Source organism: Pseudomonas sp. CCNWLW23 (assembly GCF_037095675.1).
GTDB classification, from domain to species: Bacteria; Pseudomonadota; Gammaproteobacteria; order Pseudomonadales; family Pseudomonadaceae; genus Aquipseudomonas; species Aquipseudomonas atacamensis.
Genome location: NZ_JBAWKM010000007.1, coordinates 23,213 through 80,883 on the forward strand (window position 1 = coordinate 23,213; position 57,671 = coordinate 80,883).

General features: G+C 61.6%; 45 protein-coding genes and 1 tRNA gene. 36 read left to right on the top strand and 10 right to left on the bottom strand.

Translation table 11 applies throughout. The annotated features are described in order from the left end of the window. A partial coding sequence (locus V8J63_RS11215; protein ID WP_336464051.1) for a retention module-containing protein occupies positions 1-7,602 on the bottom strand: 7,602 nt, incomplete at its 3' end. Positions 7,603-7,963: 361 nt separating this feature from the next. Here V8J63_RS11215 and V8J63_RS11220 point away from each other — a divergent pair. From V8J63_RS11220 to V8J63_RS11270, 11 genes are all read left to right on the top strand, one after another. Then, positions 7,964-9,316 (top strand): TolC family outer membrane protein, encoded by a 1,353-nt coding sequence (locus tag V8J63_RS11220; protein ID WP_016772278.1) that lies wholly within the window; start codon positions 7,964-7,966, stop codon positions 9,314-9,316. A 33-nt stretch (positions 9,317-9,349) separates the two neighbouring features. After that, positions 9,350-11,506 (top strand): type I secretion system permease/ATPase, encoded by a 2,157-nt coding sequence (locus V8J63_RS11225; protein WP_125925871.1) that lies wholly within the window; start codon positions 9,350-9,352, stop codon positions 11,504-11,506. After that, positions 11,496-12,863: an HlyD family type I secretion periplasmic adaptor subunit gene (locus V8J63_RS11230; protein ID WP_024011116.1), complete on the top strand. Its 1,368-nt coding sequence runs from the start codon at positions 11,496-11,498 to the stop codon at positions 12,861-12,863. Before V8J63_RS11225 ends, V8J63_RS11230 begins: the two co-directional genes overlap by 11 nt. Before the next feature lie 333 nt (positions 12,864-13,196). Beyond that, complete coding sequence (locus V8J63_RS11235) at positions 13,197-14,093, top strand: TauD/TfdA dioxygenase family protein (protein WP_130902982.1); 897 nt, start codon at positions 13,197-13,199, stop codon at positions 14,091-14,093. 17 nt (positions 14,094-14,110) lie between these two features. Next, positions 14,111-14,971, top strand: a complete 861-nt coding sequence (locus tag V8J63_RS11240; protein WP_125925869.1) for an ABC transporter ATP-binding protein — start codon at positions 14,111-14,113, stop codon at positions 14,969-14,971. Positions 14,972-14,991: 20 nt separating this feature from the next. Continuing rightward, on the top strand, positions 14,992-15,858 hold the full coding sequence (locus V8J63_RS11245) for an ABC transporter permease (RefSeq protein ID WP_041477414.1): 867 nt from the start codon (positions 14,992-14,994) through the stop codon (positions 15,856-15,858). A gap of 132 nt (positions 15,859-15,990) precedes the next feature. Next, complete coding sequence (locus tag V8J63_RS11250; protein WP_336464052.1) at positions 15,991-16,908, top strand: LysR family transcriptional regulator; 918 nt, start codon at positions 15,991-15,993, stop codon at positions 16,906-16,908. Between the two features lie 225 nt (positions 16,909-17,133). After that, positions 17,134-18,672: an MFS transporter gene (locus V8J63_RS11255; protein ID WP_336464053.1), complete on the top strand. Its 1,539-nt coding sequence runs from the start codon at positions 17,134-17,136 to the stop codon at positions 18,670-18,672. A 27-nt stretch (positions 18,673-18,699) separates the two neighbouring features. Further along, positions 18,700-19,767 carry an HlyD family secretion protein gene (locus V8J63_RS11260; protein WP_130887561.1) on the top strand — a complete coding sequence of 356 codons (1,068 nt, stop codon included), beginning with the start codon at positions 18,700-18,702 and terminating at the stop codon, positions 19,765-19,767. Then, on the top strand, positions 19,764-21,332 hold the full coding sequence (locus tag V8J63_RS11265) for an efflux transporter outer membrane subunit (RefSeq protein WP_336464054.1): 1,569 nt from the start codon (positions 19,764-19,766) through the stop codon (positions 21,330-21,332). The genes V8J63_RS11260 and V8J63_RS11265 overlap by 4 nt, the downstream gene beginning before the upstream one ends. A 78-nt stretch (positions 21,333-21,410) precedes the next feature. Then, on the top strand, positions 21,411-21,665 hold the full coding sequence (locus tag V8J63_RS11270; RefSeq protein ID WP_110602295.1) for a DUF2789 domain-containing protein: 255 nt from the start codon (positions 21,411-21,413) through the stop codon (positions 21,663-21,665). On the opposite strand, the gene V8J63_RS11275 is transcribed toward V8J63_RS11270, so the two are convergent. Both V8J63_RS11275 and V8J63_RS11280 read right to left on the bottom strand, forming a co-directional pair. After that, positions 21,653-21,934, bottom strand: a complete 282-nt coding sequence (locus V8J63_RS11275) for a type II toxin-antitoxin system RelE/ParE family toxin (protein WP_336354116.1) — start codon at positions 21,932-21,934, stop codon at positions 21,653-21,655. The genes V8J63_RS11270 and V8J63_RS11275 overlap by 13 nt on opposite strands. Next, the gene (locus V8J63_RS11280) at positions 21,931-22,209 is read right to left on the bottom strand and encodes a hypothetical protein (protein WP_016772267.1); all 279 of its coding nucleotides are present in this window, start codon (positions 22,207-22,209) and stop codon (positions 21,931-21,933) included. The genes V8J63_RS11275 and V8J63_RS11280 overlap by 4 nt, the downstream gene beginning before the upstream one ends. A 195-nt stretch (positions 22,210-22,404) precedes the next feature. On the opposite strand from V8J63_RS11280, the gene V8J63_RS11285 reads away from it, so the two are divergent. The 11 genes from V8J63_RS11285 to pgaD all read left to right on the top strand — a co-directional run bounded on the left by V8J63_RS11285 (position 22,405) and on the right by pgaD (position 36,559). Beyond that, a complete protein-coding gene (locus V8J63_RS11285) occupies positions 22,405-22,833 on the top strand; it encodes a MarR family winged helix-turn-helix transcriptional regulator (RefSeq protein WP_136494204.1) in 429 nt (142 codons plus the stop codon). After that, positions 22,830-24,893, top strand: a complete 2,064-nt coding sequence (locus V8J63_RS11290; protein WP_336464055.1) for an FUSC family protein — start codon at positions 22,830-22,832, stop codon at positions 24,891-24,893. The genes V8J63_RS11285 and V8J63_RS11290 overlap by 4 nt, the downstream gene beginning before the upstream one ends. Then, on the top strand, positions 24,890-25,099 hold the full coding sequence (locus tag V8J63_RS11295; protein WP_016772264.1) for a DUF1656 domain-containing protein: 210 nt from the start codon (positions 24,890-24,892) through the stop codon (positions 25,097-25,099). The genes V8J63_RS11290 and V8J63_RS11295 overlap by 4 nt, the downstream gene beginning before the upstream one ends. After that, positions 25,096-25,983 carry an efflux RND transporter periplasmic adaptor subunit gene (locus V8J63_RS11300; protein ID WP_016772263.1) on the top strand — a complete coding sequence of 296 codons (888 nt, stop codon included), beginning with the start codon at positions 25,096-25,098 and terminating at the stop codon, positions 25,981-25,983. The genes V8J63_RS11295 and V8J63_RS11300 overlap by 4 nt, the downstream gene beginning before the upstream one ends. Continuing rightward, positions 25,980-27,422, top strand: coding sequence for a TolC family protein (locus tag V8J63_RS11305; RefSeq protein WP_336464056.1), 1,443 nt, complete (start codon positions 25,980-25,982; stop codon positions 27,420-27,422). The genes V8J63_RS11300 and V8J63_RS11305 overlap by 4 nt, the downstream gene beginning before the upstream one ends. Positions 27,423-27,515: 93 nt before the next feature. After that, on the top strand, positions 27,516-28,151 hold the full coding sequence (locus V8J63_RS11310) for an NADH:ubiquinone oxidoreductase subunit N (protein ID WP_071174014.1): 636 nt from the start codon (positions 27,516-27,518) through the stop codon (positions 28,149-28,151). Between the two features lie 291 nt (positions 28,152-28,442). Further along, complete coding sequence (locus tag V8J63_RS11315) at positions 28,443-29,948, top strand: YdgA family protein (RefSeq protein ID WP_016772258.1); 1,506 nt, start codon at positions 28,443-28,445, stop codon at positions 29,946-29,948. Positions 29,949-30,184: 236 nt separating this feature from the next. Beyond that, positions 30,185-32,665, top strand: a complete 2,481-nt coding sequence (pgaA, locus tag V8J63_RS11320; protein ID WP_125925863.1) for a poly-beta-1,6 N-acetyl-D-glucosamine export porin PgaA — start codon at positions 30,185-30,187, stop codon at positions 32,663-32,665. 12 nt (positions 32,666-32,677) lie between these two features. Further along, positions 32,678-34,675: a poly-beta-1,6-N-acetyl-D-glucosamine N-deacetylase PgaB gene (gene pgaB / locus V8J63_RS11325; protein ID WP_336464057.1), complete on the top strand. Its 1,998-nt coding sequence runs from the start codon at positions 32,678-32,680 to the stop codon at positions 34,673-34,675. A gap of 1 nt (position 34,676) precedes the next feature. Further along, positions 34,677-36,032: a poly-beta-1,6-N-acetyl-D-glucosamine synthase gene (gene pgaC, locus V8J63_RS11330; protein WP_056786973.1), complete on the top strand. Its 1,356-nt coding sequence runs from the start codon at positions 34,677-34,679 to the stop codon at positions 36,030-36,032. Further along, a complete protein-coding gene (pgaD, locus tag V8J63_RS11335; RefSeq protein WP_016772255.1) occupies positions 36,029-36,559 on the top strand; it encodes a poly-beta-1,6-N-acetyl-D-glucosamine biosynthesis protein PgaD in 531 nt (176 codons plus the stop codon). The genes pgaC and pgaD overlap by 4 nt, the downstream gene beginning before the upstream one ends. An 18-nt stretch (positions 36,560-36,577) precedes the next feature. On the opposite strand, the gene V8J63_RS11340 is transcribed toward pgaD, so the two are convergent. Then, complete coding sequence (locus V8J63_RS11340; protein WP_336464058.1) at positions 36,578-38,101, bottom strand: FAD-dependent oxidoreductase; 1,524 nt, start codon at positions 38,099-38,101, stop codon at positions 36,578-36,580. Between the two features lie 139 nt (positions 38,102-38,240). On the opposite strand from V8J63_RS11340, the gene V8J63_RS11345 reads away from it, so the two are divergent. Together V8J63_RS11345 and V8J63_RS11350 are read left to right on the top strand one after the other, a co-directional pair. After that, the gene (locus V8J63_RS11345; RefSeq protein WP_016772253.1) at positions 38,241-38,801 is read left to right on the top strand and encodes a YbhB/YbcL family Raf kinase inhibitor-like protein; all 561 of its coding nucleotides are present in this window, start codon (positions 38,241-38,243) and stop codon (positions 38,799-38,801) included. A 46-nt stretch (positions 38,802-38,847) separates the two neighbouring features. Continuing rightward, positions 38,848-39,117 carry a hypothetical protein gene (locus tag V8J63_RS11350; protein WP_336464059.1) on the top strand — a complete coding sequence of 90 codons (270 nt, stop codon included), beginning with the start codon at positions 38,848-38,850 and terminating at the stop codon, positions 39,115-39,117. A 77-nt stretch (positions 39,118-39,194) separates the two neighbouring features. On the opposite strand, the gene V8J63_RS11355 is transcribed toward V8J63_RS11350, so the two are convergent. Beyond that, a tRNA-Arg gene (locus tag V8J63_RS11355) sits at positions 39,195-39,271 on the bottom strand. A gap of 433 nt (positions 39,272-39,704) precedes the next feature. Between V8J63_RS11355 and gabD the strand changes: the two genes are divergently transcribed. The 3 genes from gabD to V8J63_RS11370 all read left to right on the top strand — a co-directional run bounded on the left by gabD (position 39,705) and on the right by V8J63_RS11370 (position 43,956). After that, complete coding sequence (gene gabD / locus V8J63_RS11360; protein ID WP_024011131.1) at positions 39,705-41,147, top strand: NADP-dependent succinate-semialdehyde dehydrogenase; 1,443 nt, start codon at positions 39,705-39,707, stop codon at positions 41,145-41,147. 185 nt (positions 41,148-41,332) lie between these two features. Further along, positions 41,333-42,610 (top strand): 4-aminobutyrate--2-oxoglutarate transaminase, encoded by a 1,278-nt coding sequence (gene gabT / locus V8J63_RS11365; protein WP_016772251.1) that lies wholly within the window; start codon positions 41,333-41,335, stop codon positions 42,608-42,610. A 134-nt stretch (positions 42,611-42,744) separates the two neighbouring features. Continuing rightward, positions 42,745-43,956, top strand: coding sequence for a response regulator (locus tag V8J63_RS11370; RefSeq protein ID WP_130887568.1), 1,212 nt, complete (start codon positions 42,745-42,747; stop codon positions 43,954-43,956). Between the two features lie 135 nt (positions 43,957-44,091). Here the strand turns inward: V8J63_RS11370 and V8J63_RS11375 are convergent, their stop codons facing one another. Both V8J63_RS11375 and desA read right to left on the bottom strand, forming a co-directional pair. Beyond that, a complete protein-coding gene (locus V8J63_RS11375) occupies positions 44,092-45,081 on the bottom strand; it encodes a GGDEF domain-containing protein (protein ID WP_016772249.1) in 990 nt (329 codons plus the stop codon). A gap of 195 nt (positions 45,082-45,276) precedes the next feature. Next, the gene (desA, locus tag V8J63_RS11380; protein WP_130887569.1) at positions 45,277-46,461 is read right to left on the bottom strand and encodes a delta-9 fatty acid desaturase DesA; all 1,185 of its coding nucleotides are present in this window, start codon (positions 46,459-46,461) and stop codon (positions 45,277-45,279) included. 147 nt (positions 46,462-46,608) lie between these two features. Between desA and dibA the strand changes: the two genes are divergently transcribed. The 6 genes from dibA (at position 46,609) to V8J63_RS11410 (ending at position 52,985) form a co-directional block, all read left to right on the top strand. After that, positions 46,609-48,528 carry a phosphodiesterase DibA gene (dibA, locus tag V8J63_RS11385; protein ID WP_130887570.1) on the top strand — a complete coding sequence of 640 codons (1,920 nt, stop codon included), beginning with the start codon at positions 46,609-46,611 and terminating at the stop codon, positions 48,526-48,528. A gap of 298 nt (positions 48,529-48,826) precedes the next feature. Next, positions 48,827-49,009: a sulfur starvation response protein OscA gene (gene oscA / locus V8J63_RS11390; RefSeq protein WP_007917682.1), complete on the top strand. Its 183-nt coding sequence runs from the start codon at positions 48,827-48,829 to the stop codon at positions 49,007-49,009. Positions 49,010-49,148: 139 nt separating this feature from the next. Continuing rightward, the gene (locus V8J63_RS11395) at positions 49,149-50,162 is read left to right on the top strand and encodes a sulfate ABC transporter substrate-binding protein (RefSeq protein WP_024011134.1); all 1,014 of its coding nucleotides are present in this window, start codon (positions 49,149-49,151) and stop codon (positions 50,160-50,162) included. A gap of 126 nt (positions 50,163-50,288) precedes the next feature. Beyond that, complete coding sequence (cysT, locus tag V8J63_RS11400) at positions 50,289-51,107, top strand: sulfate ABC transporter permease subunit CysT (protein ID WP_016772245.1); 819 nt, start codon at positions 50,289-50,291, stop codon at positions 51,105-51,107. Between the two features lie 12 nt (positions 51,108-51,119). Then, entirely contained in the window at positions 51,120-51,992 is an 873-nt protein-coding gene (gene cysW, locus V8J63_RS11405) for a sulfate ABC transporter permease subunit CysW (RefSeq protein WP_041477435.1), read from the top strand. Between the two features lie 3 nt (positions 51,993-51,995). Beyond that, on the top strand, positions 51,996-52,985 hold the full coding sequence (locus V8J63_RS11410) for a sulfate/molybdate ABC transporter ATP-binding protein (protein WP_336464060.1): 990 nt from the start codon (positions 51,996-51,998) through the stop codon (positions 52,983-52,985). An 82-nt stretch (positions 52,986-53,067) separates the two neighbouring features. Here the strand turns inward: V8J63_RS11410 and V8J63_RS11415 are convergent, their stop codons facing one another. Next, the gene (locus V8J63_RS11415) at positions 53,068-53,592 is read right to left on the bottom strand and encodes an Mpo1 family 2-hydroxy fatty acid dioxygenase (RefSeq protein ID WP_336464061.1); all 525 of its coding nucleotides are present in this window, start codon (positions 53,590-53,592) and stop codon (positions 53,068-53,070) included. Between the two features lie 84 nt (positions 53,593-53,676). Here V8J63_RS11415 and V8J63_RS11420 point away from each other — a divergent pair, with 84 nt between their 5' ends. Beyond that, positions 53,677-54,354 carry a Crp/Fnr family transcriptional regulator gene (locus V8J63_RS11420; protein WP_024011137.1) on the top strand — a complete coding sequence of 226 codons (678 nt, stop codon included), beginning with the start codon at positions 53,677-53,679 and terminating at the stop codon, positions 54,352-54,354. 158 nt (positions 54,355-54,512) lie between these two features. Here the strand turns inward: V8J63_RS11420 and uraH are convergent, their stop codons facing one another. Together uraH and V8J63_RS11430 are read right to left on the bottom strand one after the other, a co-directional pair. Next, positions 54,513-54,923, bottom strand: coding sequence for a hydroxyisourate hydrolase (uraH, locus tag V8J63_RS11425; protein WP_039756340.1), 411 nt, complete (start codon positions 54,921-54,923; stop codon positions 54,513-54,515). 11 nt (positions 54,924-54,934) lie between these two features. Beyond that, positions 54,935-55,420, bottom strand: coding sequence for a GlcG/HbpS family heme-binding protein (locus tag V8J63_RS11430; RefSeq protein WP_122611176.1), 486 nt, complete (start codon positions 55,418-55,420; stop codon positions 54,935-54,937). A 136-nt stretch (positions 55,421-55,556) separates the two neighbouring features. On the opposite strand from V8J63_RS11430, the gene V8J63_RS11435 reads away from it, so the two are divergent. Both V8J63_RS11435 and V8J63_RS11440 read left to right on the top strand, forming a co-directional pair. Further along, positions 55,557-56,237, top strand: a complete 681-nt coding sequence (locus tag V8J63_RS11435) for a heavy metal response regulator transcription factor (protein ID WP_125925854.1) — start codon at positions 55,557-55,559, stop codon at positions 56,235-56,237. Continuing rightward, entirely contained in the window at positions 56,227-57,615 is a 1,389-nt protein-coding gene (locus tag V8J63_RS11440) for a heavy metal sensor histidine kinase (protein WP_130902971.1), read from the top strand. Before V8J63_RS11435 ends, V8J63_RS11440 begins: the two co-directional genes overlap by 11 nt. Positions 57,616-57,671: the final 56 nt, after the last annotated feature.

A 57,671-nucleotide genomic window follows, 5' to 3' on the forward strand; every position in this document is an offset into this window, starting at 1 on the left:
GTCGTCGGACGGTGCAGGAACAGTTGCGGTGCCGGTGGTTTCGCCAGCCTTGATGGTGATCACGGCACCGTTCGACAGGGTCACGATCACTGGCGAGCCAGCGGCGTTGGTCAAGGTCGCGGTGTAGGTGATCTGGCCACCTTCAGCCACCGAGTTGCTGGCGCTGAGCGACAGATTGGTGGTGTCGTTGACATCCGTAACAGTGGTCGAAACCGGTGTTTTATCCGCCACCAGATCTTCGAAGTTGCCACCGGTCACGCCAGTGATCGAGTTGGTGATCGGAGCATTACCAGCCAACGCATCGTTCGCAGCAACAGCAGTTGCAGTGCCAGTAGTCTGGCCGACGCCGATGGTGATGGTTTGACCGTTGGCCAGAGTCACGACCACAGGAGAACCGGTAACTGGCGCACCGACGGTTGCGGTGTAAGTCACGGTGCCGCCTTCAGCCACCGAAGTATCGGCGGTCAGTTTGACGGTCGAAGTGTCGATGGTATCGGTGACATTGGTCACCGCTGGAACCGCGCTTGGCACCAGGTTCTCGAAGTTGCCGCCGGTCGCACCCTCGATGGTCACTTCGACTTTGCCGGCATCTTTATAGACGTCATCTTTCGGTGCGTCGACGGTCACGGTGCCGGTGGTTTTGCCTGCGTCGATGGTGATGGTGGCGCCGTTCGACAGGGTCACGGTGACCGGTGTGCCGGCCGGGTTGGTCAGGGTTGCGGTGTAGGTGATCTGGCCGCCTTCGGCGACCGAATCGCTGGCGCTCAGGTTCAGGTTGGTGGTGTCGGTGGTGTCGGAAACCACGGTGTCTGCGGACTTGCCGTCGACCAGCAGTTTTTCGTAATTGCCACCGGTGGCGCCATCAATGGTCACGCTCAACGAGCTGCCGCCCGCCAGCGGGCTGTTCGGCGCGACGTAGTTGACGCTGCCGGTGGTTTCGCCGACCGCGATGGTGATGGTCTGGCCGTTGGACAGGCTGACGGTGACCGGCGAACCGGTCACTGGCGCGCCCACGGTGGCGGTGTAAACCACGGTTTCGCCTTCGGCGACGTTCGCAGTGGCGCTCAGCGACACGGTGGTGGTGTCGATGGTGTCGTTGACTGTGGTCACCGCCGGCGCTGTGCTGGTGACGAGGTTTTCGAAGTTGCCGCCGGTTGCGCTCTGGATGGTCGCTTCAACGCTGCCGGCGTCTTTATAGACGTCGTCTTTCGGTGCATCGACGGTCACGGTGCCGGTGGTTTTGCCGGCCTCGATGAGGATAGTCGCACCGTTCGACAGGGTCACGGTGACCGGTGTGCCAGCGGCGTTGCTCAAAGTCGCGGTGTAGGTGATCTGGCCGCCTTCGTTCACCGCGCCGGTCGCGCTGAGCGACAGGTTGGTGGTGTCGACGGTGTCGGTCACGGTGCTGCTGACCGGGGTCTGGTCGGCAACGAGGTTTTCGAAGTTACCGCCGCTGACGTTGGTGATCGAGTTGGTCAGCGGCGCGTGGCCGGCGAGTACGTCGTTCGGCGCGGTGGTGCTCACGCTGCCGCTGGTCTTGCCGACTTCGATAGTGATGTTCTGACCATTGGCCAAGGTGACGACCACAGGCGAACCGGTGACCGGCGCGCCGACGGTGGCGGTGTAGGTGACGGTGCCACCTTCGGCCGCGGTTTCGGTGGCGGTCAGTTTGACCGTCGAGGTGTCGACGGTGTCGGTGACATCGGTAACCGCTGGCGTGGTGCTTGGCACCAGGTTTTCGAAGTTGCCGCCAGTGGCGTCCTTGATCGTGACTTCAACTTTTCCGGCGTCTTTATAGACGTCGTCGGCAGGTGCCGGAACGGTGACGGTGCCGGTGGATTTGCCAGCCTCGATGGTGATCACCGCGCCGTTGCTCAGATTCACGGTCACCGGGGTACCGGCCGGGTTGCTCAGGGTTGCGGTGTAGACAATCGAACCGCCCTCGGCCACAGAGCCGGTCGCGGACAGCGACAGGTTGGTGGTATCGGCGACGTCAGTCACCGAGGTCACCGCCGGGGTTTGGTCGGCGACGAGATTTTCGTAATTGCCACCACTGGCGCCGTCGATTTTCACGCTCAGGGTGTTGCCGCCGGCCTGTGCATCGTTCGGCGCGGTGAAGTTGACGCTGGCGCTGCTGGCGCCGACCGGAATGGTGATGGTCTGGCCGTTGGACAAAGTCACCAGCACTGGCGAACCAGTGACCGGGGCGGTCACGGACGCGGTGTAGACAACCACGTCGCCTTCTATCGCGCTGGCGCTGGCGGTCAGCGCAACAGTGCTGTTGTCGATGGTGTCGGTGACATCAGTTACCGCAGGAGTCTTGTCGATCACCAGGTTTTCAAAGTTGCCGCCGCTGGTCTTGGTGATGCTCGCATCGACCTTGCCGGCGTCCTTGTACACGTCATCGGCGGGGGCGGCGATGGTTGCGCTGCCGGTGCTCGCGCCCTTGGCAATGTTGATCACCGCGCCGTTGCTCAGGGTCACGCTCATGGCGGTGCCGGCCGGATTGCTCAGGGTCGCGGTGTAGACGATCGAGCCGCCCTCGGCAACGCTGCCAGTGGCGCTCAGGCTGATGTTGGTGGTGTCGACGGCGTCGGTGACTTTAGTCACCACAGCCGAACGATCGGCCTCGACGCGCTCGAAATCGCCGCCGCTGTGGCTGGCGATCGCCGTCCGCACGTTGCTGCCATCGATGTACGGCGTATTGGCGGGCGCCGGGAAATTCACCGAACCGCTGGTAGCACCGGCAGCGATGTTGATCACCGCGCCGTTGGCCAGGGTCACGGTCATTGCAGTACCGGCCGGGTTGCTCAGGGTCGCGGTGTAGGTGATCTGGCCACCTTCGCTGACGGTATCGCTGGCGGTCAGGGTCAGTGCGGTTGTGTCGACGGTGTCGTTGACCGTGGTGCTGACCGGAGTCTTGCTGACGTCGAGTTTCTCGAAGTTGCCGCCGCTGGCGTCGGTCATGGTTACGGTGAGCTTGCTGACGTCCTTGTAGACGTCATCGCTCGGTGCGGCGATCGTCACCGAACCGCTGGTCTTGCCGGCTTCGATGGTGATGGTCTGGCCGTTGCTCAGGTTGACGGTTACCGGCGTTTGCGCGGCGTTGGTCAGCGTTGCGGTGTAAGTGATCGAAGAGCCTTCGAGCACATAGCTTTCTGCGCTGAGGGTCAGGTGCGTAGTGTTGACCGTGTCGGCAACGTTGGTCACCGCAGGCGTAGTGCTCGGCACCAGATTTTCGAAGTTGCCGCCGGTGGCGTCCTTGATGGTGACTTCGACTTTGCCGGCGTCTTTGTAGACGTCATCGGCAGGTGCCGGAACGGTCACGGTGCCGGTGGTCTTGCCGGCTTCAATGGTGATGACCGAGCCGTTGCTCAGGTTGACGGTGACCGGCGTACCGGCCGGGTTGCTCAGCGTCGCGGTGTAGGTGATCTGCCCGCCTTCGTTGACGTTGCCGGTGGCAGTCAGCGCGACGCTGGTGGTGTCGACGGTGTCGGTCACGGTGGTGCTGACCGGGGTCTTGTCGGCGACCAGATTTTCGAAGTTGCCGCCGCTGACGTTGGTGATCGAGTTGGTCAGCGGTGCGTGACCGATCTGCACGTCATTCGATACCGGGGCGGTGACGCTGCCGGTGGTCTGGCCCACGGCGATGGTGATGCTCTGGCCGTTGGCCAGGGTCACGACAACAGGCGTGCCGGTGACGGGCGCGCCGACAGTGGCGGTGTAGGTGACGGTTCCGCCTTCCGCGACCGAGGTGTCGGCGGTCAATTTGACCGTCGAGGTGTCGATGGTGTCGGTGACTTGAGTGACCGCTGGCGTGGTGCTCGAGACGAGATTCTCGAAGTTGCCGCCGGTGGCGCTGGTGATGGTGGCCTGCACGGAGCCTGAGTCTTTGTAGACGTCGTCGGACGGAGCCGGGAAGGTCACATTACCGCTGGTTTCGCCTGCCTGGATGGTGATGACGGCGCCATTCGACAAGGTCACCGTCACTGGCGAGCCAGCAGCATTGGTCAAGGTCGCGGTGTAAGTGATCTGGCCGCCTTCAGCCACGGAAGCGGTCGCGCTCAGCGACAGATTGGTGGTGTCGGCCACGTCGGTGACGGTGGTCGAAACTGGAGTATTGTCCGCCACCAGGTTTTCGTAGTTGCCACCGGTTACGCCAGTGATCGAGTTGGTCAGCGGAGCGTTGCCGGTCAAGGCATCGTTCGGTGCAATGTAGGTGATGGAGCCAGTGGTCTGGCCGACGGCGATGGTGATGTTCTGGCCGTTGGCCAACGTCACGACCACAGGCGAACCGGTGACTGGCGCGCCGACGGTGGCGGTGTAAGTCACGGTGCCGCCTTCGGCAACCGAGGTGTCTGCGCTCAGCTTCACCGTCGAGGTATCGACGGTGTCAGTGATTTCGGTCACTGCTGGCGTAGTGTTCGGCACCAGATTTTCGAAGTTGCCGCCGGTGGCGTCCTTGATGCTGACTTCGACCTGGCCGGCGTCTTTGTAGGCGTCATCGGCCGGCGCTGGAACGGTAACGGTGCCGGTGGTTTTGCCGGCATCAATGGTGATCACCGAACCGTTGCTCAGGGTCACGGTTACCGGGGTGCCGGCCGGATTCGTCAGCGTGGCGGTGTAGGTGATCTGGCCACCCTCGGCCACAGAACCGGTGGCGCTGAGGCTCAGGCCAGTGTCATCGACCGAGTCGGTAATCGTGGTAACGGCTGGCGTGGTGCTTGGCACCAGGTTTTCGAAGTTGCCACCGGTAGCGCCAGTGATGGTGGTGCTGACGGTGCTGCCATTGTTGTAAACGTCATTGGCCGCAGTCGGCACGTTGACGGTGCCGACGGTCTCGCCGGCAGCAATGGTGATGGTCGAACCGTTCGACAGGGTGACGGTAACCGGGGTTTGTGCCGGATTGGTCAGGGTCGCGGTGTAAGTGATCTGACCGCCTTCAACGATGTTATTGGTCGCAGTCAGCGTCAGGCCGGTGTTGTCGACCGAATCGGTAATCGTGGTGACCGCAGGCGTGTTGCTTGGCACCAGGTTTTCGAAATTGCCACCGGTTGCGCCAGTGATCGTGGTGCTGACGGTGCTGCCATTGTTGTACACGTCATTGGCCGCAGTCGGCACGTTGACGGTGCCGACGGTCTCGCCGGCTGCAATGGTGATGGTTGAGCCGTTCGACAGAGTGACGGTAACTGGCGTCTGCGCTGGATTAGTCAGCGTTGCGGTGTAAGTGATCTGACCGCCTTCAACGATGTTGTTGGTCGCGGTCAACGTCAGACCGGTGTTATCAACCGAATCAGTGATCGTGGTAACGGCTGGCGTGGTGTTTGGCACCAGGTTTTCGAAGTTGCCGCCGGTAGCCCCGGTGATCGTCGTGCTGACGGTGCTGCCATTGTTGTAAACGTCATTGGCCGCAGTCGGCACGTTCACGGTGCCGACGGTTTCGCCAGCCGCGATGGTGATGGTCGAGCCGTTCGACAGGGTGACGGTAACCGGCGTCTGCGCTGGATTAGTCAGCGTGGCGGTGTAAGTGATCTGACCGCCTTCAACGATGTTGTTGGTCGCAGTCAGGGTCAGGCCAGTGTCATCGACCGAGTCGGTGATGGTGGTCACCGCTGGCGTGTTGCTTGGCACCAGGTTTTCGAAATTGCCGCCAGTTGCGCCAGTGATCGTGGTGCTGACGGTGCTGCCATTGTTGTACACGTCGTTGACCGCAGTCGGCACGTTGACGGTACCAACGGTTTCGCCAGCCGCAATGGTGATGGTCGAGCCGTTCGACAGAGTGACGGTTACCGGCGTCTGCGCCGGATTGGTCAGGGTCGCGGTATAGGTGATCTGACCGCCTTCAACGATGTTGTTGGTCGCGGTCAGAGTCAAACCGGTGTCATCGACCGAATCGGTGATCGCGGTGACTGCTGGCGTCGGGTTCGGCACCAGATTTTCGAAATTGCCACCGGTGGCGCCAGTGATCGTGGTGCTGACGGTGCTGCCATTGTTGTAGACGTCATTGGCCGCAGTCGGCACGTTGACGGTGCCGACGGTTTCGCCGGCTGCAATGGTGATGGTCGAACCGTTGGACAGAGTGACGGTTACCGGCGTCTGCGCCGGATTGGTCAGGGTCGCGGTATAGGTGATCTGGCCGCCTTCAACGATGTTGTTGGTCGCAGTCAGGGTCAGGCCAGTGTCATCGACCGAGTCGGTGATGGTGGTCACCGCTGGCGTGTTGCTTGGCACCAGATTTTCGAAGTTGCCGCCGGTAGCGCCGGTGATAGTGGTGCTGACGGTGCTGCCATTGTTGTACACGTCGTTGGCCGCCGTCGGCACGTTGACGGTGCCGACGGTTTCGCCGGCTGAAATGGCGATGGTCGAGCCGTTCGACAGGGTGACGGTAACCGGGGTTTGTGCCGGATTGGTCAGTGTCGCGGTGTAAGTGATCTGACCGCCTTCAACAATATTGTTGGTCGCGGTCAGGGTCAGGCCAGTGTTATCGACCGAGTCGGTGATCGTAGTTACTGCTGGCGTCGGATTCGGCACCAGGTTTTCAAAGTTGCCGCCGGTAGCCCCGGTGATCGTCGTCGTAACAGTGCTGCCGTTGTTGTAAACGTCATTGGTCGGGGTCGGCACGTTAACAGTGCCGGTAGTCTGGCCAGCGCCAATGGTAATGGTCGAGCCATTCGACAGCGTGACGGTGACCGGAGTTTGCGCCGGGTTAGTCAGCGTCGCGGTGTAGGTAATCTGGCCGCCTTCGGTCACGCTCGAACCAGCCGTCAGCGTGACGGTAGTGGTATCGACGGTGTCGGTGACCTGCGTGGTCGCCGGGATAGTCGGCGGGGTCACGGTGATGCCGTTGCCGCCGCTGGTGCCGGTGACGGTCACGTCGATCTGGGTCGGGTCGTTGTAGACCGTGTCGTTCGGTGCCAGCGGCACGTTGACGGTGCCGGTGGTGGCGCCGGCCGGGATGACGATCACTGCGCCATTGGACAGGGTGATGGTCAGGTCGGTCAGCGGCGCCTGAGTCAGGGTCGCGGTATACACCAGCACGCCGCCGGCTTCGGTGATGGTCGGCGTGGCGCTGAGGCTCAGGGTCGAGTCACGCAGCGCGTTGGTGGTGGTGTCGGTGGTCAGGCCACCGGTGGTGTCCTGCGCGATTTGCCCGGCAGAATTGATGCCCGCCGTGGGGAAGCCGATGGTCGGATCGACGCGGCCAGCGGTGGCGTCGAGCATGACGAAGCTGTGACCGCCACCGGCAGCACCACCGGTACCTGCGGCGGTCGGGCCGGCCGCGGTGGATTCGAGTGCGGTGGTCGGGTCGACACCGGCGGCGATGGCTTGCTGCAGTTCTTCTACAGAAGGCGCAGCCTGCGCGGTGGCTTCGGCCAGGTCAGTGCTGGAGTCAGGCGAGCTGGCGCTCCACTGGGTGTCACGGCCCAGATCGAGCATGCGGCCATCGGCCAGTTCCAGCGACACCGCGCCGGACAGGCCGGTATCGATCTGGTCGCCGACATACAGGCGATCGCCTTCAACGAGTACGCGACGCACGCCCTCTGGGGACACCACGAAAACCTGACCGACAATGCTTTTGACGACGGCAACAACACTGCTCATTGAAGACTCTCCGGGGTGTCACATTCAGTTGACTTCCATGGACCTGACGGGCGTCGGCGCCACTTCAGTCTGGACGTACTTTCTATAAATGGATAACTTATTGACGCTGTATTTCCGTCAATAATCTGGCTATAAATTATCGCGATTAACTTTATGCCAAACTATTGACCTTCTGGGAGCCATCCTAAACAATCGCCCCACTAATGTCACATTGATATTTCCGCGGCGACCTGTCCTCCAGCCTGTCATCCAGTTCCTGTTTTGAACTTTCCGACATACGGTCTTTCGGGTTGCCATCATCCGACGCAGCGCCACGTTTCTGCTGTGATTCAAGACAAGAAGTTCCGGGAAAATTCCAACCATGCGTTCGCTTTTGCTCCTTGCCGCTCCCTTCGCTCTCGCCGCCTCATTCGTACAAGCACAATCCTTACCAGAAGCCATGCAACAGGCGCTGGATGTCCATCCGGAGATTCAGGCGGGGGTCAACAGTCGATTGGCGGCGGATTATCAGTTAAAGGCTGCGAAAGGGGGATACCTGCCCAAGGTCGATCTGCTGGGCGGTTATGGCCGTGAAGGCACTGACAGTGTGACCACTCGAGCGAACGGTGGAAGCAATCACTGGGAGACGTTGAACCGCAGCGAGTCAAGTTTACGTCTCTCGCAAATGGTTTTTGACGGTTTCGCGACGTCCAACGAAGTTGCGCGTCAACAAGCCAACGTCAGCTCCCGTGCTTACTCGTTGCTGGGCACTTCCGAACGCACTGCGCTGACCGTCGCCCAGGTTTATCTGGACGTGCTGACCCGTCGCGAATTCGTCCGTCTGGCCGAGGAAAACCTCAAGAGCCACCAGCGCATCTACGATCAGATCCAGCTGCGCACCCAGCGCGGCGTCGGCAGCGGTGCCGACCTTGATCAGGCCGAGGCCCGTATGGCCCAGGCCCGCAACAATCTGATCACCGAACAGACCAACCTCGCCGACGCGGAAACCAACTTCCTCAGCGCCGTCGGCCAGATGCCCGACCAGCTCGAGCGCCCGGCACCGTTCATGGCGATGATGCCGGCCAACCTCAATGAAGCCCGCGCGCAGATGCTGGAAAACAGCCCGATTTTGCGTTCCGCCGAGTCGGATATTGCCGCTGCCGAGAAGCAGTTCGCCACCGCCAAATCGACCTTTTACCCGCGCTTCGACGCCGAACTGGGCCGTACCGCCGATAACGATATCGACGGCCAGAACGGCCACAACAATGAATGGCAGGCGATGCTGCGCATGCGCTTCAACCTGTATTCCGGTGGCAGCAACAAGGCCGATCTGGAATCCAAGTCGTACCTGGCCAACCAGGCGCTGGACATCCGCAACAACGCCCTGCGTCAGTTGAACGAAGAGCTCGGCCTGGCCTGGAACGCCCTGAACAACGCCAACGCTCAGGTGCCGATCGCTCAGCAATACGTCGATCGCAGCACTTCGGTGCGTACTGCCTACCAGCGTCAATTCAGCCTCGGCGAACGCACCCTGCTGGACTTGCTCGACAGCGAAAACGAGCTGTTCACCGCCTCGCGGCGTCTGGCGGAAATCAAGAACATTCAGTTATTTACTCAGTATCGAATCAAGGCGACCATGGGCCAATTGCTCAAAAGCCAGGGAGTGGTCGCGCCGTTGGCATCCGTTGTGCAGAACGACGTGAAGCCCAAGGTCCAGCTGCCTGGGATGAACTGAGTTATCCCTTTCAACTGTTAAAGAGTGTCGAGCGTGGAATCAGAAGTCAGTCGAGTTCAACTCAGCCATGATCCACGCGCGTTGCATGACGATCCGTTGCTGGATGGTCTGCTCGCCCTGTGCATGCTGCACCAGAAGCCTGCCAGCGCGGCGATGCTGACCACCGGCCTGCCGCTGCCCAAACAACGTTTGAGTGTCGAGTTGCTGCCGCGCGCAGCGGCTCGCGCCGGGCTGCAGGGGCGGGTGTTGCAGCGCAAGCTCGAAGAAATTCCGGCGATCGCCATGCCCGCGTTGTTGCTGCTCAAGGATGGCCGCAGTGCCGTCCTGCTCGGCTGGCAGGGCAACAACGAAGCACGAGTGCTGCTCAGCGAAAGCGACGGCGGCGAATCGGTGGTCAGCCGCGAACTGCTGAGCGACGATTACACCGGCAAAGTGTTCTTCGCCCAGCCGCAGCACAAATTCGACGTCAACCACGGCACGCTGATCCCGCGTGCACGCTCGTGGTTTCGCGACACCCTCAAGCGTTCGCGCTGGCTGTACGCCGATGCGATCGCCGCCAGTTTCCTGATCAACATCATCGCCATGGCCGCGCCGCTGTTCGTGATGAACGTCTACGACCGCGTGGTGCCAAACCAGGCCGAAGCAACCCTTTGGGTGCTGGCGCTGGGCATCACCGGCGCTTACATCTTCGACTTGATCCTCAAGAGCCTGCGCAGCCTGTGCCTGGATCTGGCCGGGAAGAAAACCGACCTGATCATCTCCGCCACGCTGTTCGAGCGCATTGTCGGCATGGCGATGAAATACCGTCCGGCGCGGGTCGGCAGCTTTGCCCAGAACATCCATGAGTTTCAGAGCCTGCGCGACTTTCTCGCCTCGCTGACCCTGACCAGCCTGATCGACCTGCCGTTCACCATCCTGATTTTCATCGTCATCGCCATTCTCGGCGGGCATCTGGTGTGGATTCCGGTGCTGGCGTTCCCGATTGCCCTGCTCATCGGCTATGCCTTGCAGAAGCCCTTGATCGCGACCATGGAGCGCACCATGGCGCTGGGCGCCGAGCGCCAGTCGAGCCTGATCGAAACCCTCGCCGGCCTGGATGCGGTCAAGGTCAACAACGCTGAAAGCGAGCGCCAGTATCAGTGGGAGCAGACCATCGGCACCCTCAGTCGCCTCGAGCTGCGAGTGAAAATGCTCTCCGGTCTGGCAATGAACATCACCTTGCTGATCCAGCAACTGGCCGGGGTGATCATGATCGTCTTCGGCGTGTACCAGATCATCGCCGGCAACCTGAGCATGGGCGGGCTGATTGCCTGCTACATGCTCAGTGGTCGTGCCCTCAGCCCGCTGGCGTCGCTGTCCGGCCTGCTCACGCGCTATCAACAGGCGCGGGTGACCATGACCTCGGTCGACCAGATGATGGAGCTGCCGCAGGAGCGCAATTTCGAAGAGCGTCCGCTAAGCCGCAAGGTTTTGCAGGGTGCGATCGAATGCCGTCAGCTCAGCTTCACCTACCCGGACCAGCAGAACCCGGCGCTGAAGAACATCAACCTGGTGATCCGTCCCGGCGAGAAGATCGGCATCATCGGCCGCAGCGGTTCGGGCAAGAGTTCGCTGGCGAAACTGCTGGTGGGCCTGTACCAACCGGACGACGGTGCCTTGCTGGTCGACGGCGTGGACATCCGCCAGATCGACGTCAGCGAACTGCGCTACAACATCGGTTACGTGCCGCAGGACATTCAGCTGCTGTCCGGCACCCTGCGTGACAACCTGGTGTCCGGCGCGCGTTACGTCGAAGACGAGCTGGTGCTGCAAGCCGCCGAACTGGCCGGCGTGCACGAATTCGCCCGTCTGCACCCGCAAGGCTACGAGCTGCAAGTCGGCGAGCGCGGGCAGAACCTCTCCGGCGGCCAGCGGCAGAACGTCGCCCTGGCCCGGGCGCTGTTGCTCAATCCACCGATTCTGCTGATGGATGAGCCAACCAGTGCGATGGACAACACCGGCGAAGAACGCCTCAAGCAACGCCTCGCAGCAGTGATTGAAAACAAGACCGTGGTGCTGGTCACGCACCGGGCATCGCTGTTGTCGCTGGTCGATCGCCTGCTGGTGATCGATCGCGGGCAGATTCTCGCCGACGGCCCGAAAGCCGCCGTGATGGAAGCGTTGAAGAAGGGGCAGATCAGTGTTGCTTAAGTCCGGTGTCAAGGAGTCGATCCGTCGCTACTTCAAGGGCTCTGCCTCGCTGCAGGGCCAGCCGCTGCCAGAGGTCAACAAGGCGCTGATAGAAGACGCCCCGCGCGTCGTGCGCCTGACCATCTGGGCGATCATCGGCTTCTTCGTGTTCCTCATGCTCTGGGCCAACTTCGCCGTGATCGACGAAGTAACCAAGGGCGACGGCAAGGCGATTCCGTCTTCCAAGATCCAGAAAATCCAGAACCTGGAGGGCGGTATCGTCTCCGAGCTGTTCGTCAAGGAAGGCCAGATCGTCGAGGCCGGCGCGCCGCTGATTCGTCTCGATGACACGCGTTTTGCCTCCAACGTCGGCGAAACCGAGGCTGATCGCCTCTCGATGCTGCTGCGGGTCGAGCGCCTGAGCGCGGAAGTCGATGATCGTCCGCTGAATTTCCCCGAGGACGTGCTCAAAGCCGTGCCGGGCCAGGCAAAAAGCGAAGAGTCGCTGTACATCAGCCGCCGTCAGCAGTTGCACGATGAAATCGGCGGCTTGCAGGAGCAGTTGATCCAGCGTCAGCAAGAGCTGCGTGAGTTCAGCTCCAAGCAGGCGCAGTACCGTCAGCAACTCGGCTTGCAGCGTCAGGAAATCAACATGTCCGAGCCGCTGGTGGCGCAGGGCGCGGTCTCGCCGGTGGAAGTGTTGCGCCTCAAGCGTGCCGAAGTGGAAACCCGTGGCCAGCTCGATGCGACCACGCTGGCCATTCCGCGCGCGGAATCGGCGATCAAGGAAGTGCAGCGCAAGATCGACGAAACCCGCGGAAAATTCCGCAGCGAAGCGCTGACCCAGCTCAACGAAGCGCGCACCGATCTGAACAAGGCCCAGGCCACCGGCAAGGCGCTGGAAGACCGCGTCAGCCGTACGCTGGTTACCTCACCCGTGCGGGGCATCGTCAACAAATTGCTGGTCAACACCATCGGCGGCGTGATCCAGCCGGGCAGCGACATGGTCGAAATCGTGCCGCTGGACGACACCCTACTGGTCGAAGCCAAGATCCGCCCGCAGGACATCGCGTTCCTGCATCCGGGTCAGGAAGCGATCGTCAAATTCACCGCCTATGACTACACCATTTACGGCGGACTGAAGGCACAGCTGGAGCAGATCGGTGCGGATACCATCACCGACGAAGACAAGAAAACCACCTACTACGTGATCAAAGTGCGCACTGAGCGCAGTCATTTGGGCACGGATGAAAAGCCACTGCTGATCATTCCGGGGATGGTCGCTTCGGTGGATATCATCACTGGCAAGAAGTCGGTGTTGAGCTATTTGCTCAAGCCGATCATCCGCGCGCGGGCTGAGGCGTTGCACGAGCGCTAGATTTTCGGCGCTGGTGACGACCTATTCGCGAGCAGGCTCGCTCCCACAGGAGATTGCATTCCAACTGTGGGAGCGAGCCTGCTCGCGAAGGCGTCCTCCGAAGCGCTACATATTCGTCGGTAAGTGACGCAAATGGTCACCCACCCCCTCACCATTCGCCATATCGTTATTCATTAACGGTATTTAGTTTCCAATTCTTATAGCTATAAAGTCATCTCCCTGCGTACCTGCCGACCAATCGGCGCGCCGCACGACCTGAACCGACACGCAATCCAGCGTGAGTGTCTGATCGACGAGCGCGTCCATGAACGCGCCGTGCGTGGGAGATGATTGATGTCCGCCGCTACTGCCACCGAAAGCGCCGCAACTGCCGCGCCACAAGTTTTTGAAATTCGCCCCTTCAGCGGTGCCGTCGGCGCCGAGATCGTTGGCCTCGACCTGCGCCGGCCGGTCAATGATCAGGACTTCGCGCGCATTCATCGCGCGCACTTGGATTACCACGTCTTGGTCTTTCGCGATCAGCAGATCACCCCGCAACAGCAAATCGATTTCAGCCGCCGCTTCGGCGTGTTGCAGATCCACGTGCTCAAGCAATTCCTCTTGGCCAATCACCCGGAAATCCTCATCGTTTCCAACATCATCGAGAACGGCCAGAACATCGGTCTCGGAGACGCCGGCAAGTTCTGGCATTCCGATCTCTCCTATAAAGAGCTGCCGAGTCTCGGCTCGATGCTGCACGCCCAAGAGCTGCCCGCCGAGGGCGGCGACACGCTGTTCGCCGACATGCACAAAGCCTGGGACGACTTGCCCGCTGCGTTGCGCACTGCGGTCGAAGGACGTTGCGCTGCGCATTCCTATACCGCGCGCTACAGCGAAACCAAGTTCGAGGGTAACTGGCGCCCGACCCTGACCCCTGAACAGTTGGCTCAGGTCGCCGAAGTGGTGCATCCGGTGGTGCGCACCCATCCGGAAAACGGCCGCAAAGCCTTGTTCGTCAGCGAAGGCTTCACCACGCGCATCGTCGGTCTGCCGGAAGACGAAAGTCGTCAGTTGCTCGGCGAACTCTTCGCCCACAGCGTGCTGCCGCAAAACATCTACCGCCATCAGTGGGAACCGCATGACCTGGTGTTCTGGGACAACCGCTCGCTGATCCACCTTGCCGCCGGCTGCCCTGCGCATCTGCGCCGCAAGCTGTATCGCACGACCATTCAGGGCGACGCGCCTTTCTGATTTGCCGGAGATAGATCATGAACGCCCCTTTGCCAGGCCACGCGGCCAGCAACCCGATCGCCCGCAGCGAAGCGTTGCTGGCCGTCGATCACGTCAGCCTCGAATACCGCACGCCGCAACGGGTGGTGCGCGCTACCCATCAAGTCAGTTTCGCCGTCGACCCGGCTGATCGTTTCGTCCTGCTCGGCCCGTCCGGTTGCGGGAAATCGACCCTGCTCAAGGCGGTCGCCGGGTTCATCCAGCCTTGCGAAGGCGAGATCCGCTTGCAAGGCCAGCGCGTCGATGCGCCGGGGCCGGACCGCATTGTCGTGTTTCAGGAATTCGACCAGTTGCCGCCGTGGAAAACCGTTAAGCAAAACGTGATGTTCCCGCTGCTGGCCTCGCGCACCTTGAGCAAGAAAGACGCCGAAGAGCGTGCGCTGCACTACCTGGAAAAGGTCGGTCTGGCAGCGTTTGCCGACGCCTATCCACACACCTTGTCCGGCGGCATGAAGGCGCGGGTGGCGATCGCCCGGGCGTTGGCCATGCAACCAAAAATTCTTTTGATGGACGAACCCTTCGCTGCACTCGATGCGTTGACCCGCCGCAAGATGCAGGAGGAGTTGCTGCTGCTCTGGGAAGAGGTGCGCTTCACCCTGCTGTTCGTCACCCATTCGATCGAAGAAGCCTTGGTGGTCGGCAATCGCATCCTCTTGCTGTCGCCGCATCCGGGGCGGGTGCGCGCCGAAGTGCACAGCCATCAATACGACCTGCACAGCCTCGGCGGCGTGGCGTTTCAGGAGTCGGCGCGGCGCATTCATCGTCTGCTGTTCGATGAGGGCCAAGCGCCGGAGACCGAACGTGATCACGACTTCAACGATATTCGCATCGCTTATTGAGCGGTCAGGAGGACTACCCGATGAGCCATTCATCATCCGTGCGTGAAGAATTCGAAACCGTGCTCGAGCCGCTGACCGCAGTGCCGGTCGAGCGCGAATTGCCGCTTGGCACGCGCCTGTGGCAACAGGGCTGGTTGCGCAAAAGCCTGATCCTGATCGTGCTGGCGATCATCTGGGAAGTGGTCGCGCGGATTCAGAACAACGACCTGATGCTGCCGAGTTTTTTGCAAACCGCGCAGGCCCTGTTCGACGGTCTGCTCAGTGGCGAGTTGCTGGCCAAGGTGTGGATATCCCTGGTGGTGCTGATCAAGGGTTACCTGATCGGCATTGTCCTCGCGTTCGCTCTGACGACATTGGCGGTTTCGACCCAGTTGGGACGTGATCTGCTCAGTACGATGACTTCGATGTTCAACCCGTTGCCGGCGATCGCCCTGTTGCCGCTGGCGCTGCTCTGGTTCGGATTGGGGCAGAACAGTCTGATTTTCGTGCTGGTGCATTCGGTGCTGTGGGCGCTGGCGCTGAACACCTATGCCGGATTTCTCGGCGTCTCCGAAACGCTGCGTATGGCCGGGCGCAATTATGGTCTCAAGGGGTTGCGCCTTGTGTTGTTCATACTGATCCCGGCGGCACTGCCGTCGATTCTCGCCGGTTTGAAGATTGGCTGGGCGTTTGCCTGGCGCACCTTGATCGCAGCCGAATTGGTGTTTGGCGCAACCAGTGGCAAGGGCGGGCTGGGCTGGTACATCTTCCAGAATCGCAATGAGCTGTACACCGACAAGGTGTTTGCCGGGTTGGCGGTGGTGATCCTGATTGGTCTGCTGGTGGAGAATCTGGTGTTTGCCACCCTTGAGCGGGTGACGGTGAAGCGCTGGGGTATGCAGCGCTGACCTGAAAAGATCGCAGCCTTCGGCAGCTCCTACATGGGAAAACCATCCTCTGTAGGAGCTGCCGCAGGCTGCGATCTTTTGATCTGCTAGCATTGCGCCCGGATCAATCCAGATCAGCCAAGAGTGCTCAGCATGCAACTCCCGGACATGAACCTTCTGGTCGCCCTCGATGCCTTGCTCGACGAGGGCAGTGTGGTCGGCGCGGCGCGGCGGATGAACCTCAGCCCGGCGGCCATGAGCCGCACGCTGACGCGGATTCGCGAAGCCATCGGCGATCCGATCCTGGTGCGCGCCGGGCGTGGTCTGGTGCCGACCCCCAAAGCCCTCGAACTGCGCGAACAGGTGCGCGACGTGGTCGAGCAGGCGGCGCTGCTGTTTCGCTCCGCCGATAGCGTCGAACTGGGCACCTTGCGTCGACGTTTCAGCATCCGCGCCAATGATTTCTTTGTCGGCGTTTACGGCGGCAAGCTGTTCGATACCCTCGACCAACTCGCCCCGCATTGCGAATTACGCTTCGTCCCGGAAGGCGATGGCGACGATGAGGCGCTGCGCGAAGGACGCATCGATCTGAGCGTCAGCAACACCCGTCCGCTTACGCCGGAGGTTAAGGTACAGAACCTGTTCTCCACGCATTTCGTCGGCCTGGTGCGCGAGAACCATCCGCTGCTCGACGGCGAAATCACCGCTGAGCGCTACGCCGGTTTTTCCCACATCAGCATGTCGCGGCGTGGCATCGCTCGCGGCCCGATCGACACGGCGTTGAATGCTTTGGGGCTGGAGCGCCGGGTGGCGGTGATCGCGCCGAGCTTCCACGCGGCGATGTTTGCCTTGCCCGACTCCGACCTGATCCTGCCGGTGCCCAAAGAAGCACTGCTCAGCGTACGGCGGTTGGGCCTGAAACTGCGTTCATTCGATCTGCCGATTCCGCTGCCTATGCTGATGCTGACCCAGGCCTGGCACCCGCACTTCGACAAGGACCCGGCCCACCGCTGGCTGCGTGAAACCCTCAAGACCTGCTGCGATGAAACGTGGCTGGCGGCACAGCCGTAAATCATCAGGCACCATCGAATCCCTGTGGGAGCGAGCCTGCTCGCGAAAGCGGTGGATCAGTCACCTCAATGGCGACTGGTCCACCGCTTTCGCGAGCAAGCTCGCTCCCACATAGGCATTCACCGTTGTGTCTGATGCACTTATAACCTGCCAATAAGTCAATTTTCGTCAGCAGTAAGCCCCACTAAAATGCTCCGGTATTTTCACCCCCGGAGCTTTTCATTCATGACATCCCTGACGGTCTCGGCGCCTCTCGCCGCGACCAGCCCGGCGACGGCGGCTGCGCCTGCGGTGTTCGGGGCGCGGATCATCATTGGTCTGGTCGGCGTGCTGTTGGCCGTGCTGGTCTCTGGCCTCAACGAGATGGTCACCAAAGTTGCACTCGCCGATATTCGCGGCGCGCTGCACATCGGCTACGACGAAGGCACCTGGCTGGTCGCCAGCTACACGGCCACGTCGGTCGCGGCCATGGCCTTCGCGCCGTGGTGCTCGGTGACCTTCTCGCTGCGCCGCTTCACGCTGTGCGCCATCGGTCTGTTTACCCTGCTCGGGGTGCTGTGCCCGTTCGCCCCGAACTACGAAAGTCTGCTGCTGATTCGCATCCTCCAAGGCCTCGCCGGCGGTGCATTGCCGCCGATGCTGATGACCGTCGCACTGCGCTTTCTCCCAGCGAACATCAAACTGTACGGACTGGCCGGCTACGCACTGACCGCGACTTTCGGCCCGGGACTCGGCACGCCGCTGGCCGGTCTGTGGACCGAATACGTCGGCTGGCAGTGGACCTTCTGGCAGATCATCGTGCCGTGCCTGATCGCCATGGCCGCAGTGGCTTACGGATTGCCCCAGGATCCGCTGCGACTGGAACGTCTCAAGACGTTCAACTGGAAAGGCCTGCTGCTGGGCTTTCCGGCGATCTGCATGCTGGTGATCGGTTTGTTGCAGGGCAATCGACTGGACTGGTTCGAGTCGAATCTGATCTGTGGATTACTCGGTGCCGGTTCGCTGCTGCTAGTGGCTTTTATGATCAATGAATGGTCGCAGCCGATTCCGTTTTTCAAATTGCAGATGCTCGGCATCCGCAACCTGCTGTTTGCGTTGATCACCCTCGCCGGGGTGCTGATCGTGCTGCTGGCGGTGGTGCTGATTCCGTCGAGTTATCTGGCCCAGGTGCAGGGTTATCGTCCGGCGCAAACCGCGCCGATCATGCTCATTGCCGCGCTGCCGCAGTTGATCGCGCTGCCATTGGTGGCGGCGCTATGCAACTTGCGCTGGGTCGATTGCCGCTGGGTGCTCGGCATTGGTCTGAGCATGCTCGCGCTGTCCTGCCTCGGCGGTTCGCACCTGACTTCGGTATGGATTCGCGATGATTTCTACGTCCTGCAATGGCTGCAGATTTTCGGCCAGCCGATGGCGGTGTTGCCGCTGCTGATGTTGTCGACCGGCAGCATCACGCCGATAGAAGGGCCGTTCGCGTCGGCGTGGTTCAACACAGTCAAAGGCCTTGCCGCCGTGGTCGCCACCGGCGTCATCGAAGCGCTGACCACCGCACGCCTGCATTTTCATTCGACCATGTTGGTCGACAGCCTCGGCAATTCGCCGCTGGCCGATCACGGCGATCCGGGCCTCGCTCACCGCGTGCACGAGCAGGCGGTGGTGCTGACTTCGTCCGATTTGTACCTGTGCATGGCCGGCGTCGCTGTGGCGTTGATCCTGCTGATTTTCTGGCTGCCGACGCGGATTTATCCGCCGCGCGCGCCGACCTGATCGCTGTACTGAAACTGAAGGTTTTTTATGACTCAATCCAAGCAAAAACTCGCGGTGGCCGTGGCTACCGCGCTGGCGGTGGGCGTGCTGGTATATCTGGCAATGCCCGGGCTGTTCGGCCAACGCACCGAGCAAACCACCAACGACGCCTTCGTCTCCGCCGACTACACGCTGGTGGTGCCGCGCGTGGCCGGGTTCATCAAGCAGGTGCTGGTCGAAGACAACCAGCAGGTCAAGGCCGGGCAGTTGCTGGCGCTGATCGATGACCGTGATCTGCGCGCAGCGGCGGAAGCGGCGGATGCGCAAACCCTGGTCGCGCGGGCGCAGTTGCAGAACGCCAACGCGACCCTGGAGCGGCAGGCGTCGCTGATTGCTCAGGCGCAGGCCACCGTGGTCTCGGCCAAAGCGGAAATGGCCTTCGCACAACAGGAACTGAACCGCTACAACCACCTCGCCGGTGTCGGTGCCGGTACCGTGCAGAACGCGCAGCAGGCGCGCACGCGCATCGATCAGGCCTCGGCTCGCCTCGACACCGCGACCGCGAAGCTGGCGGCCGAACGCAAGCAGGTCGAGATTCTCACCGCCCAGCGCAACGCCGCCGAAGGCAATCTGAAACACGCGCAGGCGGCGCTGGAGATTGCCAGTTTCAACCTCTCTTACACGCGTATTACTGCGCCGCAGGACGGCATGATCGGCGAGCGCGCGGTGCGTGTCGGCGCCTACGTCACCCCGGGCAGCAAGCTGTTGGCGGTGGTGCCGTTGCAGCAGGCCTATGTGGTGGCCAATTTTCAGGAAACCCAGTTGACCGAGGTGCAGCCGGGGCAGGATGTGCAAGTGCGGGTCGACAGCTTGGGCGGTGAAGCCCTGACCGGCCGCGTCGAGAGTATTGCGCCGGCAACTGGCGTGACCTTTGCGGCGGTGAAACCGGATAACGCCACCGGTAATTTCACCAAGGTTGTGCAGCGGATTCCGGTGAAGATCGTGCTGGAACCGGGCCAGCCACTGGCTGAGCGGTTGCGGGTGGGGATGTCGGTCGAGGCGAGCATTGATACCGCCAGCTCAAAGGCGTCCGGGCGCGAGGTGACGCAGCGATGATCGGTGTTGAATCGGCTGCCGCCTTCGCGAGCAGGCTCGCTCCCACATTTTTTAATGCGTTCCCCCTGTGGGAGCGAGCCTGCTCGCGAAAAAGCCAGTGGCAGCAGCTAACCTTCAGTGCCTTGCTCACAATTAGTCTCACCGCCTGCACCGTCGGCCCCGACTTCCAGAAACCCGGAGCCACCCAACCTTCCGATTGGGCCAAACCCGCCAGGTCCGCCCCAAGCCAGGCCGTCAGCGAACCCCTGAACGAACGCTGGTGGGAAACCTTCCACGACCCGCAACTTTCCGCGCTCACCCAGCGCGCGCTGAACAGCAACCTCGACCTGCAACTGGCCAGCAGCCGCCTGCAACAAAGCCGCGCCGCGCGTCAGGTGATCACCGCCGAGCGCTATCCGCACAGCTCTGCCACCGGCAGCTACGGGCGCAAACGCAACAGTGGCAAAGGCTTGAACGATCCATCGGGAAATAACGGCGACGAGGCTTTCAATCTGTGGGATGCCGGTTTCTCCGCCTCATGGGAACTGGACTTCTGGGGTCGCGTGCGCCGTGAAACCGAAGCCGCTGATGCCAATCTCGAAGTGGCAGAAAACGACCGTCGTGACGTACTGCTGACGGTGCTTGCCGACACCGCGCAAAACTACATTCAGCTGCGCGGGGTGCAGAACGCCCGCGCCGTCACCGAGCAGAACCTCGACGTCGCTCGCCACAGCCTGAAACTCTCGCAGTTGCGGCTGGCCGATGGCGTGGCCACCGACCTGGACGTCGCCGAAGCCGCCGCGCAAGTCGCCGCCATCGAGGCACGGCTGCCGGCGCTCGAGCAGCGTCAGGCGCAACTGATCAACGCGATCAGTCTGCTGATGGGCGAACCGCCGCAGGCCCTCGCTCAAGCGTTATCCACAGACGCGGCAGTGCCGCAGTCGCCACTGCAAGTCGCCATCGGCCTGCCGTCGCAATTGGCCGAACGCCGTCCGGATATCCGCCAGGCCGAAGCGCGTCTGCACGCCGCCACCGCCAACATCGGTGTGGCCAAGGGTGATTTCTATCCGCGCATCACCCTGTCCGGCAACTTCGGTTCCCAGGCCATGCAACTGAGCGATTTCGGTTCTTGGGGCTCGCGCGCCTTTGCCATCGGCCCGCAATTCAGCCTGCCGTTGTTCGACGGCGGTCGCTTGCGCGGCATGCTGCAACTGCGTGAAGCCCAACAGCAGGAAGCGGCCATCGCCTACCAGCAAACCGTGCTGCGTGCTTGGCATGAAATCGATGATCAACTGACCGCCTACAATGCCAGCCAGCGCCGTCGCGACAGCCTCGCCGAAGCCGTGCATCAGAACCAGATCGCCCTGCGCACCGCGCAACAGCAATACGTCGAAGGCGTGGTCGATTTCGTCAACGTCCTCACCGTGCAAAGCGCCTTGCTCGCCACGCAGGAACAATGGGTGGAAAGCTCGACCGGCGTTTCCCTGGCGATGGTCGGTTTGTACAAGGCGTTGGGCGGCGGATGGCAGTCGGTCTATCCGGCAGCGCAACTGGCCGCAGGCTCACTTGACGTCGCCAGACCCTGAACCCGCAGCGACAGCTATGATCAACTCCACTGCAGCGAACGGCGCAACGCCGGACCTGAATTGTAGAGGAGTTGCATCATGGAAAATCCGCAGCACAGCCTACCGGCCCTGTTCAAACAACTCGGCCTCGATGACGATCCGACCGGCATCGACAAATTCATCGCCAGCCATTCGCCGCTCAAGCCGGAATTGCATCTGGCTGACGCGTTTTTCTGGACGGCAGGTCAGGCGCAGTTTCTGCGCGAGGAGATTCTGGATGATGCGGATTGGGCGGAAGTGGTGGATCAGTTGAATGTGATGTTGCGCAAGGGACGGGCTGATTACTTCGGCTGAGGCCAAGTCCGTGCCGTATGCACCAGCGCCATGATCCAGACGGCATCTCTCTCCGTTTGATAGACAAGACGGTAACTGGGATGCGGAATCACCTCACGCGTACCGGCAATAATGCCGGCACGGCCAATCAACGGATTGTCGGAAAGGCGATGAACCGCTTCGCTGAAGCGCAGATCCATTTCGATGGCCGCTCTTGGGTTGGCGGCCTGCAAGTAGTCCCAAATGTCTGCACGATCCTGTGCGGCGGCTGGCGTCCATATGATTTTCATAGGTGATCTTCTGCCTGCCTGCGCTTTGCCGCGAACGCTGCTTCTACGTCTTCGTTGTTCAATCCGTCTCCGGCACGTACGGATTCCCGAGCGATTTCAACCTTGCGTTGCAGGAACGCTTCATATTCGCGGGCCTCTCGCTGGGTTTGAACATACTGACGCATCATGTCTCGCATGATTTGCGACGCCGGCCGGTGTGCCGCTTCGGCTTCCGCCATGAACTCCTCCCGCAGCTCCGGCTCCAGTTTCATTGTGAAAACGGCTTGTTTTGACATGTTGGGCTCCTGAATTTGGTGATGACAACGTATATACCTTGTCAGTATCGAAGGAGATAGCTTTGAGTCAGATAGGGCGACTAACGGAGAGATTTGTTTCAAAACTTGACTGAAATTCCTCTCCAATGCGATATTGATAGTTAGCAAGCTAACAGTGTCCGTTATCCCGTGTCCGATTCCCTCGACAGTCTCCAGATGAACATCAGCAGCGCCATGGTGGTGGCCGCCCGGCATTGGCGGAAGATCTGCCAGACCACGCTGGTCAACTATGGAATTTCCGAAGCCTGCGCCGTGCCCTTGTTGATGATCGGGCGTTTGGGCGAGGGCGTGCGTCAGGTGCAAGTCGCTCAGGCTGCGGGGATGGAGAGTCCTTCGCTGGTGCGCTTGCTCGATCAGCTGTGCCACGCCGGTTACGTCTGTCGCACCGAAGATGCTCTGGATCGCCGCGCCAAGTGCCTGAGCCTTACCGATACCGGCCGCGAGCTGGTGCAAGCGGTCGAAGCCGAGCTGGTGCGCTTGCGTCATGAGGTGCTGGAAGGCATCGAGCGCAGCGATCTGGAAGCTACGCTTCGGGTACTGAGGGCTTTTGAGGCGGCGAGTTCGCCTGTGGTGGTCAATTCTTGAACGGTTTTTTCACTGGCATGCCGCCGGCCCGTGACTGGTTTTACGGGGTCCGTACCTTTGCAGCGTCGATGATTGCGTTGTACATCGCCTTGCTCATGCAAATGCCGCGTCCGTATTGGGCGATGGCCACGGTGTATATCGTCTCCAGCCCGTTTCTCGGCCCGACCAGCTCCAAAGCGCTGTACCGCGCGGCCGGTACATTTCTCGGCGCAGCGGCGGCGGTGCTGTTCGTGCCGATGTTCGTGCAGAGCCCGTACGTGCTGGTGGTGGTGATCGCGTTGTGGACCGGCATTCTGCTGTTCATGTCCCTGCATCTGCGCACCGCCAACAGCTATGCGCTGATGCTGGCCGGTTACACCTTGCCGCTGATTGCCCTGCCGGTGGTCGATAATCCGCTGGCGGTGTGGGACGTGGCCGAGGCGCGTACCGAAGAGATTTTCCTTGGCATCGCCGTCGCTGCGGTGGTCGGTGCGATGTTCTGGCCGCGACGGCTGGCGCCGGTGTTCAACGATGCCGTGAGCAAGTGGTTCGCCGATGCGACGAGCTACAGCCTCAAGTTTCTCAGCCGCGATGTGCAGCCGGAAGAAGTCACCGCGCTGCGCATGGCCATGGTCGCCAATTTCAACAGCCTCGAGTTGATGATCGGCCAGTTGCCCCACGAAGGCGCGCGGCCACAAACCGTGCGTAACACCAAGGAGCTGCGCGGGCGGATGATTCACCTGTTGCCGGTGATCGATGCCCTCGAGGATTCGCTTTACGCCCTCGAACGCCGCACCCCGGAACTGGTGGAAAAATTCCAGCCGTTGCTGACCGCGACCCGGGAATGGCTGGGCTACGCGGACGCCAATCTCGAGCGCTGGCAAGCACTGAGAGATCAACTCGACGCGTTGCAACCGAGCGCCGAAGCGCTGGAGGAGCGCAAGCAGTTGCTGTTCTCCAACGCGATCTACCGCCTCGGTGAATTCATCGATCTGTGGCAGGACTGCCGCAGCCTGCAGGATGCGATTCTGTGCGAGCGCCAGGACAGCTGGCGCGCGGTCTACCGGCATTGGCGCCTGGGCCGGTTGACGCCGTTCATCGATCGCGGACTGATGCTCTACTCGGTGACCTCGACCATTCTGGCGATCATCGTTGCTTCGGTGCTGTGGATCCTGCTCGGCTGGCCGGACGGCGGCAGCGCGGTGATCCTGGCAGCGGTGGCGTGCAGCTTCTTTGCCTCGATGGACGACCCGGCGCCGCAGATTTACCGGTTCTTTTTCTGGACCGGGATGTCGGTGCTGTTCGCCAGTCTTTATCTGTTTCTGATTCTGCCCAACCTGCACGACTTCCCGATGCTGGTGCTGGCGTTTGCCGTGCCGTTCATTTGCGTCGGCACGCTGACCGTGCAGCCGCGATTTTACCTCGGCATGCTGCTGACGCTGGTCAATACCTCGTCGTTCATCAGTATTCAGGGCGCCTACGACGCTGACTTTTTTGCCTTTGCCAACTCCAACCTCGCCGGGCCGCTGGGGCTGTTGTTCGCTTTCATCTGGACGCTGGTGGCGCGACCGTTCGGTGCCGAACTGGCGGCCAAGCGTCTGACCCGATTCAGTTGGAAAGACATTGTCAGCATGACCGAGCCAGCCAGCCTCGCCGAGCATCGGCATTTGGGCGTGCAGCTGCTCGACCGGCTGATGCAGCACCTGCCGCGTCTGGCCCTGACCGGTCAGGACACCGGCATCGCCATGCGCGAAGTGCGTGTCGGTCTGAATATGCTCGATCTGCTTGCCTACACCCCGCGCGTCACCGGCGTGCCAAACGCCCTGCTGCGACAAGTGGTGGGCGAGGTCGGCGAGTATTTCCGCGCGTGCCTCAAAGCCGACGAACGCCTGCCGGCACCGAGCGGTCTGCTGATGACACTTGATCGTACCCGCCGTGCGCTGAACGGCCAGGGCGACGATGAAACCCGTCGACACCTGCTGCACGCCTTGAGCGGTCTGCGTCTGGCCTTGCTGCCCGGTGTCGAGTTCGTCTCCAGCGCCGAGCCCGAAGAACCGCTGCCCGATGGAGCGCCCCTATGATCGGTGATCTGGATATCAGCGGCATTTTCCTGCCGACCCTGCTGGTGCTGATGGGCATCACTTACGTGCTGTTTTTGTTGGTGCATGGCGTGCTGCAACGCCTGCACTTTTACCGTCTGGTCTGGCACCGGGCATTGTTCAACGTGGCGCTCTACGCCGTGCTGCTGTACGGCGTGGACTCACTCAGTCGATACCTGATGACATGAAAAAACCGTTTCTGACCATCGGTCGCGTGGTTCTGACCCTGCTGATCGTGACTTTTGCCGTTGTCCTCGTCTGGCGCATGGTGATGTATTACATGTTCGCGCCGTGGACCCGCGACGGCCACATTCGCGCCGACATCATCCAGATCGCCCCGGACGTGTCCGGGTTGATCCAGCAGGTCGAGGTAAAGGACAACCAGTTGATCAAGCGTGGCCAGGTGCTGTTCAGCATCGACCAGGATCGCTTCAAACTGGCCCTGCGCCAGGCCAAGGCCGCCGTTGCCGATCGCGAAGAAACCCTCGCCCAGGCCCAGCGTGAAGCCAAGCGTAACCGTGGCCTCGGCAATCTGGTGCCGGCCGAACAGCTGGAAGAAAGCCAGTCGCGCGTCGCCCGTGCACAGTCGGCATTGGCCGAAGCCTTGGTGGCGGTCGACAGTGCGCAGCTCAACCTCGATCGCTCGGTGATCCGCAGCCCGGTCGACGGTTACGTCAACGACCGCGCGCCGCGTCCGCAGGAATTCGTCACCGCCGGGCGCCCGGTGTTGTCGGTGGTCGACAGCAACTCCTTCCACATCGACGGCTATTTTGAAGAAACCAAACTCGACGGCATCCACGTCGGGCAATCGGTGGATATCCGCGTGATCGGTGACCGCGCGCGGTTGCGCGGACATGTCGAAAGTATCGTCGCCGGTATCGAAGACCGCGACCGCACCAGCGGCAGCAACCTGCTGCCCAACGTCAACCCGGCGTTCAGTTGGGTTCGCCTGGCGCAGCGGATTCCGGTGCGCATCGCTTTTGATGAGGTGCCGGCCGACTTCCGCATGATCGCCGGGCGTACCGCCACTGTGTCGATCATCGACGATCAGCATGAGGAGCCGCAGCCATGAGCAGGGCCTGGTTGATCGCCGGGTTGGGCGTGATGCTCTCGGCCTGTCAGATGATCGGCCCGCATTATCAGGTGCCCACTGACGCGGCGGTGCAGCGCAAGGATATTCAGGGTGAGCTGGCAGTCGCCGGCAAACCGGTTGTCTCGGCGCCGGTGCCGACCGACTGGTGGCGGCTGTATAAAGACCCGCGCCTTGATCAACTGGTGCAGCAGGCCATGGCTTCCAATACCGATTTGCGTGTAGCGGCGGCGAACCTGTCGCGGGCACGTGCTCAGGTGGATGAAGCCGAGGCCGCTGGTGGCTGGAGCGGCGGGGTGAAAATGGGCGCGCAACGTTTGCAGGAATCCGGTCAGGCGTTCCTGCTGCCGGAGAAAGTCCCGGTGGCCAACATTGCCGATATCGGCATCAGCGCTTCGTACCAGTTCGACCTGTGGGGCACCTTGCAGCGCGGCATCGAAGCGGCCAAAGCCAATGCCGATGCAACTCAGGCCGCCGCCGACACTGCGCGTATCACCTTGGTGGCGGACGTGGTTCGTGCTTACACCCAGGTCTGCGCAGCCAACGAAGAGCGGGAAATCGCCGAGCACTCTCTCGATCTGCAATCGCAGAGCACCACGCTGATCCAGCGCCTGCGCGATGCCGGGCGGGGCGACGAGACCCAGGTCACCCGCTCGCAGACCCAATTCAAATCCCTGCGCGCCGACTTGCCGCGCTATGAAGCCGCGCGTCAGGCGGGGCTGTTCCGTCTGTCGATGCTGCTGGCCAAACCGGTCGAACAGTTGCCGGCAGGTACCGCCAGTTGCGCCGAGTTGCCGAAGATCGCGCAACTGGTGCCGGTCGGTGACGGCGCTGCGCTGCTCAAGCGCCGCCCGGATATTCGTCAGGCCGAGCGGCGTCTCGCAGCGGCAACCGCCGGCATCGGCATCGCCACCGGTGAGCTGTACCCGGACATCAGCATCGGCGCGACCATCGGCACCGTCGGCATCATTGATGACCTTGGCGATCCGTCGACCAACCGCTGGGGCTTTGGCCCGTCGCTGAGCTGGAAAGTACCGACCAACGGCGCCCGTGCGCGCATTCGTGAAGCCGAGGCCAACACTCAAGGCGCGCTGGCGCATTTCGACGGCGTGGTGCTCAACGCCATCCGCGAGACCCAGACCGGTCTGGCCCAGTACAGCGCGCTGCTGCAACGCCGCGATGCGCTGGCCGAAGCCGAGCAGTCGGCGAAGCTCGCCGCCGAGCAGACGCACCGCTTCTTCCAGGCCGGCCGCGAGTCGTTCCTTGCCGACCTGCAAGCAACCCGCACCTATACCGATGTCACCGCGCAACTGGCCGCCGCCAACACCCAGGTCGCGATGAGCCAGATCGATTTGTTCCTCGCCCTGGGCGGTGGCTGGGAAAGCGGACGAACGAACACCTCGAGCGCCAGCAAACCCTGAGGTCGTTGCTATGCTTTGAAGTGTTGGAGGGGCGCCCCATGCCAAGCGCTCCTGCAATGCACATTGCTCGTGCTGGCCCAGGGGAAACCAATAATGAAAAACCCTTACGCTCTCGGCTTCTGGTGCGCTCTGGTCGCACTGGTGCTGCTCTCGGCCACGTATTTCTACGGGATCATGCTGGCCCACCAGATCGATACGGCGATGATCTTCCTCGACAGCGCCGTTGCGCTGATCGCGGTGATGGCGATCGTCGTCGTCGCGTGGACCTCGATTCAGCTGCAACGGGTCAAGAAGCGCCAGCTCGAACGGGGCAGGATGCTCGTGCTGATCTGGGACACCAAAGTCGCCCTGCGCCGGGTCGAAACGGTGTTCGACCGCTACTTCTGGGGCAGCTACTGGCAGCCCGGGCGAACCTTCGCCGAAGTCATGGGCGAGCTCACCGGCACGCCGCTGGAAAAAAGCCTCGAAGCCCTGAAGAAGCAATGCCTGGAACTCGACAAGCAGATCGCCGATGACGGCTGGCACTGGCTGAACAACGCCCGCGAGCTGTCCGACGTCGCCACGGCCATGGCTCGTGAACGCTATCAGCTGGATTTCTGCGATGTGCGGGCGGATACCACCGGCGGAGCGGTGATCGATCGCGACTTTGAAGTGCTGGTGTATACCTGGACCGCGCGGCTGAAGAGCTTTGATCATCAGCTGGATGAAATCGAGGTTCAGTATTCCTGATTTGCTGTGAATCCACCGACCTCTTCGCGAGCAGGCTCGCTCCCGCAGGTACAGCACTGTCCTGGTGGGAGCGAGCCTGCTCGCGAAGAGGCCCGCAAAAACACCGAAACTCTTCGCTCCTGCCGACTGTCCATTCCCCCCATAGACACTCTTTAACCTTTAAACATTGGGCCGTCTTCCGCGCCCGGTGCTAATCTCCACCGCTTAATTGCGCACAGTCGAGCCGCGACCCGATCCCGGGTTCAAGGAAGACGACTTCATCCACAGCCACGGAAACCGATCAGGTCATTCATGAATAAATCAGCAGGCGTGCTTCTCGGAATTGTTGTTGCCATCGGCGCGATCAGCGCAGGCGGGGCCTGGTACACCGGGACCAAGATCGAAGGCGTGCTGAACAACGCCGTGACCAACGCCAACAAAGAGTTGCAGACCGCCATGGCCGGCTCCAACGGCACCGCGTCGCTGGAACTGGTGTCGCTGGAACGCCACACCTTCACCAGCACCGCGCACTATCGTCTCAAGGGCGAGGGCGAGATGTTCGGTGATGCGCCGGTCGAGCTGCTGTTCGTCGACCACATCGAACACGGCCCGCTGCCGTTCTCGCGTCTGGTTTCGCTGAAGTGGCTGCCGGTCATGGCCACCAGCAACTACGAGCTGGAAAAGAGCCCGTCCACGGAAAAATGGTTCGCCGCCACCAACGGCGCCGCGCCGCTCAAGGGCGTGACCAACATCGGTTACGACGAATCGACCACCAGCACTCTGAATCTGGTGCCGTTCGAAACTGCGCTGGATGAGCAGTCGAGCCTGAAGTTTTCCGGTCTGAGCATGGACATCGCCGCCAGCGCCCAGGCGCAGAAGGTCAAGGCCGACGGTTACATGGACAATCTGAAACTGGTCACCGTGTCGGAAGACCAGGCGCCGGTGCAGGTCGAGCTCAACGGCCTGACCTTGGCCAGCAACCTCGCCAAGAGCAGCTACGGCTACTACACCGGGGAAAACACCCTGGAAGTGACCAGCAGCAAAACCACCTTCGGCGCCAAGCCGATGGTGCTGGGCGTGAAGAACTTCGAAATGAAGAACCGCACCGAAGAAAGCGGCAGCAACGCCTCGGGGCGTGCCGACTACAAAATCGGCGAAGTGACGCTCAACGACAAGAAAGTCGGTTCGGCGGCCATGGCCATGAGCCTGAAGAACCTCGACATTCCGTCGACCATGTCGCTGATGCAGATCTACCAGACCAAATTGCAGCCGTATGAAAAAGCTGCCGCCGAGGCCGCTGCGCAGGGGTTGCCGGCACCGGAGCTGAATCTGACCGAAGCGGAAAACGCCCAGGTCAAAGCCGATCTGCAGAAGTTGCTGGCGGCCGGCCCGCAATTGGCGCTGGAGAACCTGTCGTTCAACACCGCCAACGGTGAAAGCCGCGCCAATCTGGTGATCGACCTGACCAAGCCGCAATCGATGGACCTGCCGCCGGATCAACTCGGCAAGCAACTGATCGCGCTGCTCGACCTGAACATTCAGGTGTCCAAGCCGATGCTGGTCGATCTGCTCAGCGTGCAGGCGCAACTCGATGGCCAGACTGACGCCAAAGCCATCGTCGATCAGTCCAAGGAAGCGGCGGACATGTTCGCCGGCATGGCGGTCGGCTCGCAATTGGCTGTCGCCGACGGCACCAACGTGGTGACCAAACTGCATTACGCGGCCAATCAGGTCGAATTCAACGGCCAGAAGATGACCGTCGAGCAGTTCATCGGCTTCCTGATGAGCAAGTTTGCCGGCGTCACCCAAGAGCAATAAGCCCACCGCGCGCCCTCCAGACGCCCGGCCCCTGTGTAAACAGGCGCCGGGCGTTTTGCTGTACGGGTTTTGTACAGATGGGCCGATTCTGAACAATTATTGCGTTGTGAAAATTCGACTACGCTTGCGTGCAGACTGCCTCACCAAGCTTGGCCGAGGGCTGTCATCGTCGGCCACCGTTACGAATGGGCAAGGAGGGCATTGCGACCCGGCTGGCCATGTAAGGATGCTGACAAATGCCGCGTATTGATGGCCCTGTATTACATCGTGGTTTGCGCCCTTTGTTCCGATTTGCCCTGTGCAGCCAGTTGCTCTGGCCAGTGCTGGCGTTGGCCGACACACCCTACGACGAGATGGTGCGCGATGCCCGCGCCGGGCATTACACGCCTGCGCTGACGGTTTTGCGTCAGGTGCCGCCGGGCCAGGCCAGCGACGGCCAGGTCAGCGATCACCTGCAAATCGCCAGTTGGGCCGGGCTCGATGCCGAAGTGGTCAAGGTCTATGAAACCCAAGGTCGCGACCGCGTCCTGCCGGTGCAGGCACTGACCGCCGCCGCGCGTGCCTATCGCAACCTCAAGCGCTGGGATCAGGCCACCCAGGTCTACAACAAAGCGCTGGCGCTGGAGCCGGACAACGCTGACCTGCAACTGGGCCTCGCGCTGACTCAGGCCGATGCTGGCAAGCCCGATCAGGCCGTCACCCGCGCGCAGGCGCTGGTTGCCGCCAAACCCGACGATCCGTCACGCCGCCTGGCCTTGGGCTATGCCCTCGGTCGCGCCGGCAAACAATACGACGCGCTGTTTGAATTCGATCAAGCCTTTATCCGCGCCGGCAACAAACCGGAAGTCGCCCGCGAGTACGTGGTCGCTCTGCAAAAGGCCCGCCTGCCTGAACCGGCGCTGCGTCTGGCCAGTCAACGTCCCGGTTTGATTGATCCGGTGACCTTGCGCCGCCTGGAAGGCGATCTCGCCGCCGAACGCGTGCGCCTCGCCGAACTGGCCACGCGCAGCGAGAAGGAACGCTACGTCATTGCCGACCGCGCGCTGGCCGATTACGACAAATTGCTCGCGACCTGGACCCCTGACGCCACTGCTCACGACGACGTGACGCGCTGGCGCATCGATCGCATGGGCGCGCTCAAGGCCCGCGCGCGCACTGCCGACGTCATCAGTGAATACCAGAAACTGCAAGCGGAGGGTGTGGAGATTCCGACCTACGCCCTGCGCTGGGTGGCGGCGTCTTATCTGGATCAGCGCGAGCCTGAGATTGCCACTGATCTGTATCGCCAGGTGCTTTCAGCGCCGGACGCCGATGTCGGTGATCGTCTTGAGGACACCACTGCGCTGTACTACTCGCTGCTGGAAAGCGACCGCGCCGACGAAGCTCGCAAGGTCGCCGAGGACGCAGCGAAATCCCAGCGTCCGCGCGTCGAACTCAAGGGTTTGCCGGTCGGCAACCCCAACGACGAATGGATGGACGCCCAGCAACTCGCCGCTCAGGCTGGCACCTACGGTTCCGATCTTCCGCACGGCGAAGAGCGCTTGCAGACGCTGGTCGATCAAGCGCCGGGTAACCTTGGCTTGCGTCTGGCCCAGGCCGATCTCTACCTCGCCCGCCAGATGCCGCGCCGCGCGGAAAGCCAGCTCAAGGAAACCGAGAGCATGGCCCCGCGCGATGCCGGCCTGGAAGTCGCTCAGGCGCGCACCGCGATGGAGTTGCAGGAGTGGCGGCAGAACGATGCGCTGGTCGACGACGTGGTCGCGCGCTATCCGGACAACCGCCAGGTGCAGCGCCTGGCTCGCGAACGCGAAGTGCATGACATGGCCGAACTGCGCGTCGAAGCCTACGGCGGCAAGGCCAACGGTGGCGGCAGCGGCGATGCCGGTGCGGTCAGCGGCAGCCGAGATTTCGGTATCCAGAGCACCCTTTACAGCCCACCGATCAACGAAGACTGGCGCGTGTTTGCCGGCGCCGGTTATGCCACCGGTGATTTCGCCGAAGGCACTGGCCACCATCGTTTCCAGCGTGTCGGCCTGGAACGGCGCACCCGTGACATGACCCTCGAAGCCGAGGTGTCGAATCACGATTACGGCTTCGGTGACAAACAAGGCGCACGCCTGGCGATAGCCCGCGACATCAACGATCACTGGCAGTACGGCGGCAGCCTCGAATACCTCTCGGCGGAAACGCCGCTGCGCGCGCTCAACAGCGACATCAAGGCCAATGGCGGCAGTGCGTTCCTGCGCTGGCGCGCCAACGAAAGCCGCGAGTGGCGCGTGTCGGTCAGCCCGTCGCACTTCAGCGATGGCAACAACCGCGTCGAAGCCTTGGTGACCGGGCGCGAGGGCATCTACACCGCGCCGAACATTCAGGTCGACGCCGGCCTGGAAGTCGGCACCAGCCACAACTCGAAATCCGACGACGTGCCGTACTTCAATCCGAAGTCGGACTTCAGTGTGATGCCGCTGGTCAACGTCAACCACGTGCTCTACCACCGCTACGAGACTTCCTGGAGCCAGCAATTCCAGGCCGGCGCGGGCACCTACAGCCAGCGCGACCACGGCACCGGCGGCATGGCATTGCTCGGTTACGGCCAACGGTACGCCTGGAACGACGTGTTCGATGTGGGCGGCATGTTCAGTGTGATCAACCGGCCTTACGACGGTGATCGGGAAACTGATCTGCGTCTGCTCGTCGACCTCACTTTCCGCTTCTAGAAGAGTTTGAAGATGCCTTTTATCTCGCGTTTCATCCTTCTGCTGGGAGCGCTGCTGATCAGCGCCTGCGCCCAGCAAGCCCCGGCCTTCGCGCCGCCCTCCGAGCGCCCGGTCGCGGCCAGTGAACAACCGTGGCCAAAAAACCATGTGCTCGGCATTGCCTATCACGACGTCGAAGACCGTGATCCCGATCAGGCCGTGGTGGCGGTGCGCACCGAGCGCATGATCGAGCAACTCGCCTGGCTGCGCGAGAACGGCTACAAACCAGTGACCGTCGACCAGATCATGGCCGCGCGCAAGGGTGGCCCGGAGCTGCCGGCGAGAGCGGTGCTGCTCAGTTTCGACGACGGTTATGCCAGCTTCTATACCCGCGTGCTGCCGGTGCTGCGCGCCTACAACTGGCCAGCCTTGCTGGCGCCGGTGGGCACCTGGATCGACACGCCGCTCAATCAACCGGTGGATTTCGCCGGCACGCCGCGTAACCGTGACAACTTCCTGACCTGGCAGCAGATCCGCGAAATTTCCAAGTCCGGTCTGGTAGAGATCGCCGCTCACACCGATGCCAACCACAAAGGCATCCTTGGCAACCCGCAGGGCAACCTGCAACCGGCCGCCGCGACCCGGCGTTATGACCCGGTGACCAAGCGCTATGAATCCGAAGCCGATTTCCAGGCACGCATTCGTACCGACGTGAAGAACATTTCCGAGAAGATCCGCAAGGCCACCGGTTACAAACCACGGGTCTGGGTCTGGCCGTACGGCACCGCCGACGGTACCTCGCTGACCGTGGTCGGTGAGGAGGGCTATGAAATGGCCCTGACCCTGGACGACGGCCTCGACACCCTCGATAACCTGATGAGCGGGCCGCGCTTTCTCGTCGCGTCCGATCCTGACGGCGAGCATTTCGCCAACAGCATCGTTTCGGTGCAGGCCGAAGCGCCGATGCGCGTGGTGCATGTCGATCTCGACAACGTCTACGACCCGGACCCGGCCCAGCAGGACATCAACCTCGGCAAACTGGTGCAGCGCATGGCTGACCTGGGCGCCAGCACGGTGTTTCTGCAAGCCTTCGCCGATCCCAAGGGCGATGGTCTGGTGCATTCGCTGTACTTCCCCAACCGCCACCTGCCGATGCGCGCCGACCTGTTCGACCGCGTCGCTTGGCAACTGCGCACCCGTGCCCACGTGAAGGTCTTTGCGTGGATGCCGGTGCTGAGTTTCGAGCTGGATTCGAAGCTGCCGCGTGTAACCCGCTGGGACCCGAAAACCGCCATCACCTCGGTCGACCCGAAGCAGTACAAACGCCTGTCACCGTTCAATCCCGAAGTGCGCAAGATCATCGGTGAAATCTATGAAGACGTGGCGCGGCTGACCTCGGTCGACGGCATTCTCTACCACGACGATGCGGTGCTTTCGGATTTCGAAGACGCCAGCCCGGATGCTTTGAAGGTCTACGCCGCTCAAGGTCTGCCGGGTTCGATTGCCGCGCTGCGCGACGATCCGGCGGCGATGCAACGCTGGACGCGTTTCAAGAGCCGCTACCTGATCGACTTCACCAACGAACTGACCGCCAAGGTCCGTGCGATTCGCGGCCCGCAAGTGCTGACCGCACGCAACATCTTCGCCGAGCCGATGCTCAATCCTGAAAGCGAAGCGTGGTTCGCGCAGAACCTCGATGACTTCCTCGCCACCTACGACTGGACGGCGCCGATGGCCATGCCATTGATGGAAAAACAGACGCTGGCCGAGTCCGGCCCGTGGCTGGAAGAACTGGTTGCCACGGTGAAGAAACGTCCCGGCGCGCTCAACCGCACCGTGTTCGAATTGCAGGCGCGTGACTGGAACCAGAAGGATCAGGCCGATATCGACGCCGTGCATCTGGCGGACTGGATGGGCCGGCTCAAGCGCCAGGGCGCAACCAGTTTCGGTTACTACCCGGACAACTTCCTCGACAACCTGCCAGACCTGAAAACCGTAAGGCCTGCACTCTCCAACAAATGGAATCCATAACATGCTGGATAGACTGTTAGCCCTGCTTGTTCTGGCGATTGTCCTTGGCGTTCCGCTGGGGCTGATCTTCCTCGTGACCGGCCAGTTCCTGATGTCGTTCGTGTTCTTCTACCCATTGTTCATGTCCGGGTTGTGGATCGCCGGCGGCCTGTATTTCTGGCTGCACTGGGAGCGCCACTGGCCATGGCAGGACGACACGCTGCCGCCGCCGCTGGAAGGCGAGCCGCTGATTTCGATCCTGATTCCTTGCTACAACGAAGGCGATAACGCTGCCGATACCATTTACGCGGCGCTGGCCCAGCACTACCCGAACATCGAAGTCATCGCGATCAACGACGGCTCCAAGGACAACACCGCCGAAGTGCTCGATGCGCTGGCCAAGGAAGATCCGCGACTGCGGGTTCTGCATCTGGCGGAAAACCAGGGCAAGGCTGTGGCTCTGCGCATGGGCGCGATCGCTGCGCGCAGCGAGTATCTGGTGTGCATCGATGGCGACGCCTTGCTGGCGCCGAACACGGCGGCGTACCTGGTCGCGCCGATGCTGGATAACGCACGTCTTGGCGCAGTGACCGGCAACCCGCGGATCCGCACGCGTTCGACCTTGATCGGGCGGGTGCAGGTCGGCGAGTTCTCCTCGATCATCGGGCTGATCAAACGTACGCAACGGGTGTTCGGGCGCATCTTCACCGTCTCCGGCGTGATCGTCGCGTTCCGTCGTACTGCGCTGAACCGGGTCGGCTACTGGAGCCCGGACATGATCACCGAAGACATCGACATCAGCTGGAAGCTGCAACTGGATCACTGGAGCATCTTCTACGAACCGCGTGCGCTGTGCTGGATTCTCATGCCGGAAACCCTCGGCGGCCTGTGGAAGCAGCGTCTGCGCTGGGCTCAGGGCGGCGCCGAAGTGCTGTTCAAGAACATTCGCGGCATCTGGCAGTACCGCCATCGCTACCTGTGGCCGCTGCTGTTCGAATACTGCCTGTCCACCGGTTGGGCGTTCACTTTCCTGCTGTCGGTGATTTTCTGGGGCATGGGCAAGTTCATGGTCATGCCCGACGCGATCGCCGTCGATCACCTGATGCCGCCGGCCTTCACCGGTCTGTTGCTGGCGTTTGTCTGCCTGGTGCAGTTCGCTGTCAGCATCATCATCGATCGGCGCTATGAACCGGGTCTGGGCAAGACCATGTTCTGGGTGGTCTGGTATCCGCTGGTGTTCTGGCTCGTCAGTCTGCTGACCACCCTGGTCAGCTTCCCCAAGGTGTTGTTCAGCCAACACAAAAAACGCGCGCGCTGGGTCAGTCCTGATCGGGGTATCAAACCGCTGGGCGACGACCAGGAGGAAGTCATCAAATGAAAATTATCCGGACTCGCCAACGGCCCTTTCTGGTGGTGATCGACGTGATCCTCACCGTCCTGGCCTGGGTTGGCCTGCTGTTCCTGCTGGTACGCGGGTTATGGCCATTGATCGAAACCAGCGGCGGCCCGCGCATCGATCATTCGGCGTTCGATGCCTTGGGGACTCTGCAGGTTTATATGTGGGTGGCGCTGGTCAACGCGGTGATCCTGATCGGCTGGGCGCGTTACCAGCAACGCAAAAGCCGCAGCTTCGCCCAGCGCCGTTTGCCGTCACCGGTGATTGGCGATGAAGGTCTGAGCAAGAGTTTCAAGCTGTGCGACGAGCGTTTCCAGAAACTGCGCACGCCGGGGGTGATGACCATTCACAACGATCAGGACGGCGACATCAGCCATGTAGAAACGCATTTGTGGCCGCTTCAGCAGCAAGCACTGCCGGCGCCGCTGGCACCTTTGGAGCATCCACGGGTGATCTTTCTGCATGCCGAAGAAGACGACAGTCGCGAGCCGGTGAAACGCCTGACCTGACCTCGCACAGCGCCGGTGTCAGGCCTGGATCAGCGTCCAGGCCTCTTTCATCCGCAAAGGTTGCTTCATTCGCTCGGCCAGCAGCGCCATTGCGCGTTGCTTGTCGCAGGCCACCGCCGCAACGACGATGCCGTCTTTTGCAAACAGGCCAAGGAACGGCGGCTGTTCCGGCTCACCGCTGAACTCGACCTCGTCCCATTCCTGCGCGTGACCGAGATAGTCGTAGTTCTTGCCAAAGTGGTAGGTCCAGAAAAACGGCACATCCAGATAATGTTCCTCGCCACCGAGCATGTTGGCCGCAGCGATGCGCGCGTGTTGCTGGGCCAGGCGCCAATGCTCAATGCGGGTTGGCTGGCCGTTCAACGGAAACGTGGCGATATCGCCGATGGCCCACAGGCCATCGCTGACGCGCATGCCGTCATCAACACGCAACGATTGGTCTTCTTCCTTGGGCAATGATTCGAAAGGTTCAGTGGCCGGGTGAACGCCGACGCCGGCGAGAACCAGATCCGCTGCCAAGCGCAGACCGTTGTCGAGCAGCACGCCCTCGACCTTGTCCTCGCCAAGGATCTCCGTAGCCTCGTGTTCGCTGATGAACTTCACCCCGTGCTCTTCGTGCAGGGCGCGAATCGCCTTGCCCACGGCCTCGCCGAATTGCTTGGCAAACGGGATTGCATGGCGTGCCAGCACGGTGACGTCGAGGCCGAACTCGCGCAGGGCTGAGGCGCATTCGAGAGCAATAAAACTGTCGCCGATGATCACCGCGCGCTGGCCCGGTTGAGCGGCGTTGATGATCTGTTCAGCCTGGGCTTTCGAACGCAGGACGAAGACGTTGGCCACCTCGGCACCAGGCAGCTTCAACGGATTGGGCGCGCCACCGGTGGCGAGTACAGCGGCGTCGTAGCGCAGGATGCCGCCGTTGTTCAGATGCAGCGTTTTGCCTGGGGCGTCGAGTGAAGTTACTTTGCCTTGCACGCGCTCAATCCGTTGCGCTTGATAGAACGCCTCATCGCGTAGCGGCGGCACTTCTTTCGGCGACATCTCCCCGGCGAGAACAAATTTGCTCAACACCGTGCGGTCGTAGCCGGCATCCGGTTCGCCATCGACCAGCACGATGCGTCCGCCAAAACCCTTCTCCCGTAGCGCCGCCGCGCAAGCCGTGCCCGCCGCCCCGGCGCCGACCACCACGAACGTTCTTGGGTCGTCAGCGGGCGGGGTGTGCGGATCGGGCAGGGGCTGGTCATCGACCCAGACTTCATCGCCGCGCAACTCCAGCGGATAGCGCTTGAGACTGTCCAGCGATGGCGGCTCGCACAGGCCACCGTCCTCGGCGCGGTACGCGGCCTTGTGCCAGGGGCAGATCAACCTGCCGTGACACATCGCCCCCTCGGCCAACGGTGCGCCGGCATGTGGACACAGGCCCTGAAACGCCCGCAACTCGCCGCTGGCACGCAGCAGGACGATCTTGCAGTCGCCGATTTCGACTTGCAGGCCACGGTCTTGCGGGACATCGGCGAAACGGGCGACACGGTGCAGGGACATTTTCGGCTTCCTCGCAGGCATTTCTCTTGTGAGTTGGCGGCGCCGCGCGAGGTTCAGCCATTTGCTACTGCCAAGGCACGAACGGTACAGCTATAGTTTGCGGGCCGACGACGGCCTCACTGCACAAGGTGCTCCCGGAATGACCCGATTGACCTCTCTCAACCCATGGCTGGCGGCCATCGCCGTGACCCTTTGCGTGCAGTTCCCGGCACAGGCCCAGGAGCGCTTCACCCTGAGCATCCCCGGCGTGTCGGATAACCGTCTGTTCACCTCGGCAGCGGCAAGTGACGCACCCGGTTGCGGCGGCAAGAACCAGTCGCCGGCGCTGAGCTGGAACGCCGGCCCGGCCGGGACCCAGAGTTACGCCATCGTCATGCACGACCCGGATGGCCAGAAAGGCCTGGGCGTGGATCACTGGATTCACTACGGCATCAAACCCACCACCCACCAGATCGCGGCCGGCGTCGGTGCCAAATCCGCCCTCGAAGGCGTCGGCGGCACCAACAGCAAAGGCAACACCCATTACATGGGGCCATGCCCGCCAGTGGGCGACAGCGCGCACCACTACATCATCCAGATCTACGCCCTCGACCTCGCCCCGGACGCCCTGCCTGCAGGCCTGACCCGCGCCGAGCTGATGGAAAAAATCAAAGGCCATGTGCTGCGTAATAGCAGCGCGGTGCGGCGTTATCACCGCTGAGGCTCGGCCGCTCACGGGCGGCTGACTGCTCTGATTCCCCAGCCATTTGGCATTGCCCCGCGAAAACGCGCACTATCGAGCCATTGCCAATGCGCTGGAGGACACCGTGGCAGCAAAAATCGACCGCATCGCCCAGCTACTCAACTGCCCGGAAAAGGGCGAACAAATGCGGCGTGCAGTAACCGAGACACGTAAGGAGTTTCTGCTGAATCAGCCGGAAGAAGACCTCGTTGAAGAAGACGAGATATTCGACGAGGCTGAGGAGGAGGGGGATGACGACGATGAATATGACGAGTTTGACTGGACGACGGAGTGACGGCGTTCCAGCGATCCTGTCATCGCCCACAAAAAAGCCCCGGACCATCACAGTCCGGGGCTTTCTCGTATGATTCATGGTGCACCAGGCGGGATTCGAACCCACGACCCCTGCCTTCGGAGGGCAGTACTCTATCCAGCTGAGCTACTGGTGCAGCGGGCGACATCATACCTAGGTCGGCTCGGGGCGTCCATGCCGGGTTTGGCGGGTTTTGTCAGTGTGCGTGTCGGCGCAAAATCGCTGCATTCCTTAAAGCGGTAACGTCCTGCAAAACCCTCGCTTGGCGCTTTGGCGGGGTTGATCTAAGGTTTTTCCTGCGGCAGGGGTTTTCGGTACGTTGATCTGAAAAGCGGCATTTTTGTTCTTTTTTTCGAACGACCTATTGTCCTTTACCCCCTTTGAACCTACGATCCGTTTGAGATTTCAAACGCTCTTTGGCGGGATGTTGCAGCGCAAGTGCGCCCGGTCGTGCACTGTTGATGCGCCACAATCCGCTCACTGATTTCCCTGACGGCAGCCTTGCGAGGCGCCTTTCTACAATCATAATTTGCTCCGCGCAGGCCGCGGTGCTGTTAAGGAAAGCCGACATGCAGCTTAAAGACACCCAGTTGTTCCGCCAGCAAGCCTTCATCGATGGCGCTTGGGTCGATGCCGACAACGGTCAGACGATCAAGGTCAACAACCCGGCCACCGGCGAAATCCTCGGCACCGTGCCGAAGATGGGCGCCGCTGAAACCCGCCGTGCCATTGAAGCCGCTGACAAAGCGCTGCCGGCCTGGCGTGCGCTGACCGCCAAAGAGCGTGCCGGCAAGCTGCGTCGCTGGTTCGAACTGATGATCGAGAACCAGGACGACCTCGCGCGCCTGATGACCCTCGAGCAAGGCAAGCCGCTGGCCGAAGCCAAGGGCGAAATCGTTTACGCCGCATCGTTCATCGAGTGGTTCGCCGAAGAAGCCAAGCGCATCTACGGTGATGTGATTCCAGGCCACCAGCCGGACAAGCGCCTGATCGTGATCAAGCAGCCGATCGGCGTCACCGCTGCGATCACCCCGTGGAACTTCCCGGCGGCAATGATCACCCGCAAGGCCGGCCCGGCGCTGGCCGCCGGTTGCACCATGGTGCTCAAGCCAGCATCGCAAACTCCATTTTCCGCTTTCGCCCTCGCCGAACTGGCTCAGCGCGCGGGCATTCCGGCGGGTGTGTTCAGCGTGGTGTCCGGCAGCGCCGGTGACATCGGCAGCGAGCTGACCAGCAACCCGATCGTGCGCAAACTGTCCTTCACCGGCTCGACCGAAATCGGTCGCCAGTTGATGGCCGAATGCGCCAAGGACATCAAGAAAGTCTCGCTGGAACTGGGCGGCAACGCGCCGTTCATCGTGTTCGACGACGCCGATCTGGATAAGGCCGTCGAAGGCGCGATCATTTCCAAGTACCGCAACAACGGCCAGACCTGCGTCTGCGCCAACCGTCTGTACATTCAGGACGCGGTCTACGATGCGTTCGCCGAGAAGCTGAAAGTGGCGGTGGCCAAACTGAAGATCGGCAACGGTCTGGAAGATGGCACCACTACCGGCCCGCTGATCGACGAAAAAGCCGTGGCCAAGGTTCAGGAACACATCGCTGACGCCGTGAGCAAAGGCGCCACCGTACTGGCGGGCGGCAAGGCGATGGAAGGTAACTTCTTCGAGCCGACCATCCTCACCAACGTGCCGAAAAACGCGGCCGTGGCCAAGGAAGAAACCTTCGGTCCGCTGGCGCCGCTGTTCCGCTTCAAAGACGAAGCCGAAGTGATCGCCATGTCCAACGACACCGAATTCGGTCTGGCCTCGTATTTCTATGCACGTGACCTGGGCCGTGTGTTCCGTGTCGCCGAAGCGCTGGAGTACGGCATGGTCGGCGTCAACACCGGGCTGATCTCCAACGAAGTCGCGCCGTTCGGCGGCATCAAGGCTTCGGGCCTGGGCCGTGAAGGCTCCAAGTACGGCATCGAAGATTATCTGGAAATCAAATACCTCTGCCTGGGCATCTAAGCCGGGAAAGGGATTGCTGCAAACGCAAAGGGCACGAGAGCGCTGTCCCTTTGCGTCGTTTCAAACAGGAATTTTCTCTGCGGCCAGGAACGCCGTGGCAGTCGATCATCGCATGCTGCCACCGCCGATTTCTCCCGCTTCATCCTTGAACCACGCCGCCCGATGAGCGGCGAATGAGGACTGTAATGAGCAAGACTAACGCTGAACTGATGGCCCGCCGCACCAATGCCGTACCTCGTGGTGTTGGCCAGATTCACCCGATCTTCGCCGAGTCGGCAAAGAACGCCACCGTGACCGACGTTGAAGGTCGTGAGTTCATCGACTTCGCCGGCGGTATCGCTGTGCTGAACACCGGCCACGTGCACCCGAAAATCATCGCCGCCGTGACTGAACAGCTGAACAAGCTGACCCACACCTGCTTCCAGGTACTGGCCTACGAGCCGTACGTTGAGCTGTGCGAAAAAATCAACGCCAAAGTGCCGGGTGATTTCGCCAAGAAAACCCTGCTGGTCACCACCGGTTCCGAAGCCGTCGAAAACGCCGTGAAGATCGCCCGTGCTGCTACTGGCCGTGCCGGCGTGATCGCGTTCACCGGCGCTTACCACGGTCGCACCATGATGACCCTCGGCCTGACCGGTAAAGTCGTGCCGTACTCGGCCGGCATGGGCCTGATGCCAGGCGGCATCTTCCGCGCGTTGTACCCGAACGAACTGCACGGCGTGAGCATTGACGATTCGATCGCTTCGATCGAGCGCATCTTCAAGAACGACGCCGAGCCGAAAGACATCGCTGCGATCATCATCGAGCCGGTGCAGGGCGAAGGCGGTTTCTACGTCGCGCCGAAGGAATTCATGAAGCGTCTGCGTGCGCTGTGCGACCAGCACGGCATCCTGCTGATCGCTGACGAAGTGCAGACTGGCGCTGGCCGTACCGGCACCTTCTTCGCCATGGAACAGATGGGCGTTGCCGCCGATCTGACCACTTTCGCCAAGTCCATCGCTGGCGGCTTCCCGCTGGCCGGCGTGTGCGGCAAGGCCGAATACATGGACGCCATTGCTCCAGGCGGCCTGGGCGGCACCTACGCCGGTAGCCCGATCGCTTGCGCCGCTGCGCTGGCAGTCATGGAAGTGTTTGAAGAAGAGCAACTGCTGGACCGCTGCAAGGCTGTCGGCGAGCGCCTGGTCACCGGTTTGAAGGCGATTCAGGCCAAGTACCCGGTCATCGGTGAAGTGCGTGCGCTGGGCGCAATGATCGCGGTCGAGCTGTTTGAAAACGGCGACAGCCACAAGCCGAACCCGACTGCCGTGGCTGCCGTGGTGGCCAAGGCGCGTGACAAGGGCCTGATCCTGCTGTCCTGCGGCACTTACGGTAACGTGCTGCGTGTGCTGGTTCCGCTGACGTCGCCAGACGAGCAACTGGACAAAGGCCTGGCGATCATCGAAGAGTGCTTCTCTGAACTCTGATCCGCTCGTGTGACCCGCTCGACAAAAACCCGCTTCGGCGGGTTTTTTTCGCTCCTTGAAACGCATCGGACGGGTTTGCGCTGTATCGAATCGCCAGCATTGACTAAGGTTCAGACATTGCAAGGAGAGCGCGCATGACTGCCGTTGATTTACCCGCCGTACCCCGGGTGTTGATTGCCGAGGCCGATCCCTGGTCCCGCGACCTGCTCAAACAAGTGCTGCTCAATGTGCGCTGCGATGCGCGCCTGGATTTGTGTGCCGATGGCCAGCAGGCAATGTCGCTGCTCAGCGAGGTGCCCTATGACCTGGCCATCGTCGATTGGGAGCTGCCTGGCATCGACGGATTGCATGTGCTGCGCAGCGTCCGCCAGCGCAAACGCAATCCGCCGCTGCCGTTCATTCTGATGAGCAGCCGCAACGACAGCGCCAGCGTGCGCGAAGCGATTCCGCTCGCGCCGACGGCGTACCTGACCAAACCGTTGAACATGGAAGGCCTGACCGAGCGCTTGCAGGGGTTGCTGCTCAACGCTGGCGAAGCAGTGGTTTGCGAAATGCCGGCACTGGCGCCGGGCATGACCCTGTCGGTGTTCCTTGAACGGCGTCGCGAGCAGGCCGATGGCGCGCCGCTGATGACCGACGTGCAAGTGGCGGTCAAGCGCAGCCTCAATCCCGAGGGGCTGGACCTCAAGCTGCTGGAGGAAGAGGTCCGCACCGATCCGCAGATTACCGCCGTGCTGATCGCAGCCGCCAACAGTGCCGCGCAACACTACGGCGCGCCGGTGCAAACCCTGGCCCAGGCGCTGCACCGACTCGGCACCGGGCAGAGTATGAACCTGATTCTCGGCTTGGCGCTCAAACGTAGCGCGCGGCTCAGAGATCCATGCCTGGCGGATTACGCCGAGCGCTATTGGGGGCTGTCACTGCACACGGCGGAATACGCCCGCACGCTGGCGCGCCTGCTCGATCTGGATCAGGAGCGCTGCTATTGCGCGGGCATGCTGCATCGGCTCGGCGATCTGGCGCTGCTGCGCTGCTTGCAGGAATGGCAGCAAGCTGGCGGCGAACTGGACGAGTTGGAGGAGGTCGGTGAAGCGTTGGCGAAGTTTGGCGCCTCTTATGGCTCGGCATTGCGCACCCGCTGGCGTCTGCCGCTGGAGTTGCGCGAGTTGATTGCTTCGGCCTACCAGCTCGGTGGTGGCGTTTACAGTCGCGAGGCGCTGGTGATGCACATGGCCGCGCAGATGGCGCGGCTGACCGAGCATGAAGGCGTTGAGGAACTGGCGAAGAGCCGGACGGCGCGGTTGCTCAAGATCGGGCTGCCGGAGTTGATGCGGATGCGCAAATGACAGATCACCACATTCCAATGTGGGAGCGAGCCTGCTCGCGAAGGCGCCAGCGCAAGCAACATTTTTGTTGAAGGTGCAGGCCTCATCGCGGGCAAGCCCGCTCCCACAGGAATTGCGGCAGCCACAAAATACGGGTCAGGCCGCAATGATCCGGTTCTTGCCCTGCCGTTTCGCCTCGTACATCGCGGCATCCGCGCGGGCGAACAGGCTGTCCAGGCTTTTGTCTTCGTCGGTGAGGTTGGTCAGGCCCTGGCTTACGGTGATGCTGAATGCTTGGCCGTCGTGGTTAAAGCGCAGTCGCTGGATCTCCTGTTGCAGGCGCTCCGCCACTTGCACCGCCATCTCCGGTGCACAGCCAGGAAACACCGCAGCGAACTCCTCACCACCAATCCGCCCGAACAGGTCGCCACGGCGCAATGAGCCGCGCCCGCATTCGGCGATCCGTTGCAGCACATTGTCGCCTTCGGGGTGGCCGTAGCTGTCGTTGATCACTTTGAAATCGTCGATGTCCAGCAGCAGGAAGGCCAGCGGTGTGCCTTGGCGGCGGGCCTCGGCGAACTCGCGGTGGGCGCATTCGAAGAAGTGGCGGCGGTTGCTGCTTTGCGTCAGCACATCGGTGGTGGCCAAGCGTTGCAGCTCGGTTTCCATGTGTTTTTTGTCGGTGATGTCTTCGGCGATGCCGACGATGATCACCGGCTGCCCGGGCTCGTCCTGGCGATTGATAAAGCATTTGTCGCTGAGCCAGCGCACCTGGCCATCGGCCGCGATGATGCGGTACTCGCGATCTTCCACCGCACCTCGGTGCAGGACTTCGGCGAGGCTCTGCTCCGCGTACTCCAGATCATCGGGGTAAATGCTGTCGCGCCATTGGTTGTAGTCCGCCAGCAACAACGCGGCGGAACGGCCGAAGATCCGTTCATAGGCCGGGCTGACGTACAGCACCTGCCGGGTTTCCCAGTTGAAAGCCCAGAGCACGGCGTTGACGCTGACCAGCAGCGAACTGATCAGTTGTTCGCGCTCGCTCAGGCGCGCAACTTCGCCCTGCGCGTGCATCAGAGCCATCAGCGTTTGCGCGGCCTCGGGCCATTGGGTGAAGGTTGTGTCTTTCTGGTTGTTGTTGACCATCGGCACAAATCTCAAAGGGCGCGCCGCAATGTCGACGACGGCCACAGGACAACCCGCCGGGATGGCGAAGTGTCATTGAGATAGAGGATTTTCGGCGAAGTTCCCGACCATTACCGAGTCCCGCCGGGCGGCGGGGGGCAGGAGCCGACGATTGCAACGAGGCTGCGATCGTCGAGATTACAGCCTCGTTGCAGGTCAGGCAGTCGCAGGACGCAGCGAGTAGGTTTTCAGCTGATCAGCAAAGTCACGCAACGACTGGATGCCACTGGCCTCGGCCTCGTGAATCCATTCCTTGATGGCGGCGAGCATGTCGTGGCCATTGGAACTGGTCTTGACCCAGATCTGCTGCAAAGCCAGGCGTTTCTCGTAGATCACTTTCAGCGCATGGCTGTGTTCGAGCATGGTCTGGATGCGCAGGTGATGGCGGTCTTCCAGCAGGCTGGTTTCCCGCGACAGCAGGCGTTTGGCCCGGTGGAACTGGTGACGCACCGAATGATCGACCTTGGCCAGCTCTTGCTTGACCAGCGGGCCGATCACCAATTTGCGGTACTGGGCCATGATCTGGAAGCGGTTGTTGAGGATCGCCATGGCGGTGTCCATGTCCAGGCTGCCCTTGCCTTCGACGCGGTGGGCAATCGGTGCGACCCGCTGCACCTTGGCCAGACGCAGGAAGCAGAAGACCTTGATCCACGCCCAGCCGAGGTCGAATTCCCACTTCTTCACCGACAGCTTGGCGGAGTTGGGGTAGGTGTGATGGTTGTTGTGCAGCTCTTCGCCGCCGATCAGGATGCCCCACGGCACCAGATTGGTCGCCGCGTCACGGCATTCGAAGTTGCGGTAGCCGACGGCATGGCCGAGGCCGTTGATCACGCCAGCGGCCCACACTGGAATCCACATCATCTGGATCGCCCAGATGGTGATGCCGATGGTGCCGAACAGCAGCAGGTCGATCGCGCCCATGATCGCCACGCCCAGCAGCGGATAGCGGCTGTAGACGTTGCGTTCGATCCAGTCTTCCGGGCAGTTCTTGCCGTAGATGCGCAGGGTTTCCGGGTTCTGCGCTTCGCTGCGGTACAGCTCGGCACCGGTGCGCAGCACCGTGGACAGGCCCTTGATGACCGGGCTGTGCGGGTCATCTTCGGTTTCGCATTTGGCGTGATGTTTGCGGTGGATGGCGGTCCACTCGCGGGTGTTCTGCGCCGTGGTCAGCCACAGCCAGAAACGGAAAAAGTGTTTCAGACCCGCATTCAGCTCGAGCGAGCGATGGGCCGAGTAACGGTGCAGATAGACCGTGACGGCAACAATCGTCACATGGGTCATCAGCAGGGTGACCGCGACCAGTGACCAGGCCGACAAGCCAAGAAAACCTTCGTACCACATAGGCTATAGGGCCCTCGATAAAGATAAAAACAGCCGTTGCATTATCACTAAGCACACAGATAAAACCAGTCGCCCTTTCAGATAAGAAGTCGCTGAATGTTTCTTGACCTATAATTCCAACCTTTTTGTAGGGACATGGACGACCGAATGTCTGCGACTTACCGCGATGCCTTGCGTGCAGCGCTGCTCTACCTCGTACTCGCCGCCGTGTGGCTGCAGGTTTCCGATCATTTATTAAGCAGATTCTTCGATAACTCCAGTGGGCTGGCCCGCTGGCAACTGATCAACGGTTATTTGCTGGCAGCGGTCAGCGCCGGGCTGATTTTTCTCGCGCGGGCGCGGCTGTGTCGGTTTCTCGGCATCGGTGCCCGCCTGCGCGAGCGCCACAGCGACCGTGAGCGTCTGCGTCAAGCGGCCGCCGTGTTCGATTGCACCCGTGAAGGCGTGCTGGTTACCGATCACCGGGGCCTGATCGTCCACGTCAACCGCGCCTTTATCGAGATCACCGGTTATCGGCGCGACGAAGTCATCGGCCAGCAGCCGAGTCTGTTCAAGTCCGGCCATCATCCGCCGGGCTTCTATCAGGCGATGTTCGCCACCCTTGAGGCTGAAGGTGAATGGAGCGGCGAGATCTGGAACCGGCGCAAGACCGGCGAGATTTATCCACAGTGGCAGACCATTCGGGTGATTAACGATGATTTCGGCCGGCTCAGCCATTACGTGGCGGTGTTCTCCGACATCAGTGCGATCAAGGATTCCGAGTCCGAACTCAAACACCTGGCGCATCACGATCCGTTGACCGATCTGCCCAATCGCCTGCTGTTCAGCGACCGCGCCGAGCAGGCGTTGGCTTCCGCGCAGACACACAAGCGTGGCTGCGCGCTGCTGATGCTTGATCTGGATCATTTCAAGCTGATCAACGACAGCCTCGGCCATAACGTCGGCGACCGATTGCTCAAAGCGGTGGCGACGCGGTTGCAGGCATTGTTCGGCCCCGGCATCACCCTCGCACGGCTCGGCGGTGACGAGTTCGCGGTACTCGCGGAAAGTTGTCCACAGCCGGCCCAGGCCGCCGCGCTGGCGCAACGGACTCTGGACGCGTTGAAGGAGCCGGTGCTGGTAGATGGCAATCAACTGTTCATCAACGCAAGCATCGGTATCAGCCTGTTCCCCAGCGACGCCTTGAGCGCCGAGCAGTTGTTACGCAATGCCGACAGTGCGCTGTTCAAGGCCAAAAGCAGCGGACGCAATGGCTACGCGCTGTATACCGAAGAGCTGACCGCCCATGCCCAGCAACGGGTCGAAATCGCCTTCGAGCTGCGCCGTGCACTGGAGCAGGAGGAGTTGCGCGTCTACTACCAACCGGTGCATGACCTGCACAGCAGCCGTCTGATCGGCGTCGAGGCACTGGTGCGCTGGCAGCATCCGCAGCGCGGGCTGGTGTCGCCGGCAGAATTCATTCCGATTGCCGAGCGCACCGGGCTGATCGCCGAGATCGATGCCTGGGTGATGCAGCAGGCCTGCCGACAGATGTGCCAATGGCAGCAGAGCGGTGTGGTGCTGGCGTTCGTCGCGGTGAATGTTTCGTCGCGGCTGTTTGCCCGGCGTGAGCTTTACCAGCAGGTGGCGCAGGTGCTGCACGACACCGGGCTGGATCCGGCGTATCTGGAACTGGAAGTTACCGAAAGCGCGGTGATGGATGATCCCGAAGTGGCGCTGGAACAGATGCATCGCTTGCGCGAGCTGGGTGTGCGTCTGGCCATCGATGATTTCGGCACCGGCTATTCGTCGTTGCTGCGGCTCAAGCGCCTGCCGGTGCAGAAACTCAAGATCGATCAGGGCTTCGTCGCCGGGTTGCCGTGGGATGAGGATGACGTGGCGATTGTCCGGGTGATCATCGCGCTGGCGCGGAGCATGGGTATGCAGGTGCATGCCGAGGGGATCGAGCAGGCTGAGCAGGCGGCATTTCTGTTGGCGCAGGAATGCGATCTGGGGCAGGGCTACTGGTTTGGGCGGCCGGTGTCTGCGGATCGGCTTGATTGGGCGAAAACGCCATTGATTGGCTGAAAAGACCTATCTGGCTATCACCGACCTTGTGGTGAGGGGATTTATCCCCGTTGGGTCGCGTAGCGGCCCCAAGAAATGGGACTGCTACGCAGTCCACCGGGGATGAATCCCCTCGCCACAAGTGCTCTTGACGATTTCAAATCAGCGCAAACCCCTTGCCCTTTCTCATATTATTTTTTGGTTATATAAACATTCTTAAATAGTCTTTTTAAGAATATTCCTGCCTCTCTTATATTGCTCCCACGCCGAACGCAGTGCCGCCCACTGCCAGGCAAATCCCATTCAAAGGAGCAGCACCATGAGCGCATCCCTTCGCAGCGTTGACGGTCAGGACGAAAGCACCATCTTGCGGGAAATCCAGAGCGCCCTGCGCGATCTGCGGTTCGGCGCGGTCGAGATCACTGTGCACAACGCGCAAGTCGTACAGATCGAACGTAAAGAGAAATTTCGTTTGCAGCAACCCGGTAAACAACCGGGCTGAAATCAAAAGATCGCAGCCTGCGGCGGCTCCTACAGGGGGCTGTGTGCAGGAGCTGGCGAAGGCGGCGATCTTTGAAACGGGACCGATTCCAGCAATACACAAGAAAAAGCCACCACCAGGAATTCCAGGAGCTTTCACCATGTCGTCGATTCGCCGTTATGCTTTGGCCGCGCTGGCCAGTGCCGTGTTTGCCGGTTCCGCCGTTGCCAAGGATTACGAGCTGCTCAACGTGTCGTATGACCCGACGCGCGAGCTGTATCAGGAATACAACGCCGAATTCATCAAATTCTGGCAGCAGGATCATGCCGGCGACACGGTGAAAATCCAGCAGTCCCATGGCGGTTCGGGCAAGCAGGGCCGTGCGGTGATCGACGGTCTGCGGGCTGACGTGGTGACCCTGGCCCTGGCTGGCGACATCGATGAAATCGCCAAGCTCGGCAAGAGCCTGCCCGCCGACTGGCAGAAGCGTCTGCCGGAAGCGAGCACGCCGTACACCTCGACCATCGTGTTCCTGGTGCGCAAGGGCAACCCGAAAGGCATCAAGGACTGGGGCGATCTGGTCAAGAACGACGTTTCGGTGATCACGCCGAACCCGAAAACCTCGGGCGGTGCGCGCTGGAACTTCCTCGCCGCGTGGGCCTATGGCCTGAAAGCCAACGGCGGTGATGAGGCCAAGGCCAAGGAATACGTACAAACCCTGTTCAAGCACGTGCCGATCCTCGACACCGGCGCCCGTGGTTCGACCATCACCTTCGTCAACAACGGTCAGGGCGACGTGTTGCTGGCCTGGGAAAACGAAGCGTTCCTGGCGCTGAAAGAAGATGGCGGCGCAGACAAGTTCGACATCGTCGTGCCGTCGCTGTCGATCCTCGCCGAACCACCCGTGGCGGTGGTCGACAAGAATGCCGAGAAGAAGGGCAACGCGCAGATCGCCGAAGCCTACCTCAAGCATCTGTACAGCCCGGCCGGCCAGGAAATCGCCGCGAAAAACTTCTATCGTCCACGTGACAAGGACGTAGCGGCCAAGTACGCCCAGCAGTTCCCGAAACTGGAACTGGTGACCATCGACAAGGACTTCGGCGGCTGGAAATCCGCGCAGCCGAAATTCTTCAACGACGGCGGCGTGTTCGACCAGATTTATCAGGCGCAGTAATCTCGCCTTCAACCGGCCTGATGTCTGGGCACATGACATGTGGGACTGAGCTTTTGTAGTGAGGGGATAAATCCCCTCACCACAGGGCTCGCTCCCACATTGATGCGTTTTCAACCAGGGACTTTTATGTCGCGTCGTATCTCCCCCGTCATACCCGGCTTCGGGCTGACGCTGGGTTACACCTTGGTGTACCTCAGCCTGATTGTGCTTATCCCGCTGGCGGCGATGTTCGTCCACGCCGCCCAGCTGACCTGGGATCAGTTCTGGACGATCATCTCCGCACCGCGGGTACTGGCGGCATTGAAGCTGAGCTTCGGCACCGCGCTGTGCGCGGCGATCATCAACGGCATCATCGGCACGTTGCTGGCCTGGGTGCTGGTGCGCTACACCTTCCCCGGGCGCAAGGTGATCGACGCGATGATCGATCTGCCGTTCGCCCTGCCGACAGCCGTGGCCGGTATTGCGCTGACCGCGCTGTACGCGCCGGCCGGGCTGGTCGGGCAATTTGCCGCTGACCTCGGTTTCAAGATCGCCTACACCCCGCTGGGCATCACCCTCGCACTGACCTTCGTCACGCTGCCGTTCGTGGTGCGCACGGTGCAACCGGTACTGGCCGATATTCCCCGTGAAGTCGAAGAAGCGGCGGCGTGCCTGGGTGCGAAGCCATGGCAGGTGTTTCGCCACATTCTGGTTCCGGCCTTGCTGCCCGCCTGGCTGACCGGTTTTGCCCTGGCGTTCGCGCGTGGCGTCGGCGAGTACGGTTCGGTGATTTTCATCGCCGGCAACATGCCGATGAAAACCGAGATCCTGCCGCTGCTGATCATGGTCAAACTCGACCAGTACGATTACACCGGCGCTACCGCCATTGGCGTACTGATGCTGGTGGTTTCCTTCATCCTGTTGCTGCTGATCAACTTGCTGCAGCGGCGCATCGAAACCCCATAAGGAGGCGCGAACATGTCCCAATCGTCCATTGCGGCCGCCTCTTCGGCCAACGCTGCACGCCGTGGCAGTGCCACTTCGCGCAGAGTCCTGATCGGTCTTGGCTGGCTGATTTTTTTCCTGTTTCTGCTGCTGCCGTTGTTCATCGTCGTATCGCAAGGTCTGAAAAACGGTCTCGGTGCGTTCTTCACCGCGATCTTTGAGCCGGACGCGCTTTCGGCACTGAAACTCACCGTATTCGCGGTGCTGATTTCGGTGCCGCTGAACCTGGTATTCGGCGTCAGTGCGGCATGGTGCGTGAGCAAATACTCGTTCCGTGGCAAGAGCATGCTGGTGACGCTGATCGACCTGCCGTTCTCGGTGTCGCCGGTGATTGCCGGTCTGGTCTACGTGCTGATGTTCGGTGCGCAGGGCCTGTTCGGGCCGTGGTTGCAGGATCACGACATCCAGATCGTCTTCGCCCTGCCGGGCATCGTGCTGGCGACGATTTTTGTCACCGTGCCGTTCGTGGCCCGTGAACTGATCCCGCTAATGCAGGAACAAGGCACCCAAGAGGAAGAAGCCGCGCGTCTGCTCGGCGCCAATGGCTGGCAGATGTTCTGGCACGTCACCGTGCCCAACATCAAGTGGGGCCTGATTTACGGCGTGGTGCTGTGTACCGCGCGGGCTATGGGCGAGTTCGGTGCGGTGTCGGTGGTTTCCGGGCACATTCGCGGGGTGACCAACACCTTGCCGCTGCACGTCGAGATCCTCTACAACGAATACAACCACGTGGCCGCGTTTGCCGTGGCGAGCCTGTTGCTGATCCTGGCGCTCTTCATCCTGCTGCTCAAGCAGTGGAGCGAAAACCGTATCAACCGCCTGCGCGCCAGCGCCGCGGAGGAATAATTCATGTCGATCGAAGTGCGTAACGTCAGCAAGAATTTCAACGCGTTCAAGGCGCTGGACAACATCACCCTGGATATCCACAGCGGTGAGCTGGTCGCGCTGCTTGGCCCGTCGGGCTGCGGCAAAACCACCTTGCTGCGCATTATTGCCGGTCTGGAAACCCCGGATCAGGGCAACATCGTTTTTCACGGCGAAGACGTTTCCGGCCACGACGTGCGTGATCGCAACGTCGGTTTCGTGTTCCAGCATTACGCCTTGTTCCGCCACATGACGGTGTTCGACAACGTCGCGTTCGGCCTGCGCATGAAACCAAAAAACCAGCGCCCGAGCGAAAGCCAGATCGCCACCAAGGTTCATGAACTGCTGAACATGGTGCAACTGGACTGGCTGTCGGATCGCTACCCGGAGCAGTTGTCCGGTGGCCAGCGTCAGCGTATCGCGTTGGCCCGTGCTTTGGCGGTGGAGCCGAAAGTGCTGCTGCTGGATGAACCGTTCGGCGCCCTCGATGCCAAGGTGCGCAAGGAACTGCGGCGCTGGTTGGCGCGGCTGCACGAAGATATCAACCTGACTTCGGTGTTCGTGACCCACGACCAGGAAGAAGCGATGGAAGTCGCCGACCGCATCGTGGTGATGAACAAGGGTGTGATCGAGCAGATCGGCTCACCGGGCGATGTCTACGAAAACCCGGCCAGCGACTTCGTTTATCACTTCCTCGGCGACTCGAACCGCTTGCTGCTGAGCGATGACAACCATGTGCTGTTCCGCCCGCACGAAGTATCGTTGTCCAAGCATGAGCTGGAAGATCACCACGCCGCTGAAGTGCGCGATATCCGCCCGCTGGGCGCGACTACCCGGGTGACCTTGAAAGTGGAGGGGCAGACCGATCTGATCGAAGCGGAAGTGGTCAAGGATCACGACAGCCTGATCGGTCTGGCCAAGGGTGAGACCTTGTTCTTCAAGCCGAAGGTCTGGCAGAAAGTCGCCAATATTTAAAGGCAAAAGCTTCGCGAGCAGGCTCGCTCCCACAGGGAAAACTCATTCCAAATGTGGGAGCGAGCCTGTTCGCGAATACGATCTAGACAGCAGCGCGATTCGGATTGACCCGCACCACCCCCGCCCGCAACTCGATCTCTTGTTTCAATTCCTGCCGCAGCCCGAGCAAGAACGCCAGCTCGGCCACGACAAACAACGGCCCGACAATCAGCCCGCTGATGTCATCGACAAATGCCGGTTTGCGCCCTTCATAGTGATGCCCGACAAACTGGATCACCCAGCCGATCACGAACATCGCCAAGCCGCTGCTCAGCCAGACCAGGGTGCTCTGCTGCGCCAGCGTATGCCCGGCCCACACCGATAGCCCCATCAGTACGGTCATCAATACACCGAGCTTCAACTCCAGACGCAGGTAAAACCACGCCGAGGCCAGCGCCACCACAACGGCTGGAGATATCCACAGCCCGCCCAGCTCCCACTGCGGCCGAGACAGCAGGACAGCCACCGCCACCACGATCAGCGGAATGCCGATAAAGTGGCTGGCGATGTTGCGCGGGTCGCGGTGGTAGGCGGCGTATTGACTGAGGTGGTCGACGAGGTTTTTCATTGTTGTTCCTCCAGTGGGGTTGAATGCATCATCCCTCGGGATCCGCGTTCGCTCTGTCGGGCAGGCGACACTCCAGGAGTGGTTATGCAAATTCGTGCACGGTTGCTCAGCGGCCAGTGGTTCAGTCATTTGCCTGCATCTTTTCAGGATAGCCTGCTGGCGCTGGCCCGGGAGCGGCGGCTGACGGCGGGACAACGACTGTTCCAGCGTGGCGATGCGCCGTGCGGTCTGTACGCGGTGCTCGATGGCGCAGTGCGTATCGGCGCGGTGAGCGAGCAAGGCAAGGAGGCGTTGTTGAGTCTGGTTGAGGCGCCGCACTGGTTCGGCGAAATCTGCCTGTTCGATGGTCAGCCACGCACCCATGACGCCTATGCGGTCGGGCCGTGTACCTTGCTGAATATTCCCCAGGCGACGATGCTCAAATTGCTCGACGAACAGCCGCAGTACTGGCGGCATCTGGCGCTGTTGATGAGCCACAAATTGCGCCTGGCCTTCATCAATCTCGAACAGCTGAGCCTGCTGCCAGCCCCGGCACGTCTGGCGCATCGCTTGCTGATGATCGCCGAAGGCTACGGCGAACTCGACGCACCGCGTCGGGTGCTGCAACTGCCGCAGGAGCAGTTGGCAGCGATGCTGTCGCTGTCGCGGCAGACCACCAATCAGATCCTCAAGGATCTGCAGGGGCAGGGGATTATCGGGTTGGCTTACGGCGAGATCGAAATCCTCGATGCCGCAAGACTGCGTGCCCTGGCCACGATCTAAAAACTGAAACCGATCCAATGTCGGAACTGGCACCTGTGGCGAGGGGATTTATCCCCGCTGGGGCGCGAAGCGGCCCTGAAAAAGGGACTGCTGCGCACGCCAGCGGGGATAAACCCCTCACCACAAAGGCTCACTCCTACAAAGGATCTGTGTTTATCTTACGACCCGCGATAGGTCGAGAAACCGTACGGGCTCAGCAGCAGCGGGATGTGGTAGTGCTGATCTGTCTGCTTGACCTGAAAGATCACCGGAATTTCCGGGAAGAACGTCTCGTGCTTGATCTTCTGGTAGTACTCGCCGGTCTTGAACACCACGCGGTATTCACCTGCTTCAAAAGGCTGTTTGGCCGGGAAAAGCTCGGCGATCCGCCCTTGCTCGTTGGTGGTGCCTTGGGCCAGTGGTTGCCAGTTTTCGCCGACGTGTTTTTCCAAGGTGACATTGATGCCCGGTGACGGCAGGCCGTTTTCCAGGTTGAGCACGTGCACGCTCAGCGGATTGCCGGCGGCCAGCGCCAGGCTGGAAACAGCGCTCAGGCCGAGCACGGCGAGGGTCATGCGCAGGGTGGTCATGGTGTATCTCCTTAGTGGGAACGGGTGATGCTCAGGCCGGCTTTGTCGGCGGCGGCGCGGGCGCAGTTTTCGTCTTGTTCACCGCCGCCGGAACCGGCCACGCCCATGGCGCCGACCAGTTCGCTGCCGGCGAACAACGGAATGCCGCCGCCGAGCAAAAGCAATTCATCGAGGGTGTTGAGGTTGGCGGTTTCCGGGTTGCTGCGGGCGCGCTCGGCGAACAGCCGCGTCGGCGTCTTGGTCGACAGCGCGGTGTAGGCCTTGCGTTGGCTGGCGGCGGTGTTGTGCGGCCCGACGCCGTCACCACGCAACGTCACCAGCAAGTTACCGCCACGGTCGAGCACCGACACCGTGCCGGTGCAACTGCTCATCGCCTTGTCCGCCAGCCAGCGTGCGGTTTTCAGGTCGAGATCGGCGTGGCGCGGCAGTTCTGGCGTGGCACTTGCAGCGCCGCTGAGGCCGAGGATCAGGCTGGCGACAAGGTATTTGACGGTCATGTGCAGGCTCCGAATGGGAAGGTCTGCACCTTAACCGGCGCACTTCGTCAGAACCCCGTCAGGCGGATTACAAGTTTGTAATGGGCAACGGCGCCGAACACGCCTAGCCTGTGTGCCTGATCAATCGAGGTGTGCCATGCGTTTGCTGGTCGTAGAAGATGAAACCAAAACCGCCAACTTCCTCGCCAAGGGCCTGGGCGAGTCGGGTTTCGCCGTGGATGTTGCGCTCAATGGCCTCGACGGCCGCTATTTTATCGAGCAGCAGGAATACGACCTGATCATCCTCGACGTGATGCTGCCCGGTCTAAACGGCTGGCAATTGCTCCAGCTGATCCGCCAGCGCGGCGCTACACCGGTGCTGTTTCTCACCGCCAAGGACGCCATCGAAGACCGCGTCCGTGGTCTTGAGCTGGGCGCCGATGACTACCTGCTCAAACCCTTCGCCTTCGCCGAACTGCTCGCGCGCGTGCGCACGCTGCTGCGGCGCGGGCCGATGCGCGAAGCCGAGTCGTACAGCATCGCCGACCTGGAAATCGACGTGCTGCGCCGCCGGGTCAGTCGCGGCGGCCAGCGCATTGCCCTGACCAACAAGGAATTCGCCCTGTTGCAGCTGCTCGCCAGCCGCCAGGGCGAAGTGCTTTCGCGCACGCTGATCGCCTCGCAGGTGTGGAACCTGAATTTCGACAGCGACACCAACATGGTCGAAGTCGCCGTCCGGCGTCTGCGCGCGAAGGTTGACGACCCGTACATGCCGAAACTTATCCACACCGTGCGTGGCGTCGGTTATCAACTGGAAGCGCCGGACGATGTGGAGTAAGTCGATCGCCTGGCGATTGGCGCTGGCCTTCGCCATGGTCTGCGCGCTGGTGCTGAGCGCAATCGGCGTGTTTCTCTACCGCTCGCTGGCCTCGGAATTGGCCTTTCGTGACGACATGGCCCTGCTCGGTCGCCTCGAGCAAGTACGCGCCTTGCTCGCCGACAGCGACAGCCTCGACGCCTTGCAGGCGCGGCCACGGTTGTATCAGAACATGCTCGGTAATCTCGACAGTCTGCTGCTGGTGCGCCGGGCCGACGGCTCCAGCGTGATCACAATCAACCCGCGCCAGCGTGAATTGCCGGCGCTCAATGCATTAGCGCGAGAGCAAATGCCGCAGCGCCGTGACGTGCTCACCTGGCAGGCCAGTGACGGCGCGGAGCTGGCCTTGCTGTCCGGCCAGGCCCAAGGCCCCAACGGTGAAACCCTGACGGTGATCGCCGGCAAAGTGCTCAGCGAGCGCGAGCAGATGCTCGGCAGTTATCGCCTGCGTCTGTACCTGTCCGTCGGCCTCGGCGCGGTGCTCGCGTTTGCTCTGGGCCTGTTATTGCTGCGGCGTGGCTTGCGGCCTTTGCATCAGTTGAGCGAAGCGGTGCGCAGCATCGATCTGCGCAGCCTCGATCGACGCCTGCCCACCGAGGGCACACCGACCGAACTGCGCGAGCCGGTGCACGCGCTCAACACCATGCTGGCGCGGCTGGACGACAGCGTGCAGCGCCTGTCGCAATTCTCCGCCGACCTCGCCCACGAAATCCGCACGCCGCTGCACACCTTGCTCGCCAGCAACGGCCAGGCCCTGAACCATCCGCGCAGCACGGCCGAATATCAGGAAGTGTTGGCCTCGAACATGGAAGAGTTCGAACGGCTCAAGCGCATGGCCGAGAACCTGATGTTCCTCGCCCGCGCCGAACAGGCCGAACGTGCGCTCAATCTGCACACGCTGGACTTGCGCAACGTCGGCGACGAACTCTGCGATTACTTCGAAGCCCTGGCCGATGATCGCGATCTTCAACTGCAAAACCGCATGCACGGCGAACTGCTCGCCGACCAGCAACTGCTGCAACGCGCCCTCGGCAACCTGCTGGCCAACGCCGTACGCCACGCCGACCCCGGCACCCTGATCAGCCTGCAACGGTTCGATGAACCGGGTATGTGCTGGCTGCAAGTGCACAACCACGGCCCGGTCATCGCGCCTGAGCATCTGGGCAAACTGTTCGACCGTTTCTACCGCGTCGATCCTTCACGTGCGGAACCGGGAGACTCGGGCGGGCTGGGGTTGGCGATCGTGCAGTCGATCATGCAATTGCATGGCGGGCGGGTGCGGGTGAGGAGTGACGCCGACGGCACTGTTTTTGAGCTGGGGTTTGTGGGGCGCTGTTAAGACGTTAGCGATGGCTGACCATCTACGCTAAGCTCATTTAATTGCATTGTTTATAA

Coding starts and splice junctions, on each gene's coding strand:
- V8J63_RS11220 (WP_016772278.1), top strand. CDS start 7,964: ATGCGTTCGCTTTTGCTCCTTGCCGCTCCCTTCGCTCTCGCCGCCTCA.
- V8J63_RS11235 (WP_130902982.1), top strand. CDS start 13,197: ATGTCCGCCGCTACTGCCACCGAAAGCGCCGCAACTGCCGCGCCACAA.
- V8J63_RS11240 (WP_125925869.1), top strand. CDS start 14,111: ATGAACGCCCCTTTGCCAGGCCACGCGGCCAGCAACCCGATCGCCCGC.
- V8J63_RS11245 (WP_041477414.1), top strand. CDS start 14,992: ATGAGCCATTCATCATCCGTGCGTGAAGAATTCGAAACCGTGCTCGAG.
- V8J63_RS11250 (WP_336464052.1), top strand. CDS start 15,991: ATGCAACTCCCGGACATGAACCTTCTGGTCGCCCTCGATGCCTTGCTC.
- V8J63_RS11255 (WP_336464053.1), top strand. CDS start 17,134: ATGACATCCCTGACGGTCTCGGCGCCTCTCGCCGCGACCAGCCCGGCG.
- V8J63_RS11260 (WP_130887561.1), top strand. CDS start 18,700: ATGACTCAATCCAAGCAAAAACTCGCGGTGGCCGTGGCTACCGCGCTG.
- V8J63_RS11265 (WP_336464054.1), top strand. CDS start 19,764: ATGATCGGTGTTGAATCGGCTGCCGCCTTCGCGAGCAGGCTCGCTCCC.
- V8J63_RS11270 (WP_110602295.1), top strand. CDS start 21,411: ATGGAAAATCCGCAGCACAGCCTACCGGCCCTGTTCAAACAACTCGGC.
- V8J63_RS11275 (WP_336354116.1), bottom strand. CDS start 21,934: ATGAAAATCATATGGACGCCAGCCGCCGCACAGGATCGTGCAGACATT.
- V8J63_RS11280 (WP_016772267.1), bottom strand. CDS start 22,209: ATGTCAAAACAAGCCGTTTTCACAATGAAACTGGAGCCGGAGCTGCGG.
- V8J63_RS11285 (WP_136494204.1), top strand. CDS start 22,405: ATGAACATCAGCAGCGCCATGGTGGTGGCCGCCCGGCATTGGCGGAAG.
- V8J63_RS11295 (WP_016772264.1), top strand. CDS start 24,890: ATGATCGGTGATCTGGATATCAGCGGCATTTTCCTGCCGACCCTGCTG.
- V8J63_RS11300 (WP_016772263.1), top strand. CDS start 25,096: ATGAAAAAACCGTTTCTGACCATCGGTCGCGTGGTTCTGACCCTGCTG.
- V8J63_RS11305 (WP_336464056.1), top strand. CDS start 25,980: ATGAGCAGGGCCTGGTTGATCGCCGGGTTGGGCGTGATGCTCTCGGCC.
- V8J63_RS11310 (WP_071174014.1), top strand. CDS start 27,516: ATGAAAAACCCTTACGCTCTCGGCTTCTGGTGCGCTCTGGTCGCACTG.
- V8J63_RS11315 (WP_016772258.1), top strand. CDS start 28,443: ATGAATAAATCAGCAGGCGTGCTTCTCGGAATTGTTGTTGCCATCGGC.
- pgaA (WP_125925863.1), top strand. CDS start 30,185: ATGCCGCGTATTGATGGCCCTGTATTACATCGTGGTTTGCGCCCTTTG.
- pgaB (WP_336464057.1), top strand. CDS start 32,678: ATGCCTTTTATCTCGCGTTTCATCCTTCTGCTGGGAGCGCTGCTGATC.
- pgaC (WP_056786973.1), top strand. CDS start 34,677: ATGCTGGATAGACTGTTAGCCCTGCTTGTTCTGGCGATTGTCCTTGGC.
- pgaD (WP_016772255.1), top strand. CDS start 36,029: ATGAAAATTATCCGGACTCGCCAACGGCCCTTTCTGGTGGTGATCGAC.
- V8J63_RS11340 (WP_336464058.1), bottom strand. CDS start 38,101: ATGTCCCTGCACCGTGTCGCCCGTTTCGCCGATGTCCCGCAAGACCGT.
- V8J63_RS11345 (WP_016772253.1), top strand. CDS start 38,241: ATGACCCGATTGACCTCTCTCAACCCATGGCTGGCGGCCATCGCCGTG.
- gabD (WP_024011131.1), top strand. CDS start 39,705: ATGCAGCTTAAAGACACCCAGTTGTTCCGCCAGCAAGCCTTCATCGAT.
- gabT (WP_016772251.1), top strand. CDS start 41,333: ATGAGCAAGACTAACGCTGAACTGATGGCCCGCCGCACCAATGCCGTA.
- V8J63_RS11370 (WP_130887568.1), top strand. CDS start 42,745: ATGACTGCCGTTGATTTACCCGCCGTACCCCGGGTGTTGATTGCCGAG.
- V8J63_RS11375 (WP_016772249.1), bottom strand. CDS start 45,081: ATGGTCAACAACAACCAGAAAGACACAACCTTCACCCAATGGCCCGAG.
- desA (WP_130887569.1), bottom strand. CDS start 46,461: ATGTGGTACGAAGGTTTTCTTGGCTTGTCGGCCTGGTCACTGGTCGCG.
- dibA (WP_130887570.1), top strand. CDS start 46,609: ATGTCTGCGACTTACCGCGATGCCTTGCGTGCAGCGCTGCTCTACCTC.
- oscA (WP_007917682.1), top strand. CDS start 48,827: ATGAGCGCATCCCTTCGCAGCGTTGACGGTCAGGACGAAAGCACCATC.
- V8J63_RS11395 (WP_024011134.1), top strand. CDS start 49,149: ATGTCGTCGATTCGCCGTTATGCTTTGGCCGCGCTGGCCAGTGCCGTG.
- cysT (WP_016772245.1), top strand. CDS start 50,289: ATGTCGCGTCGTATCTCCCCCGTCATACCCGGCTTCGGGCTGACGCTG.
- cysW (WP_041477435.1), top strand. CDS start 51,120: ATGTCCCAATCGTCCATTGCGGCCGCCTCTTCGGCCAACGCTGCACGC.
- V8J63_RS11410 (WP_336464060.1), top strand. CDS start 51,996: ATGTCGATCGAAGTGCGTAACGTCAGCAAGAATTTCAACGCGTTCAAG.
- V8J63_RS11415 (WP_336464061.1), bottom strand. CDS start 53,592: ATGAAAAACCTCGTCGACCACCTCAGTCAATACGCCGCCTACCACCGC.
- V8J63_RS11420 (WP_024011137.1), top strand. CDS start 53,677: ATGCAAATTCGTGCACGGTTGCTCAGCGGCCAGTGGTTCAGTCATTTG.
- uraH (WP_039756340.1), bottom strand. CDS start 54,923: ATGACCACCCTGCGCATGACCCTCGCCGTGCTCGGCCTGAGCGCTGTT.
- V8J63_RS11430 (WP_122611176.1), bottom strand. CDS start 55,420: ATGACCGTCAAATACCTTGTCGCCAGCCTGATCCTCGGCCTCAGCGGC.
- V8J63_RS11435 (WP_125925854.1), top strand. CDS start 55,557: ATGCGTTTGCTGGTCGTAGAAGATGAAACCAAAACCGCCAACTTCCTC.
- V8J63_RS11440 (WP_130902971.1), top strand. CDS start 56,227: ATGTGGAGTAAGTCGATCGCCTGGCGATTGGCGCTGGCCTTCGCCATG.